General features: G+C 64.3%; 55 protein-coding genes and 1 pseudogene (1 of these 56 cut by a window edge). 21 read left to right on the top strand and 35 right to left on the bottom strand.

What is annotated here, in order from left to right; all coding sequences use genetic code 11:
• The 5 genes from HDC36_RS00280 to rlmD form a co-directional block, all read right to left on the bottom strand.
• Positions 1–344, bottom strand: partial view of a hypoxanthine-guanine phosphoribosyltransferase gene (locus HDC36_RS00280; protein ID WP_179563691.1) — the 5' portion only. 211 nt of this gene lie to the left of the window's left edge; the window shows 344 of its 555 coding nt (coding positions 1–344); its start codon is at positions 342–344; the stop codon falls past the left edge of the window.
• On the bottom strand, positions 344–1351 hold the full coding sequence (nagZ, locus tag HDC36_RS00275) for a beta-N-acetylhexosaminidase (protein ID WP_179563690.1): 1008 nt from the start codon (positions 1349–1351) through the stop codon (positions 344–346). The genes HDC36_RS00280 and nagZ overlap by 1 nt, the downstream gene beginning before the upstream one ends.
• A 149-nt stretch (positions 1352–1500) precedes the next feature.
• Positions 1501–2178: a DsbA family oxidoreductase gene (locus HDC36_RS00270; protein WP_179563689.1), complete on the bottom strand. Its 678-nt coding sequence runs from the start codon at positions 2176–2178 to the stop codon at positions 1501–1503.
• An 81-nt stretch (positions 2179–2259) separates the two neighbouring features.
• The gene (locus HDC36_RS00265; RefSeq protein WP_179563688.1) at positions 2260–2766 is read right to left on the bottom strand and encodes a CYTH domain-containing protein; all 507 of its coding nucleotides are present in this window, start codon (positions 2764–2766) and stop codon (positions 2260–2262) included.
• A 71-nt stretch (positions 2767–2837) separates the two neighbouring features.
• On the bottom strand, positions 2838–4190 hold the full coding sequence (gene rlmD, locus HDC36_RS00260; protein ID WP_179563687.1) for a 23S rRNA (uracil(1939)-C(5))-methyltransferase RlmD: 1353 nt from the start codon (positions 4188–4190) through the stop codon (positions 2838–2840).
• Positions 4191–4479: 289 nt separating this feature from the next.
• Here rlmD and HDC36_RS00255 point away from each other — a divergent pair, with 289 nt between their 5' ends.
• Positions 4480–5190, top strand: coding sequence for a response regulator (locus HDC36_RS00255; RefSeq protein ID WP_179563686.1), 711 nt, complete (start codon positions 4480–4482; stop codon positions 5188–5190).
• Between the two features lie 176 nt (positions 5191–5366).
• Here HDC36_RS00255 and recO read toward each other — a convergent pair whose 3' ends face one another.
• The 9 genes from recO to rpoE all read right to left on the bottom strand — a co-directional run bounded on the left by recO (position 5367) and on the right by rpoE (position 14591).
• Positions 5367–6167 (bottom strand): DNA repair protein RecO, encoded by an 801-nt coding sequence (gene recO / locus HDC36_RS00250; RefSeq protein ID WP_179563685.1) that lies wholly within the window; start codon positions 6165–6167, stop codon positions 5367–5369.
• A 302-nt stretch (positions 6168–6469) separates the two neighbouring features.
• Positions 6470–7372, bottom strand: coding sequence for a GTPase Era (gene era / locus HDC36_RS00245; RefSeq protein WP_179563684.1), 903 nt, complete (start codon positions 7370–7372; stop codon positions 6470–6472).
• Entirely contained in the window at positions 7369–8049 is a 681-nt protein-coding gene (rnc, locus tag HDC36_RS00240; protein WP_179563683.1) for a ribonuclease III, read from the bottom strand. The genes era and rnc overlap by 4 nt, the downstream gene beginning before the upstream one ends.
• Positions 8039–8416 (bottom strand): DUF4845 domain-containing protein, encoded by a 378-nt coding sequence (locus HDC36_RS00235; RefSeq protein ID WP_179563682.1) that lies wholly within the window; start codon positions 8414–8416, stop codon positions 8039–8041. Before HDC36_RS00235 ends, rnc begins: the two co-directional genes overlap by 11 nt.
• Positions 8417–8439: 23 nt before the next feature.
• Positions 8440–9240: a signal peptidase I gene (gene lepB, locus HDC36_RS00230; protein WP_009583229.1), complete on the bottom strand. Its 801-nt coding sequence runs from the start codon at positions 9238–9240 to the stop codon at positions 8440–8442.
• 112 nt (positions 9241–9352) lie between these two features.
• The gene (lepA, locus tag HDC36_RS00225; protein WP_179565498.1) at positions 9353–11143 is read right to left on the bottom strand and encodes a translation elongation factor 4; all 1791 of its coding nucleotides are present in this window, start codon (positions 11141–11143) and stop codon (positions 9353–9355) included.
• 214 nt (positions 11144–11357) lie between these two features.
• Entirely contained in the window at positions 11358–12923 is a 1566-nt protein-coding gene (locus HDC36_RS00220; RefSeq protein ID WP_179563681.1) for a DegQ family serine endoprotease, read from the bottom strand.
• A 100-nt stretch (positions 12924–13023) separates the two neighbouring features.
• Positions 13024–13974 carry an RseA family anti-sigma factor gene (locus HDC36_RS00215; RefSeq protein ID WP_179563680.1) on the bottom strand — a complete coding sequence of 317 codons (951 nt, stop codon included), beginning with the start codon at positions 13972–13974 and terminating at the stop codon, positions 13024–13026.
• Complete coding sequence (rpoE, locus tag HDC36_RS00210) at positions 13971–14591, bottom strand: RNA polymerase sigma factor RpoE (protein ID WP_053835168.1); 621 nt, start codon at positions 14589–14591, stop codon at positions 13971–13973. Before rpoE ends, HDC36_RS00215 begins: the two co-directional genes overlap by 4 nt.
• Positions 14592–14829: 238 nt before the next feature.
• Here rpoE and HDC36_RS00205 point away from each other — a divergent pair, with 238 nt between their 5' ends.
• Positions 14830–16893, top strand: a complete 2064-nt coding sequence (locus HDC36_RS00205) for a 3-hydroxyacyl-CoA dehydrogenase NAD-binding domain-containing protein (protein WP_179563679.1) — start codon at positions 14830–14832, stop codon at positions 16891–16893.
• Between the two features lie 120 nt (positions 16894–17013).
• Here HDC36_RS00205 and HDC36_RS00200 read toward each other — a convergent pair whose 3' ends face one another.
• Together HDC36_RS00200 and HDC36_RS00195 are read right to left on the bottom strand one after the other, a co-directional pair.
• Positions 17014–18024 (bottom strand): cation diffusion facilitator family transporter, encoded by a 1011-nt coding sequence (locus HDC36_RS00200; protein WP_179563678.1) that lies wholly within the window; start codon positions 18022–18024, stop codon positions 17014–17016.
• 294 nt (positions 18025–18318) lie between these two features.
• Positions 18319–19326 (bottom strand): putative sulfate exporter family transporter, encoded by a 1008-nt coding sequence (locus HDC36_RS00195; protein WP_179563677.1) that lies wholly within the window; start codon positions 19324–19326, stop codon positions 18319–18321.
• Between the two features lie 102 nt (positions 19327–19428).
• On the opposite strand from HDC36_RS00195, the gene HDC36_RS00190 reads away from it, so the two are divergent.
• From HDC36_RS00190 to galA, 4 genes are all read left to right on the top strand, one after another.
• Complete coding sequence (locus HDC36_RS00190) at positions 19429–20325, top strand: LysR family transcriptional regulator (protein ID WP_179563676.1); 897 nt, start codon at positions 19429–19431, stop codon at positions 20323–20325.
• Between the two features lie 475 nt (positions 20326–20800).
• The gene (locus HDC36_RS00185) at positions 20801–23488 is read left to right on the top strand and encodes a TonB-dependent receptor (RefSeq protein WP_179563675.1); all 2688 of its coding nucleotides are present in this window, start codon (positions 20801–20803) and stop codon (positions 23486–23488) included.
• A gap of 22 nt (positions 23489–23510) precedes the next feature.
• Positions 23511–24692, top strand: coding sequence for an arabinogalactan endo-1,4-beta-galactosidase (locus tag HDC36_RS00180; protein ID WP_179563674.1), 1182 nt, complete (start codon positions 23511–23513; stop codon positions 24690–24692).
• Positions 24689–27244 (top strand): beta-galactosidase GalA, encoded by a 2556-nt coding sequence (gene galA / locus HDC36_RS00175; protein WP_179563673.1) that lies wholly within the window; start codon positions 24689–24691, stop codon positions 27242–27244. The genes HDC36_RS00180 and galA overlap by 4 nt, the downstream gene beginning before the upstream one ends.
• Positions 27245–27515: 271 nt before the next feature.
• Here the strand turns inward: galA and HDC36_RS00170 are convergent, their stop codons facing one another.
• A complete protein-coding gene (locus HDC36_RS00170) occupies positions 27516–29444 on the bottom strand; it encodes an alpha-L-fucosidase (protein ID WP_179563672.1) in 1929 nt (642 codons plus the stop codon).
• A 776-nt stretch (positions 29445–30220) separates the two neighbouring features.
• Between HDC36_RS00170 and HDC36_RS00165 the strand changes: the two genes are divergently transcribed.
• Positions 30221–30520 (top strand): hypothetical protein, encoded by a 300-nt coding sequence (locus HDC36_RS00165; protein ID WP_179563671.1) that lies wholly within the window; start codon positions 30221–30223, stop codon positions 30518–30520.
• A 351-nt stretch (positions 30521–30871) separates the two neighbouring features.
• A complete protein-coding gene (locus HDC36_RS00160) occupies positions 30872–31237 on the top strand; it encodes a hypothetical protein (protein ID WP_179563670.1) in 366 nt (121 codons plus the stop codon).
• Between the two features lie 52 nt (positions 31238–31289).
• On the opposite strand, the gene HDC36_RS00155 is transcribed toward HDC36_RS00160, so the two are convergent.
• Complete coding sequence (locus HDC36_RS00155; protein ID WP_179563669.1) at positions 31290–32900, bottom strand: MobA/MobL family protein; 1611 nt, start codon at positions 32898–32900, stop codon at positions 31290–31292.
• Between the two features lie 266 nt (positions 32901–33166).
• Here HDC36_RS00155 and traD point away from each other — a divergent pair, with 266 nt between their 5' ends.
• The 4 genes from traD (at position 33167) to HDC36_RS00135 (ending at position 35546) form a co-directional block, all read left to right on the top strand.
• Positions 33167–33493, top strand: a complete 327-nt coding sequence (gene traD / locus HDC36_RS00150; protein WP_179563668.1) for a conjugal transfer protein TraD — start codon at positions 33167–33169, stop codon at positions 33491–33493.
• 188 nt (positions 33494–33681) lie between these two features.
• Positions 33682–34032: an HNH endonuclease gene (locus HDC36_RS00145; RefSeq protein ID WP_343204303.1), complete on the top strand. Its 351-nt coding sequence runs from the start codon at positions 33682–33684 to the stop codon at positions 34030–34032.
• Positions 34026–34586 carry a hypothetical protein gene (locus tag HDC36_RS00140; protein ID WP_255432528.1) on the top strand — a complete coding sequence of 187 codons (561 nt, stop codon included), beginning with the start codon at positions 34026–34028 and terminating at the stop codon, positions 34584–34586. Before HDC36_RS00145 ends, HDC36_RS00140 begins: the two co-directional genes overlap by 7 nt.
• Positions 34587–34592: 6 nt before the next feature.
• Positions 34593–35546: a hypothetical protein gene (locus HDC36_RS00135; protein ID WP_179563667.1), complete on the top strand. Its 954-nt coding sequence runs from the start codon at positions 34593–34595 to the stop codon at positions 35544–35546.
• Between the two features lie 35 nt (positions 35547–35581).
• Here the strand turns inward: HDC36_RS00135 and HDC36_RS00130 are convergent, their stop codons facing one another.
• The 7 genes and pseudogenes from HDC36_RS00130 to radC all read right to left on the bottom strand — a co-directional run bounded on the left by HDC36_RS00130 (position 35582) and on the right by radC (position 41002).
• Complete coding sequence (locus HDC36_RS00130; RefSeq protein ID WP_179563666.1) at positions 35582–36925, bottom strand: phospholipase D family protein; 1344 nt, start codon at positions 36923–36925, stop codon at positions 35582–35584.
• Positions 36926–37115: 190 nt separating this feature from the next.
• Positions 37116–37250, bottom strand: coding sequence for a hypothetical protein (locus tag HDC36_RS23620; RefSeq protein WP_343204302.1), 135 nt, complete (start codon positions 37248–37250; stop codon positions 37116–37118).
• A 38-nt stretch (positions 37251–37288) separates the two neighbouring features.
• Entirely contained in the window at positions 37289–37972 is a 684-nt protein-coding gene (locus tag HDC36_RS00120) for a thermonuclease family protein (RefSeq protein WP_179563665.1), read from the bottom strand.
• Positions 37973–38079: 107 nt separating this feature from the next.
• Positions 38080–38280 (bottom strand): hypothetical protein, encoded by a 201-nt coding sequence (locus HDC36_RS00115; protein ID WP_179563664.1) that lies wholly within the window; start codon positions 38278–38280, stop codon positions 38080–38082.
• A gap of 75 nt (positions 38281–38355) precedes the next feature.
• Positions 38356–38716, bottom strand: a pseudogene (locus HDC36_RS00110) (JAB domain-containing protein); the annotation flags it as partial.
• Between the two features lie 89 nt (positions 38717–38805).
• Positions 38806–40347: a PIN domain-containing protein gene (locus HDC36_RS00105; protein ID WP_179563663.1), complete on the bottom strand. Its 1542-nt coding sequence runs from the start codon at positions 40345–40347 to the stop codon at positions 38806–38808.
• A 175-nt stretch (positions 40348–40522) separates the two neighbouring features.
• Positions 40523–41002 (bottom strand): DNA repair protein RadC, encoded by a 480-nt coding sequence (gene radC, locus HDC36_RS00100; RefSeq protein WP_179563662.1) that lies wholly within the window; start codon positions 41000–41002, stop codon positions 40523–40525.
• A gap of 501 nt (positions 41003–41503) precedes the next feature.
• On the opposite strand from radC, the gene HDC36_RS00095 reads away from it, so the two are divergent.
• The gene (locus tag HDC36_RS00095) at positions 41504–41860 is read left to right on the top strand and encodes a hypothetical protein (protein WP_255432600.1); all 357 of its coding nucleotides are present in this window, start codon (positions 41504–41506) and stop codon (positions 41858–41860) included.
• Positions 41861–41897: 37 nt separating this feature from the next.
• Here HDC36_RS00095 and HDC36_RS00090 read toward each other — a convergent pair whose 3' ends face one another.
• Both HDC36_RS00090 and HDC36_RS23365 read right to left on the bottom strand, forming a co-directional pair.
• Positions 41898–42209 carry a hypothetical protein gene (locus HDC36_RS00090; RefSeq protein WP_179563661.1) on the bottom strand — a complete coding sequence of 104 codons (312 nt, stop codon included), beginning with the start codon at positions 42207–42209 and terminating at the stop codon, positions 41898–41900.
• Between the two features lie 215 nt (positions 42210–42424).
• A complete protein-coding gene (locus HDC36_RS23365; protein ID WP_255432525.1) occupies positions 42425–42643 on the bottom strand; it encodes a hypothetical protein in 219 nt (72 codons plus the stop codon).
• 429 nt (positions 42644–43072) lie between these two features.
• Between HDC36_RS23365 and HDC36_RS00080 the strand changes: the two genes are divergently transcribed.
• Entirely contained in the window at positions 43073–44464 is a 1392-nt protein-coding gene (locus tag HDC36_RS00080; RefSeq protein WP_179563660.1) for a tyrosine-type recombinase/integrase, read from the top strand.
• A gap of 92 nt (positions 44465–44556) precedes the next feature.
• Positions 44557–45345, top strand: coding sequence for an integrase (locus HDC36_RS00075; protein ID WP_179563659.1), 789 nt, complete (start codon positions 44557–44559; stop codon positions 45343–45345).
• A gap of 76 nt (positions 45346–45421) precedes the next feature.
• On the opposite strand, the gene HDC36_RS00070 is transcribed toward HDC36_RS00075, so the two are convergent.
• The 3 genes from HDC36_RS00070 to HDC36_RS00060 form a co-directional block, all read right to left on the bottom strand.
• Positions 45422–46063, bottom strand: coding sequence for a hypothetical protein (locus HDC36_RS00070; RefSeq protein WP_179563658.1), 642 nt, complete (start codon positions 46061–46063; stop codon positions 45422–45424).
• 18 nt (positions 46064–46081) lie between these two features.
• Positions 46082–46582: a DUF6650 family protein gene (locus tag HDC36_RS00065; protein ID WP_179563657.1), complete on the bottom strand. Its 501-nt coding sequence runs from the start codon at positions 46580–46582 to the stop codon at positions 46082–46084.
• A 272-nt stretch (positions 46583–46854) separates the two neighbouring features.
• Positions 46855–47193, bottom strand: a complete 339-nt coding sequence (locus HDC36_RS00060) for a helix-turn-helix transcriptional regulator (protein WP_179565490.1) — start codon at positions 47191–47193, stop codon at positions 46855–46857.
• A 111-nt stretch (positions 47194–47304) separates the two neighbouring features.
• On the opposite strand from HDC36_RS00060, the gene HDC36_RS00055 reads away from it, so the two are divergent.
• The 4 genes from HDC36_RS00055 to HDC36_RS00040 all read left to right on the top strand — a co-directional run bounded on the left by HDC36_RS00055 (position 47305) and on the right by HDC36_RS00040 (position 49917).
• Positions 47305–48078: a hypothetical protein gene (locus tag HDC36_RS00055; protein WP_179563656.1), complete on the top strand. Its 774-nt coding sequence runs from the start codon at positions 47305–47307 to the stop codon at positions 48076–48078.
• A 47-nt stretch (positions 48079–48125) separates the two neighbouring features.
• Positions 48126–48440: a hypothetical protein gene (locus HDC36_RS00050; protein ID WP_179563655.1), complete on the top strand. Its 315-nt coding sequence runs from the start codon at positions 48126–48128 to the stop codon at positions 48438–48440.
• On the top strand, positions 48437–48817 hold the full coding sequence (locus HDC36_RS00045) for a hypothetical protein (protein WP_179563654.1): 381 nt from the start codon (positions 48437–48439) through the stop codon (positions 48815–48817). Before HDC36_RS00050 ends, HDC36_RS00045 begins: the two co-directional genes overlap by 4 nt.
• A 359-nt stretch (positions 48818–49176) precedes the next feature.
• On the top strand, positions 49177–49917 hold the full coding sequence (locus HDC36_RS00040; RefSeq protein ID WP_179563653.1) for a DNA/RNA non-specific endonuclease: 741 nt from the start codon (positions 49177–49179) through the stop codon (positions 49915–49917).
• Positions 49918–50067: 150 nt separating this feature from the next.
• On the opposite strand, the gene HDC36_RS23360 is transcribed toward HDC36_RS00040, so the two are convergent.
• Positions 50068–50400 carry a hypothetical protein gene (locus tag HDC36_RS23360; protein WP_255432521.1) on the bottom strand — a complete coding sequence of 111 codons (333 nt, stop codon included), beginning with the start codon at positions 50398–50400 and terminating at the stop codon, positions 50068–50070.
• 353 nt (positions 50401–50753) lie between these two features.
• On the opposite strand from HDC36_RS23360, the gene HDC36_RS00030 reads away from it, so the two are divergent.
• Complete coding sequence (locus tag HDC36_RS00030; RefSeq protein ID WP_179563652.1) at positions 50754–51407, top strand: hypothetical protein; 654 nt, start codon at positions 50754–50756, stop codon at positions 51405–51407.
• A gap of 250 nt (positions 51408–51657) precedes the next feature.
• On the opposite strand, the gene HDC36_RS00025 is transcribed toward HDC36_RS00030, so the two are convergent.
• A complete protein-coding gene (locus HDC36_RS00025) occupies positions 51658–51972 on the bottom strand; it encodes a hypothetical protein (protein ID WP_179563651.1) in 315 nt (104 codons plus the stop codon).
• A 100-nt stretch (positions 51973–52072) separates the two neighbouring features.
• The gene (locus HDC36_RS00020) at positions 52073–52396 is read right to left on the bottom strand and encodes a hypothetical protein (RefSeq protein ID WP_179563650.1); all 324 of its coding nucleotides are present in this window, start codon (positions 52394–52396) and stop codon (positions 52073–52075) included.
• A gap of 153 nt (positions 52397–52549) precedes the next feature.
• Here HDC36_RS00020 and HDC36_RS00015 point away from each other — a divergent pair, with 153 nt between their 5' ends.
• Positions 52550–53302, top strand: a complete 753-nt coding sequence (locus HDC36_RS00015) for an AAA family ATPase (protein WP_179563649.1) — start codon at positions 52550–52552, stop codon at positions 53300–53302.
• On the opposite strand, the gene HDC36_RS00010 is transcribed toward HDC36_RS00015, so the two are convergent.
• Together HDC36_RS00010 and HDC36_RS00005 are read right to left on the bottom strand one after the other, a co-directional pair.
• The gene (locus HDC36_RS00010; protein WP_179563648.1) at positions 53287–53532 is read right to left on the bottom strand and encodes a hypothetical protein; all 246 of its coding nucleotides are present in this window, start codon (positions 53530–53532) and stop codon (positions 53287–53289) included. The genes HDC36_RS00015 and HDC36_RS00010 overlap by 16 nt on opposite strands.
• Entirely contained in the window at positions 53532–56330 is a 2799-nt protein-coding gene (locus HDC36_RS00005; protein ID WP_343204301.1) for an RHS repeat-associated core domain-containing protein, read from the bottom strand. Before HDC36_RS00005 ends, HDC36_RS00010 begins: the two co-directional genes overlap by 1 nt.
• Positions 56331–56416 lie beyond the last annotated feature (86 nt).

Raw genomic sequence — 56416 nt, 5'->3', positions numbered from 1 at the left:
GTCAGCCCTTCGTCGAGGATGTCGTCGAGCAGCAGCACGCGGCGCCCGTACAGCGCGGTGGCCGGGCGGTGCTTCCACACCAGTTCGCCGCCGACGGTCTCGCCGCGGTAGCGGGTGGCGTGCAGGTAATCCAGCTGCAGGTCCTGGCCGCGCGCGCCCAGTTCCAGCGCCAGTTGCCCGGCGAACGGCAGCGCGCCGTGCATGATGGTCAGGTAGACCGGGATCTCGCCGCGGTAGTCGGCGGCGATGGCGTCGGCCATGCGCGCGATGGCCTGGTCGAGGTGCGGACGATCGACCAGCAGGTCGGCCTGGGCCAGGGCCTGGGCGATGGTGAGAGTGGACATCAGGCGGTTTTTCCGAGGGTTGCGAGCAGGTGGGATTGGGTGTGGCCGTAGCGGGCATCGGCGAGCAGCCCGTCCCAGCCGAGGGCGCCGCGGCCGATCAGGCCGAGCAGCGCGGCGGTATTGAGCGGGCGGTCGCGCACGGCCTGCAGCGAGTCTTCGACCAGTTCGGGATGGCAGACCAGGACCACGTCGCAGCCGGCGTCCAGGTGCGCGGACACCCGCGCGGCGACGCCGCCGGCGGCGAACGAGGCGGCCATGCCGATGTCGTCGGAAAACACCACGCCGCGGAAGCCCAGTTCCTGGCGCAGGATCTGCTGGATCCAGCGCGGCGAATAGCCGGCCGGTTCCGGCGCGACCTGCGGGTAGACCACGTGCGCCATCATCACCGCATCGGCGCCGGCGGCGATGCCGGCGGCGAACGGCACCAGGTCCTGCTCGCGCAGTTCCTGCAGCGGGCGCGGATCGACGGCGTTGTCGACGTGGGTGTCTTCCAGCACCGTGCCGTGGCCGGGAAAGTGCTTGAGGGTGGCGGCCATGCCGACGCTGTGCATGCCGCGCACGTAGGCGCCGGTGAACGCGGCCACCACCTGCGGATCGTCGCTGAAGGCGCGGTCGCCGATCGCGCGGTTGCCGCGCGCCAGATCCACCACCGGGGCGAAACTCAGGTCCACGCCGCTGGCGCGGACCTCGCTGGCCATCAGCCAGGCATGCTGCCCGGCCAGCGCCAGCGCCGCATCGCGATCGCGCGCATACAGCGCGCCGAAGCCGTGCAGCGGCGGCAAGGCGCTATAGCCTTCGCGGAAGCGCTGCACGCGGCCGCCTTCCTGGTCCACGCAGATCAGCTGCGGCCGCGGCGCCGCGGCGCGGATCGCCGCGGTCAGCTCCACCAGCTGCGCCCTGGAGGCGAAATTGCGCTTGAACAGGACCACGCCGGCGACGGCATCGTGCTGCAGCCAGTCGCGTTCCTGGGCGGTGAGTTCGGTACCGGCGACGCCGATCGCGAGCATGCGGGGGATTCTCCTGCCAGCGCTGTTCAGCGCGCCTGGGCGGCATTGTCGCAGATGCCGGCGCCGGCGACAGGCCGCAAGTGCCGTGCGGTGCCGGCACGTGCCGATGGCGCGCCGTGGCTGCGCCACGTTGCGCTCGTGTGACCGGCCTACACCGCGCAACCGTCGGGGCCGCAGTCCTGCGCCGCATCCGGCGCCGGCGGCAGCAGACCGCGCAGGGTCGCGGCGAACACCTCCGGCGGCTGCGCTCCCTGGATCGCGTGGCGGCCGTCGACGACGTAGGTCGGCACTGCGCGGATACCCATCGCCTGCGCCTGCTGCAACTGCGCCTGGATCTCGGCCAGGCCCTCGTCGCCGTCCAGCAGCGCCTGCACCCGCGCCGCGGGCAGCCCGCCGGCGGCGCCGGCGGCGAGCAGCGTGCTGGTCTTGGCCAGGTTGCGCCCTTCGGCGAAATGCGCGTGGAACAGCGCCTCGGCCACCGCCTCGGCATCGCCTTCGCGCGCCGCCAGCCACAGCAGCCGGTGCGCCGGCAGCGTGGTCACCCGCACCTGGCCGCGGTCGAAGTCGAACGGCAGCCCCTCGGCGCGCGCGGTGGCCTGGGTCTGCGCCAGGATCTGCTCGGTGCGCGCGGCGCCGCCGAACTTGGCTTCATACGCCTTGCGCAACGGCACCGGCTCGGTGCCGGCATCGGGATCGAGCAGGTACGGATGCCAGTGGATCTCCAGCGCCGGCGCATCCGCGCCGAGCGCCGCGATGCCTTGCTGCAACCGGCGCTTGCCGATCCAGCACCAGGGGCAGACCACGTCGGACCAGATATCGAGGCGCATGAGCGGGGATTCGGGATTCGGGAATGGGGATTCGCAAAAGCATAAGCCTGATCGCCGCACTTGACTCGCTTTTGCCAATCCCTAATCCCGAATCCCAAATCCCGGCCACTTACTGAACGGATGCGAGGCCAGCGCCAGGTTGTAATAGCGCGCATCGTCGGTGACTTCGGCGCCGATCCAGTCGGGCTTGGCGAAGGCCTCATCGGCGCTCTCCAGCTCGATCTCGGCGACCACCAGCCCGGCGTTGTCGCCGAGGAACTCGTCCACTTCCCACAGATGGCCCTGGTGTTGCACCAGGTGCCGGCGCTTGTCGATCAGCCCGCCCACGCACAGCGCCAGCAGCGCGCGCGCGTCGTCCAGCGGCAGCGGATACTCGAACTCCTGGCGGGTGTGCCCCAGCTCGCGCGACTTGAGGTTGAGGAACGCCTCCTGGTCCTGGATGCGGACCCGCACCGAGGCCTTCTGCGCGCCGCTGTCCATCGCCGCCTGGTCGTTGATGTAGCCCTGCGCCATCGGGATCACCCGATGCGCCGCAGCGCGCCAGCCGTCGCCGGTGACGAGGAATTTGCGTTCGATTTCGATGGCCATGGGATTGGGGATTGGAGATTCGGGATTGGTCAAAGCATAAGCCAGCGCGCAGACGCCGCTGTTACGAATCCCTAATCCCCACTCTCCAATCCCGGCTTCTCGAACACCGCAATGCTCTCCACATGCGCCGTGTGCGGGAACATGTCCATCGCGCCGGCGGCCTTCAGCACGAAGCCCTGCTCGTTGACCAGGTAACCGGCGTCGCGCGCCAGCGAGCCGGGGTGGCAGCTGACGTAGACGATGCGCTGGAACGTCTCCAGCGGCAGCTGCCGCAACACCTCGATCGCGCCGGAGCGCGGCGGGTCGAGCAGCAGCTTGTCGAAGCCCTGCTGCATCCACGGCGCCTGGCGCTGGTCCTGGGTCAGGTCGGCGGCGAAGAACTGCGCGTTGTCCAGGCCGTTGCGCTGCGCGTTGTCGCGCGCCCGCGCCACCAGCCCCGCATCGCCTTCCACGCCCACCACTTCGCGCACCGTGCGCGCCAGCGGCAGGGTGAAGTTGCCCAGCCCGCAGAACAGGTCGAGCACGCGGTCGCCGGGCTGCGCGTCGAGCAGGGTCAGCGCCAGCGCGATCATCTTCTGGTTGAGCGAGGCGTTGACCTGGATGAAGTCCAGCGGCCGGAACGCCAGTTCCACGTCCCACTGCGGCAACCGGAACGACAGCGGCACGTCCTGCGGATACAGCGGATGCACGCTGTCCACGCCGCCGGGCTGCAGGAAGATGGCGAACTCGTGGGCCTGGGCGAACGCCACCAGCGCCGCCTGGTCGCGCGCACTGAGCGGCTGCATGTGGCGGAAGGTCAGCGCCACGGCGGCGTCGCCGGCGATGAACTCGATCTGCGGGATGTCGCGCTTGCCGTCCAGGCTCTCGACCAGTTCGGCCAGCGCGCTCACCTTGAAGCCGATCTGCGGAATCACCGTGTGGCACACCGACAGGTCGGCGACGAAGCGCGGGTCCAACTCGCGGAAGCCGACCAGGGTCTTGTCCTTCTTCTCCACCCGGCGCACCGAGAACCGGCCCTTGCGCCGGTAGCCCCAGGGCGCGCCGGACAGCGCCGGCAGCACCGTCTGCGGGGTCACGTGGCCGATCCGCTCCAGGTTCTCGGTCAGCACCCGCTGCTTGGCCAGGATCTGCTGGTCCTCGGCCAGGTGCTGCAGCACGCAGCCGGCGCAGACCCCGAAATGCGGGCAGCGCGGTTCGACCCGCCGCGGCGAGGCCTGCAGCACCTGCAGGGTGCGCGCCTCGTCGAAATGGCGGTTGCGCGCGGTGGGTTCGGCGAGCACCGTCTCGCCCGGCAGCGCGCCGGCGACGAAGGCGACCTTGCCGCCCTCGCCCTCGGGGCGGGCGACGCCGCGGCCGTCGTGGCTGAGGTCGACGATATCGGTCTGGAACGGGGTGCGGTCTAGGCGTTTTCTGGATCGGGCCACGTGGCGGCAGGCTGCGGGCGAAAAAGGGCGGCCATTGTCGCAGATGCGCCAGGGCCTGCCGATGCGCGGGGAGCGGCCCTGCGGTGCGCGGGCGCCGACGCCGCCCTATCGGCGCCCGGACGCGGCGCTTCGGGTTGCCCTGGCCTGCGCCGATCCGGCCAGCGCCCCCCCCCCCCCCCCGGCGGCGGGCCCGGGGCACCGGCTTGCGGACGCGGCGGCGGCGGCGCAAAGTGATGCGACGCATCGTCGCAGCCGCTAAGATGCGCCCAGGCCGCATGGAGGCATAAGGATGGCATCGACCCAGGACCCTGTGACGCGACTTTTGCTGGTCGAGGACGACCCGATCAGTCGCACGTTTTTGCGAGTGACGCTGGAATCCCTGCCCGCGCAGGTCGATCTGGCCGACACCGTCGCTTCCGCGCTGACCAGTGCGCAGGCCCAGGAACACGACCTGTGGCTGATCGACGCCAACCTGCCCGACGGCAGCGGCGCCGACCTGCTGCAGCGCCTGCAGCGGCAGCGCCCCGGCACCCTGGCGCTGGCGCACACCGCCGACGCCAGCGGCGCGGTCCGCGAGCACCTGCTCGGCGCCGGTTTCGCCGAAGTGCTGCTGAAACCGCTCAGTCCCGAACGCCTGCTGCAGGCGGTGCGGCGGTTGCTGGCGCGTGGCAGCGTCGGCACCGCGCCGGGCGCGGTGGAGGCGGCGGTGGACTGGGACGAGACCACCGCCCTGGTCGCGCTCAACGGCGAGCGCTCGCACCTGATCGCGCTGCGCGAACTGTTCCTGGCCGAGTTGCCCGGCACCCGCGACGCGGTCGCCTCGGCGCTGCAGCTCAGCGACGAGCAGGCGGTGCGCAACCACCTGCACCGGCTGCAGGCCAGCTGCGGCTTCGTCGGCGCCGCGCGGCTGGCGCGCGCGGTACGCCAGCTGCAGGGCGACCCGGCCTCGTCGCAGGCGCGCAGCCAGTTCAGCGAGGCGGTGGCGGCGTTGCTGCATTGAGCCGGGATTTGGGATTGGGGATTGGGGATTCGTAAAAGCAGGGGCGTCGGCGCACTTGCCGCACGCCCGTGTAGGAGCGGCTTCAGCCGCGACAGACGCCGTGGCAAGCCGGCATGCTGCAGAAGCGGTGGGGGCTGAAGCCCCTCCTACAGGAAGCCGGCCAGCGCAAGCGCAGCTCAATCGGTCTTCGGCGCCTGCGGGTCAGCCACTTCCGGTGAGTCAGGCACCTGCGGCAGTTCCCCGGCTTCCGCGTCGCGGCGCTGGCGGGTCAGGTCCTGCAGCATCTCCCACGACTTCAGGCCGCGCCCGCCGAGGTGGTGCATCAGCACCACGCGCATGCCGCGGCGCAGGCCGGGCAGGTCTTCGGCCACCGGCATCTCGTCGGCGGCCAGCGCCAGCAGCGCGCGGCCGGTGGCCATGCCGCTGCGCTGGTCGTGGCCGCGGTCGCTGAGCAGGCGGCGCGGGCCGTGTTCGGCGTCCAGCACGTAGCGCGCGGCCGGGTCGATCGGCTCGCCGTCGCCGTCGTGGCGCAGGTCGAAGCCCACACCCAGGGCGTCCAGCAGGTCGCGCTCGAAGCAGCGCAGCGTCCACGCCAGCGGCGCCTCCGCGCCCAGCCGCGCGCGCACCCGTGCGTAGGCCAGGTACAGGTCCGGCGCAGGATCGTCGCGCGGCGCCAGGCGCAGGGTCAGTTCGTTGATGTAGAACCCGGCGAGCATGCCGTCCCCGCTCAGGCGCGGCGCCGTATCCACCGCCTCGGCCGCACGCAGCTGGGCCAGCTCGCCGCGGCGCTGCGCGCTGAAGCGGATCGACTGCAGCGGCTGCAGCGCCGCGCGCAGCGGCTGGTTCTTCGGCCCCTGCACGCCCCGCGCCAGCACGCCCAAGCGGCCGTACTGCGCGCTCAGCACTTCGACCAGCAGGCTGGTCTCGCGCCAGGGGCGCGCGTGCAGGACGAAGGCGGGTTCGTGTTCGATGAGCATGGACGCTTCGGGACTCGGGACTCGGGACTCGGGACTCGGGACTCGGGACTCGGGACTCGGGACTCGGGACTCGGGACTCCAGGATGCTGTCCAGCGGCAAATCGCTGTCAAGCGATTTGAGGAAAAAGCGCCGTGCTGCGAAGAGAAGCGGCAGCTGTATTCCGGCTCAGCGGTTTTTTGTGGGAGGGGCTTCAGCCCCGACGCGTTATCGGTAAGGCGTCGGGGCTGAAGCCCCTCCTACAGAAAAGCGGAAATGCGGTGCACTTGCGAAAATCCCGAGTCCCGAGTCCCGAGTCCCGGCCTTACTCCCCGTACCCGAACGCCTTCAACGCGGCCTCGTCGTCCGACCAGCCCTCGCGCACGCGCACCCAGGTCTCCAGGAATACCTTGGCGCCGAACAGGCGCTCCATCTGCTGCCGGGCCTTGGCGCCGATGTCCTTCAGGCGGGTGCCGCCCTTGCCGATCACGATCGCCTTCTGGCCCTCGCGCTCGACCCAGATCACCGCGCCGATGCGCAGCAGCGCGCCGTCCTCGGCGAAGCGCTCGATTTCCACCGTGGTCGCGTACGGCAGCTCTTCGCCGAGCTGGCGCATCAGCTGCTCGCGCACCAGTTCGCCGGCCAGGAAGCGCTGGCTGCGGTCGGTGATCTCGTCCTCGCCGAACATCGCCGGCGCTTCCGGCACCAGCGCCAGCAGGTCGCGCACCAACGCTTCCAGGCCCTTGCGCTTGAGCGCGGAGATCGGATGCACCGCGGCGAAGCTGCGGCCGTCGCTGACCTGCTGCAGGAACGGCAGCAGCGCGGTCTTGTCCTTGAGCCGGTCGACCTTGTTCACCACCAGCACCACCGGGATGCCGGAATCGCTGAGCACGTTGAACGCCAGCGTGTCCTCGTCGTCCCAGCGCCCGGCCTCGATCACCAACAAGCCGGCGTCCACGCCTTCCAGCGAGCCGCGCGCGGCGCGGTTCATGACCCGGTTCATCGCGCGCTTCTGCTCGCGGTGCAGGCCGGGGGTGTCGACCAGCACCAACTGCCCTTCCGGGAAGCTGGCGATGCCCAGCAAGCGGTGCCGGGTGGTCTGCGGGCGGTTGGAGACGATGCTGACCTTGGCGCCCACCAGGGCGTTGGTCAGGGTGGACTTGCCCACGTTGGGGCGGCCGATCACGGCCACGCTGCCGCTGCGGTAAGGGGACGCTTGCTCGTTCACTTGCTGGAATCCAGTTGCTCGATGGCGGCGGCGGCGGCCTGTTGTTCGGCCAGCCGTCGCGAGGTGCCCTCGCCCTCGGTGGTGAGGGCAGGCTCGGCGAGTACGCAGCGTACCCGGAATAGCTTGGCGTGTTCGTCGCCGGTTTCGCTGATCAGCTCGTACGCCGGCAGGGCCCGCTGCCGGGCCTGCAGCCATTCCTGCAGGCGGGTCTTGGCGTCCTTCTCCGGCTTGCCGACCGGCAGTGCGGCCAGCGCCGTCTCGAACCAGGGCAGGATCACCGCACGGCAGGCCTCGAATCCGGCGTCCAGGTAGATCGCCGCGACCACCGCCTCGACCGCGTCGGCCAGGATCGAATCGCGGCGATGCCCGCCGGACTTCATCTCGCCCGGCCCCAGGGTCAGCCGCTCGCCCAGTTCCAGCTGGCGGCCGATGGTGGCCAGCGAGGCCTCGCGCACCAGTTCGGCGCGGGCGCGGGTCAGCGCGCCTTCGTCGGCCTTGGGCCAGCGCCGGTACAGCGCCTCGGCGATCAGCTGGTTGACGATGCTGTCGCCGAGGAATTCCAGCCGCTCGTTGTGCGGCGCGCCGGCGCTGCGATGCGTCAGCGCCTGCGCCAGCAGCTGCGGGTCGGCGAAGCGGTGACCGATGCGGTCGCCGCGCAGGATCGTTTTACTCGCCACCGCGCGTCGTCAGGTCCTGGGTGATGTCGAACTTGCCGACCACGTCCAGGTTGGCGACCAGCGGCTTGCGCACTTCGTAGGCCACATGCATCTTCCAGCCCGAATCCATGCGGTCGAACTTGACGTCGTCCGGCTTCACGTTGTCCGAGTTGTTGATGTCCAGGCGGCGGAACAGCAGCATCTTCGCCTGCGCCGGATCCATGTCGGCGCTGCCCGGCTCGGCGGCCAGGCCCTTCATCGCCGAGCGCACCGCGTAGTACTCCATGTACATCGGGAACAGCTTCATGCCGATGTAGGCGAAGAAACCGACCACTGCCAGCACGATCACGAACGACGTCAACGTCATGCCACTTTGCTTGTGCTTCATCGCGCTTCCCCTTACGCCAGAAATCACTGGATGCCGGTCCCGATCCGCGAGGGATCGAAACTGCCGCTGCAGAACCAGCCTTCGCAATTGAGCCAGACCAGGAACGCCTTGCCGCGCAGGTTCTCTTCGGGCAGGAAGTGGGTCTGGGTCCAGAAGCGGCTGTCCTCGCTATTATCCCGATTGTCGCCCATCACGAAATACTGGCCCGGCGGCACCACCCAATCGCCCTGGCCGGCCGGATTGTTGCGGTCCAGCCACTCCAATTCGGTGTGGGTGCGGCCCGGCAGGTATTCGGTGAGCAGCGTGGACCCGGTCATCTCCGCGCCCTTGCCCTTGCCGACGTACTCGCCGCGCACCTGGTACTTCATCGGCGTGCCGTTGATGTACAGGGTATCGCCGTGGAAGCCGATGCGGTCGCCGGGCAGGCCGATGACGCGCTTGATCCAGTTCTCGTCCGGCTTGTGCGGCGGCTTGAACACCACCACGTCGCCGCGCTTGGGCTCGCTGGTCGGGATCACCTTCTGGTTGGTGATCGGCAGGCGGAAGCCGTAGGCGAACTTGTTGACCAGGATGAAATCGCCGACCAGCAGGTTCGGCATCATCGAGCTGGACGGAATCTTGTACGGCTCGGCGATGAAGCTGCGCAGGATCAGCACCACCGCCAGCACCGGGAAGAACGCCCGCGAATAATCGACCAGCACCGGCTCGGTATCCAGCAGGCCGGCGCGCGCGGCGCGGCGCTTGGCGAAGAACAGCTTGTCCAGCAACCAGACGATGCCGGTGGCGAAGGTCAGGACCACCAGCGCGATTTCAAACCATTTCATTCGTGTTCCTTCGGAACGGGATTCGGGATTGGGGATGAGGAGATTCGGCAGAGCGGGACATCGGACAGGCTTGCGCGCTTGCCAATCCCCAATCCCGAATCCCGAATCCCGGCTACTTATCCATCTGCAGCACAGCCAGGAAGGCTTCCTGCGGGATCTCCACGCGGCCGACCTGCTTCATGCGCTTCTTGCCTTCCTTCTGTTTTTCCAGAAGTTTCTTCTTGCGCGACACGTCGCCACCATAACATTTGGCCAGCACGTTCTTGCGCATCGCCTTGACCGTGCTGCGCGAGATGATCTGCGAGCCGACCGCGGCCTGGATCGCCACGTCGAACATCTGCCGCGGGATCAGATCCTTCATCTTTTCGCACAGCTCGCGGCCGCGCCGGTCGGCATGGCTGCGGTGCACGATGATCGACAGCGCATCGACCTTGTCGCCGTTGATCAGCGTGTCCACGCGCACGAACGGGCCGGCGTCGAAACGCAGGAAGTGGTAGTCCAGCGAGGCGTAGCCGCGCGACACCGACTTGAGCTTGTCGAAGAAATCCAGCACCACCTCGGCCATCGGCAGTTCATAGCTGATCTGCACCTGGCTGCCCAGGTAGTTGATGCCGATCTGGCTGCCGCGCTTTTCCTCGCACAGGGTGATGATGTTGCCGACGTAGTCCGGCGGGGTCAGGATGTTGGCGCGGATGATCGGCTCGCGGATCTCCTCCACGTTGTTCAGCGGCGGCAGCTTGGACGGGTTGTCCATCGGGATCACGCTGCCGTCGGTCTTGAGCACCTCGTAGACCACGGTCGGCGCGGTCGAGATCAGGTTGAGGTCGTACTCGCGCTCCAGCCGTTCCTGCACGATTTCCATGTGCAGCATGCCGAGGAAGCCGCAGCGGAAGCCGAAGCCCATCGCCTCGGAGCTTTCCGGCTCGAAGCGCAGCGCCGCATCGTTGAGGCGCAGCTTGTCCAGCGCCTCGCGCAGGTCCGGGTAGTCCTCGGCATCGACCGGGAACAGGCCGGCGAACACGCGCGGCTGCATTTCCTGGAAACCGGGCAGCGCATGCGGCGCCGGGTCGGCGGCCAGGGTCAGGGTGTCGCCGACCGGCGCGCCGTGCACGTCCTTGATCGAGGCGTTGATCCAGCCCACTTCGCCGGCGCCCAGCGCGGGCAGCTCCTTGCGCTTGGGGGTGAACACGCCGACCTTGTCGACCAGGTGGGTGCGGCCGGTGGACATCACCAGGATCTTGCTGCCCGGCTTGATCTCGCCCTGCATCACCCGCACCAGCGAGACCACGCCCAGGTAGTTGTCGAACCACGAGTCGATGATCAGCGCCTGCAGCTTGTCGGTATCGCGCGGCTTGGGCGGCGGGATGCGATGCACGATCGCTTCCAGCACCAGGTCCACGTTGAACCCGGTCTTGGCGCTGACCGCCACCGCGTCCTCGGCGTCGATGCCGATCACCGCCTCGATCTCGGCCTTGGCGCGGGCGATGTCCGCGGTGGGCAGGTCGATCTTGTTGAGCACCGGCACCACTTCCAGGCCCTGCTCCACCGCGGTGTAGCAGTTGGCCACCGACTGCGCTTCCACGCCCTGCGCAGCGTCCACCACCAGCAGCGCGCCCTCGCAGGCGGCCAGCGAGCGGCTGACTTCGTAGGAGAAGTCGACGTGGCCGGGGGTGTCGATGAAGTTCAGGTGGTAGACCTGCCCGTCCTTGGCCGTATACGGCAAGGACACGGACTGGGCCTTGATGGTGATGCCGCGTTCGCGCTCGATCGGGTTGGAGTCGAGCACCTGCGCTTCCATCTCGCGCGCCTGCAGGCCGCCACAGAGCTGGATGATGCGATCGGCCAGGGTCGATTTGCCGTGGTCGACGTGGGCGATGATGGAGAAATTGCGGATGTTCCGCATCGAATCAGAGGACATGAGGTGGGCGGCGGCCAGGACCGTCGTCAGGATAACGGGCCATTATCGCATGGCCGGAGGGAGCCAGGCGCCCCGGCTGCGGCACGCGTGGGCCAACGGCTGCGCGGGCAGCGTTTCGGGAAACAAACCCCAATGAAATCAATGGCGCCCAGCGAACCGGGGTTCGCTGGGCGCCATTGGCGGTGCCGCGAGCGGCCGCTCAGTCGACGCTGATCGCGATGAACTGGCTGGCCGGGCTGCCCGGCGCGCGCACCAGCAGCATCACCACGTCGCCCTTCTTCGCGCCGGCGGTCAGCTTGCGGAACTGCGCCGCATTGGACACCGGCGTGCGCCCGACCTGCAGCACGATCATGCCCGGACGCAGCTGCGACTTGCTCGCCACCGCGCGGCTCACCTGCGCCACCTGCACGCCTTCGTCGGCGCGCAGTCCGAGCTTCTGCCGCACCGGCGCCGGGATCTCCTCCACGCTGATGCCCAGCGCGCTGCTCTCGGCGGCCTGCGGCGCCGGCGCCGCGTCGCCGCGGCCCGGCTGCTGCTGGCCCATGGCCATGCCGTCGTCGCTGAGCTCGCTCAGGGTCACGCTGATGTCGCGCGGCTTGCCGTCGCGGATCACGGTGACCCGCGCCTTGCTGCCCGGCGGCAGCATGCCCACCAGCGGCGGCAGGTCTTCGCGCGTATTGATCTTCTGGCCGTTGAAGGCAACGATGAAGTCGCCCGGCTCGATCCCGGCCTTGGCCGCGCCGCTGCCCGGCTGCACGCCGTTGACCAGCGCGCCGCGCGTGTCGCTCAGGCCCAGGCCCTTGGCCTCCACATCGCTGATGTTCGGCTGCATGGTCACCCCGAGCATGCCGCGGCTGACCTTGCCGGTCTTCTTGATCTGCTCGACCGCGCTCATCGCCAGGTCGATCGGGATCGCGAAGCTGATGCCCATGTAGCCGCCGGAGGCGGAGAAGATCTGCGAGTTGATGCCGACCACTTCGCCGCGGGTATTGAGCAGCGGGCCGCCGGAATTGCCCTGGTTGATCGCCACGTCGGTCTGGATGAAAGGCACGTAGCGCTGGTCGGCGTACGGGTTGCTGCGCCCGGTGGCGCTGACGATGCCGGCGGTGACCGAGTGGTCCAGGCCGAACGGCGAACCGATCGCCACCACCCACTGGCCGGGCTTGAGCATGTTGGAATCGCCCACGCGCACCGTCGGCAGGTTCTTGCCGTCGATCTTCAGCAGCGCCACGTCGTACTGCTGGTCGCTGCCGACCACCTTGGCGGTGAACTCGCGGCGGTCGGTCAGCTTGACCTTGACCTCGCTGGCGCCATCGACCACATGGTGGTTGGTCAGCACGTAGCCGTCGGGCGAGATGATGAAGCCCGAGCCCATCGAGCGACCGCCGGGGGTCGCGTCGTCTTCGTCCGGTCCCTGCTGGCCCGGCCTGCCGGGCATGCCCGGTTGCCCCGGGATCCCGTCCGGCCCGAAGAAGCGGCGGAAGAATTCGGGGATCTGCGCATCGTCGGGCATGCCGCCGGCGCCGGCGCGCGTGGCCGCGGCCTTGCGGCTGATCGTGGTCTCGACGTTGACCACGCCGGGGCCGACCTGTTCGACCAGGTTGGTGAAATCGGGCAAGCCGGCGACCAGCTGCGGCGCAGGCGCCGCGCGCGCGGCCGGCGCGGCGGCGGCGGGCGCGGCCGACTCGGGCTGCTGCGCGCAGGCGGCCAGCGGCAGGGTCAGGGCCAACACGCCCAGCAGATGGTTGCGGATACGGTGAGTCATCGGACGCGAGCCTCCGGTTCGGGAAAGGGATGGAAAACAACGGCGGTGCCGCGGGCACCGCGCGCCGGAGCGAAGCACGCGCTTCGACCGACGCCTGGGTTCAAGGCTGCTGCGGCGACGGCGCGGGCGCCGCGTCGGCCGGCAGCCGCGGCTCGAACGGATAGAACGCCGCCGACGCGCCCTGGCGCGGGAAACTGGCGGTGAACTCGCCGCTGGACGCGGCCGGCGCCAGTGCCGAGCGCGGCCATGGCCGCGCCTGCAGCGGTGCGGGCTGGTGCGCAAACGGATCACCGGCATGTTGCTGCGCGAGCGCCTGGCCGGCCGCCGTTGCCGGCAGCGCGGTCGCCGCTGGCCGCGACGGGGCCGCGGCGGCGATCGCGCGTACCGGCTCGGCGGCCCGCGCCGCGCTGCTGCGCGCGGCCTGCTGGGTTCGGGTCGCGCCGCGGCGGGTGGCGGCGTCCTGGCGCCGGTGCGCGGCGATGGCCACTGCCGGCGCCGCGGCGACCGCCGCGCCGAGGTCGCCCTGCGGATCTGCAGGTGCCGGTGCCGGCACCTGCGGCACGGCCGCCGGAACCGCAGGCGCGGCGGCAGGAGCGCTCGAGCTGGCGACCTGCACGGGTGCCGCTGCGGGCGCCGCATCGGGCAGGCGCTCGCGGGTCATGAACAAGGCGATCGCGGCGACCGAGGCCGCCAGCGCCGCGCTGCCGCCCCAGCGCCAGGTGCGGCGGCTGCCGGCGGCATCGCTGGCGCGCGCCACCTCGGCGCGTTGCGCCTCGGCCGCCACCGCCTGGCGCACGCGCTCGCCGAAATCGGCGGGCGCCGGCATGCACACGCGGCCGCGCAGGATGTCGCCGCACAGCTGCCAGCGTTCGTGGCAACCGGCAAGCTCCTCGTCGTGCTGCAGCCGGCGCACCACGAAGCGCGCCTCGTCGGCCGGCAGCTCGCCGTCGATCAACGCCGACAGCTGTTGCCGGTAGTGCAGTTCGAACTTGTCCGGCGGCGTGGCGCCGGGCGTCGGCTCGGGCTGGGAAATGGGCGTGCTATCGGTCATACGCGGTGTCGCTCACGAGTGGCGCTGTCGGTATCCAGCAGGGGACGGAGTTCGGCGTCGATGGCGTCCCGCGCACGGAAGATGCGCGAGCGCACCGTGCCGATCGGGCAACCCATCTTCTGCGCGATGTCCTCGTAACTCATCCCGTCCACCTCGCGCAGGGTGATGGCGGTTCGCAATTCCTCCGGCAACGCATTCACCGCCTTCATCACCGTCTGTTCCAGCTCCTGGCGCATCAGTTCGCGCTCGGGCGTGTCGGTGTCGCGCAAGCGCGTGCCGCTGTCGAACTGCTCGGCATCGAGCACGTCGACGTCGTCGGTCGGAGGCCTGCGGTTGTGCGCAACCAGGTAGTTCTTGGCGGTGTTCACGGCGATACGGTGCAACCATGTAGAGAACTGGGCGTCGCCACGGAAGTTCCCTATCGCGCGGTAGGCGCGGATGAAGGTGTCCTGTGCCACGTCCTGACATTCGCTCCAGTCGGCGATGTAGCGCCCGATCAGGCCGACGATCCGGTGTTGGTACTTGCGCACCAGCACATCGAACGCCGCGCTTTCGCCGCGCTGCACACGCCGGACCAGTTCCAGGTCCAGCTCCTGAGGTGTTTCGACATCGGCCATAACGGGCCGCACTCCTGTCAGCCCAACCTACGTCGGACCATCTGACCGCCAATTCGGAAAAAAGTTCAGCGTCCCTGCGGACCGCCGCCCCACGACGTTAACCCGCATTCCGTTAGGCTGGCGGCATGCCAGCGGTCGCGGGACCCGCGTCACTCCCCTGTGGATTGGGATTTGACGCAACGGAAACAACCTCTGGATGATAACGATCTTCTCCATACATAAGCGGATGGTCCTCCCCATGCTTTCAGGCTTCGACGGGCTCCGATTCAGTCACTGGCAAGCGGATATCCGCGACGACGGCGTCGTCGTGCTCAGCCTCGACCGCCAGGACGCGCCCGTCAACGCGCTGTCGCAGGACGTGCTGCTGGAGCTGGGCGATCTGCTCGAACGCATCGCCATCGACCCGCCCAAGGGCGTGGTGATCCGCTCGGCCAAGGCCAACGGCTTCATCGCCGGCGCGGACCTGAAGGAATTCCAGGAATTCGACCGCCGCGGCACCGTCAACGATGCGATCCGCCGCGGCCAGGCCACCTTCCAGAAACTGGCCGAACTGCCCTGCCCGACCGTGGCCGCGATCCACGGTTTCTGCATGGGCGGCGGCACCGAGATCGCGCTGGCCTGCCGCTACCGGGTCGCCTCCAGCGACGGTTCCACCCGCATCGGCCTGCCCGAGACCAAGCTCGGCATCTTTCCCGGCTGGGGCGGCAGCGCGCGCCTGCCGCGGCTGATCGGCGCGCCCGCGGCGATGGACCTGATGCTGACCGGGCGCACCGTGTCGGCATCGGCGGCCCGCGCGATGGGCCTGGTCGACAAGGTCGCCGCACCGGCGGTGCTGGTCGATACCGCGGTCGCGCTGGCCTTGACCGGCAGCGCGCGCCCGTTCAAGCAGCGCGCCACCGCCTGGGCCACCAACACCTGGCCGGCGCGCAAGCTGCTGGCGCCGCAGATGCGCAAGCAGGTCGCGCGCAAGGCGCGCAAGGAACACTACCCGGCGCCGTACGCGCTGATCGGCGTCTGGGAGCGCAGCGGCGGCGGCGGCATCCAGGCGCGGCTGGACGCCGAGCGCAAGGCCGTGGTCAAGCTGGCGAGCACGCCGACCGCGCGCAACCTGATCCGCATCTTCTTCCTCACCGAGCGGCTCAAGGCGCTGGGCGGGAAAGACCATGGCATCCGCCACGTGCACGTGGTCGGCGCCGGGGTGATGGGCGGCGACATCGCCGCCTGGTCGGCCTACAAGGGTTTCGAGGTGACGCTGCAGGATCGCGAGCAGCGCTTCATCGATGGCGCGCTGAGCCGCGCCGGCGAGCTGTTCGCCAAGCGGGTCAAGGACGACAGCAAGCGCCCGGCGGTGGCGGCGCGGCTGAAGGGCGACCTGGCCGGCGACGGCGTGCCGGTGGCCGACCTGGTGATCGAGGCGATCGTGGAGAATCCGCAGGCCAAGCGCGAGCTGTACCAGTCGCTGGAGCCGCGGATGCAGCCCGATGCGCTGCTCAGCACCAACACCTCCTCGATCCCGCTGACCGAACTGCGCGAGCACATCCAGCGCCCGGCGCAGTTCGCCGGCCTGCACTACTTCAACCCGGTGGCGCAGATGCCGCTGGTGGAGATCGTCTGCCACGACGGCCTGGCCGCGGACAACCAGAAGCGGCTGGCCGCGTTCTGCAAGGCGATCGACAAGCTGCCGGTGCCGGTCGCCGGCACGCCCGGCTTCCTGGTCAACCGGGTGCTGTTCCCGTACCTGCTGGAAGCGGCCACCGCCTACGCCGAGGGCATCCCCGGCCCGGCGCTCGACAAGGCCGCGGTGAAGTTCGGCATGCCGATGGGGCCGATCGAACTGATCGACACCGTGGGCCTGGACGTGGCCGCCGGGGTCGGCGCGGAACTGGCGCCGTTCCTGGGCCTGCCGATCCCCGCCGCGCTGCAGACGGTGGAACCGGGCAAGCGCGGCAAGAAGGATGGCCAGGGCCTGTACGCCTGGGAAAACGGCCGCGCGAAAAAGCCGGAAGTGGACAAGGACTACCAGGCGCCGGCCGATCTGGAAGACCGCCTGATCCTGCCGCTGCTCAACGAGGCGGTGGCCTGCCTGCACGACGGCGTGGTCGCCGATGCGGACCTGCTCGACGCCGGGGTGATCTTCGGCACCGGCTTCGCCCCGTTCCGCGGCGGTCCGATCCAGTACATCCGTGCGGCCGGCGCCGACGCGCTGCTGGAGCGCCTGCGCGCCCTGCAGGCGCGCTACGGCGAGCGCTTCGCGCCGCGCCCGGGCTGGGATTCGCCGGTGCTGCGCGAGCCGGTGGCCTGAATCCGCCGTGCGTCCTCTGCGCTCCCTGTAGGAGCGGCTTCAGCCGCGACAAGCGTTACCGAGAGATCCTGTCGCGGCTGAAGCCGCTCCTACAGGAAGGGGAAGACGCCTGATCCCGTGTCACGGATGCGAATGCCCATGCGCGCCGTGCGCATGGCCGTGCCGATGCCCATGATCGTCGTGCTGGCCGTGCCCGTGATCCGCATGCTCGTCGCGCGCACCCTGCGCAGCGCGCGCCGGCGTGCCGCACGGCTCTGCGCCGCAGTGCCCGGCTTCCATCTGCAGGGTGATGTGGTCGATGTCGAAGCGCGCATGCAGGCCATCGCACAGGGCCGCGCGCAACGCGTCGGCATCGGCGCCGTCGGCGATCACCACGTGCGCGGTCAGCGCCGGCGTGCTGGAGGCCAGCGCCCACACGTGCAGGTCGTGCACGTCCTCCACGCCGGGAACGCCGCGCAGATAGCCGCGCACCGCGGCCATGTCCACGCCCTTGGGCACGCCTTCCAGCAGCACGTTGATCGCCTCGCGCAGCAGCACCCAGGTGCGCGGCAGCACCCACAGGCCGATCAGCACCGCCAGGATCGGATCGATCACCTTCCAGCCGGTGAGGCGGATCGCCAGCGCGCCGGCGATCACCGCCACCGAGCCGAGCATGTCGCTCCACACTTCCAGGTAGGCACCCTTCATGTTGAGGCTCTCGCCGCTGCCGGCCTTGAGCAGGCGCATCGAGATCAGGTTGATCAGCAGGCCGAACGCGGCGATGCCGAGCATGCCGACCGTGGCCACGTCCTGCGGCTGGCGGAACCGTTGCACCGCTTCCCACAGGATGTAGGCGGCGACCACGAACAGCATGCCGCCATTGAACAGCGCGCCCAGCGCCTCCAGCCGCGCGTAGCCGTAGGTACGCTTGGCATCGGGCGGGCGCCGGCTCAGCCGCACCGCGACCAGCGCGATCATCAGCGCCAGGGTGTCGGTGGCCATGTGCGCGGCGTCGGACAGCAGCGCCAGGCTGTTGGTCAGGAACGCGCCGGCGATCTCCACCAGCAGGAACGTGGCGGTCAGCCCCAGCGCCCACCACAGGGGTTTCTCGTGGCGGATCTCGGTCGGTGCGTGGCTGTGGTCGTGTCCCATGAGCTGGCCTGACGGTGCGTGCGAAGAAGATGCGCCACCTTAGATCGGCCCTGCGGCGGAGACTATTACACCGCGGCTGCATGCGGCTGGCCCATTGAGCCACTGCGCGGATGCAACGCTGGAGCCGCTACCGGCGACGCAGCGTGAAGTGATCGATCCAGCGGCAGCCGCACCGTCGCCAGGAGTCGCTGCCGCACGCGAACGCAGCGGCGCGATGCGTTCCGGGGATCGGTTCGCTCCTGCTGGCTGCGACAGCGCGCAGCATGCGCACAGCATCTGCGGCCATCCCGCGCGTCACGGCAGCCACCACACCAGCAGCGCGCTGATGCCGGCCAGCGCCAGCAGCGACAGCGTGCCCGCGGCCAGCACGCGGCCGCCGGAGGCCAGCACCGAGCGCAGGTTCACCGACAGGCCCAGCGCCGCCATCGCCACCAGGGTCAGCAGCGCCGACACGCGCTGCGCCGCGTCCGCCAACGCCAGCGGCAACAGGCCCGAGGAGCGCAGCAGCAGCATGCCGACGAAGCCCAGCACGAACCACGGCAGCAGGCGGTGCAGCGGCAACCGCGCGGCGCCCGGCCGGCCGGCGGTCAGCCCGAGCAGCAGCATCACCGGCCCCAGCATCACCACCCGCATCAGCTTGACCAGCGCACCGACCTGCGCGCTGATGGCGCCGACCGGCAGCGTCGCCGCCAGCACCTGCGGCACCGCGTACACGGTCATGCCGGCGAGGATGCCGTAGTGGCGCTGATCCAGGCCGAACAGCGGCACCGCCAGCGGCAAGGCCAGCACCACCACGATGCCCAGCGCCGCGGTGAACGCGATCGAGGCGGCCACCTCGTCCGAATCGGCGTCGATCACTGGCGCCGCGGCGACGATCGCCGAGTTGCCGCAGATCGCATTGCCGCAGGCCACCAGTGTGGCCAGCCGTGCCGGCAGCCCCAGCAGGCGGCCGATGCCGTAGCCGATGCCGATCGCCAGCAGCACGGTGGCGGCGATCAGTCCCAGCAGCAGGCCGCCAGCCGCGCCGACCGCACTGAAGCTGACCGATGCGCCGAGCAGCACGATCGCCACTTCCAGCGGCAGCTTGGCGGCGAACGCGATGCCGGCGTCGGCGCGTGCCGGCAGATGCGACGCGGTGCGCAGCAGCGTGCCGAGCGCGATCGCGAACACCAGCGCATCGATCCACGGCCGGCCCAGCCAGCGCAGTTGCGCCTGCTCCGTCAGCGACGCCAACGCGGCGACCGCGATCGCCAACAGCAGCCCCGGCAACAGTGCCGCGCCCTTGTCCCGTGCCTTGTACATTGCCGCCACCCTGTCGAAGTGGCGGCAGGATGCGCCCGGCCATCCTGTCATTCCATCGCATAATGCCGGATAGTTCGTTCGTCCCAATCGAACGATCCCGCCGTGACCCTGGAACAACTCGCCCTGTTCGTCGCCGTCGCCGAACGCCAGCACCTGACCCTGGGTGCGCAGGCCGCGCATCGCACGCCGTCGGCGGCCAGCGCCGCGATCAAGGCGCTGGAAACCCGGTACGGTGTGCCGCTGTTCGACCGGGTCGGGCGCGGCATCGCACTGACCGCCGCCGGCGCGGCGTTCTTCGAGGAGGCCAAGGCGATCCTGGCGCGCACTCGCGCCGCGGAGCTGGCCTTGAGCGAATGGCGCGGCGTGCTGCGCGGCACCCTGGACCTGCACGCCAGCCAGACCGTGGCCAGCTACTGGCTGCCGATGCGGCTGATGGCCTTCCACGCGCGCTTCCCGCAGATCCAGATCCGCCTGAGCGTGGGCAACACCGAAAGCGTGGCGCACGCGGTGCTCGAGGGACGTGCGGAACTGGGTTTCGTCGAAGGCGGCGTGCACGATCCGCAGTTGCAGCTGTCCGCGCTCGGCCACGACCGCCTGCTGGTGGTCGCCGCGCCGGCCCATCCGCTGGCCGGACGCCTGCGCCTGGGCCTGCCGCGGCTGGCCGAGGCCAGCACCTGGATCATGCGCGAAGCCGGCTCGGGCACGCGTTCGGAGTTCGAAGCGGCGCTGCGCGCGGCCGGGGTCGCACCGGAACGCCTGCGCGTGTCGCTGACCCTGCCCTCGAACGAGGCGGTGCTGTCGGCGGTGCACGCCGGCCACAGCCTGGCGGCGATCTCGCAGCTGGCGGCCGCGCCGTGGCTGGAGAGCGGCCGCCTGCAGCGCGTCGGCACGGCGCTGGGCGCGCGCACGTTCCACGCGTTGCGCCATCGCGAACGCAGCCTGGGGGCGGCGGCGGCGGCCCTGCTCGACAGCGGTGACGCCACGGACGCACCTGGCTGAGGCCGACACCCGCCGGCACAATCGCGGCGATCGGCGCGCCGCGCGCAGCCGCGTCGGCAAACACACATCGGTCTTGCGCAGGCGCTACAGCGAAGGCGTCGCGTCGCCCTGCCCCGCCGCGGCGGGCGCCGTGCGCAGCCGCCGACAGCGCCGCAGCGCTTGCGCCATGCCGCTTTGCAACATGGCGATCAATTCCAAAACAAGATAGCCGACGCAAAATGCTTCATTGGAATGGAATGGCTACGCCTCCTATGCTCGCCCCAGTTCCAGGCAATCGCAGCGGCGGCAAGGGGCCACGTCCGCCACCGACGGCGACCGGAACGCAACAAGCCTCGCGCAGCGAGGCCGCGATGCACCACACGTTCGCAATGTCCGCATGGCCACAGGCCCTGCGACCCTGCCAGCGCGGCCAGGATCGGATTGCCCGGTCCCATTTCAACTTGCTCGGTAACTTTCGTCCTGGGAGGGAACAAAGATGCCTTTTCAACACCAGTGTCGCCCGGCTTGCCGGCGCGCGCAGCACCAGGCCGCCCGCACGCTGCTCGGCTCGGCCATCGTCCTGGCCCTGGCCAGCAGCTTCGGCGCCCACGCGCAGAGCGTCGCCGCCGATCCGGCGCCGCCGGCCGGCACCGCGAGCGGCGATGCCGGGCAGGCACCGGTCACCCTGGACAACGTGATGGTGATCGGCCAGCGCGCCAGCCTCGACCAGGCGGTGCAGGCCAAGCAGCTCGACGACCACGTGGTCGAGGTGATCTCTGCCGACAACATGGGGCAGATGCCCAACGTCACCGTGGCCGAGGCGCTGGTGCGCCTGCCCGGCGTCAACGGCACCCGCGACCGCGGCAACGAAAGCCTGGCCACGGTGCGCGGCCTGGGTCCGCGCATGACCATGGGCACCGTCAACGGCCGCGAGATCGCCTCCTCCGAACCCAACCGCGCGGTGCGCTGGGAAGTGTTTCCCACCGAGATCGTCTCCACGGTCAAGGTCTACAAGACCCAGTCGGCGGACCTGGTGGCCGGCGGCATCGCCGCCACGGTGGACATCTCCACGATCAGCCCGCTCGACCATACCGGCCCCACGTTCGTCGGCACCGCCGGCCCGATCTACTACGACGAGGCCAAGGACGTGGACGGCTATTCGCCGTGGGGCAGCCGCCTCGGCGCCAGCTGGATCCACCGCTTCAACGACAACCTGGCCATTGCGCTCGGCGCCACCTACCAGAAGCAGAAGAACGCCGGCGTCTCGATCGGCAGCTGGGGCTATACCGACGACAGCAACGCGCGCGACGTCGATGGCGACGGCAAGGTCGACTACACGCCATGGGGCGCGGCCGACCAGCTCAAGCTGACCGAACAGACCCGGACCGGCGCGATGGGCACCGTGCAGTGGCGCTCGGGCAACCTCGAACTCAAGCTCGACGGCCTGTATTCGCGGATCAAGATCGACGAGGACCAGCGCCAGAACTGGTTCAACAACCTCGGCTACAGCATCTTTTCCGCCAGCAACCCTTACACCACCCCGGGTTCGTCCTACACCATCGTCGACGGCGACGTGGTCGCCGCCACGCTGGCCGATTCCAACCTGCAGGTGGACCACGTCATCAGCCACTACAGCGAGGTCAAGACGCTCGCCGCCGGCGGCCTCAACGCGAAGTGGAGCGGCGACGTGTGGACCCTGGGCGGCGACCTGTCGTTCTCGCAGGCCAAGCGCGACAACGACTGGCGCGCGGTGCGCTTCGGCAGCAATCCGGACACGGTGTCCTTCGATTTCCGCCACGGCGTCACCCCCACCATCAGCACCAGCTCCGATACGCCGGAATGGGGCATCAGCGGGCAGACCGAGCCGCAGGCGCTGCGCGACCGGATCGCGGCGCTGGCGCTCAGCGCCAGCCGCACGATCGCCGATTCGCCGATCACCGCGCTGCAGTTCGGCGCGCGCGCGGCGCGGCGCGAGAAGGAGAACCGCCACTTCACCAGCTTCCAGTCCGGCTACGACCAGCCGATCTCCGCCTACCAGGACCTGATCCATCCGGTGCAGATGCCCGACCTCAACGTGCCGACGCTGACCGGCGGCGATCTGGACGCGATCGCCAGGCTCGGCTTCGGCGGCTTCGATCCGGGCCTGAACACCGAACAGCTGCTGGACCACTGGAACGTCAAGGAAAACGTGCGCGAAGCCTTCGCCAAGGCGGTGTTCAGTTCGCAATGGTTCGGCATCGACGTCACCGGCAACATCGGGGTGCGCGCGGTCCACACCGACACCACCAGCGACGGCTACGACACCGTCGGCGGCGTGGTCCAGCCCAGCAGCGCCAGCAACGACTACACCGACGTGCTGCCCAGCGCCACGCTCAACTTCCTGCTCGACGACGAGCGCATCCTGCGCTTCTCGGTGGCCAAGGTGATCGCGCGGCCGCCGCTGGACGAACTGCGCACCGGCCGCGCGCTCGACGACCCCAACACCACCGTCGGCCAGCTCACCGGCAGCGGCGGCAACCCGCAACTGAATCCGTTCCGCGCCACCCAGCTCGACCTGTCCTACGAGTGGTACTTCCACAAGGAAGCGCTGGCCGCGCTGGCGCTGTACCGCAAGTGGGTGGACTCGAGCATCGGCTACAAGACCCAGCACGAGACCATCGACGGCCGCGACTACCTGATCAGCGGCCCGTTCAACGGCGGCGGCGGCTACATCAACGGCGCCGAACTGACCTTCCAGACCCCGTTCTTCTTCATCCCGCACATGGAGAACTTCGGCGTCTACTCGAACTATTCCTACGTCGAGTCCAGCCTGCACGAGTTCTCGCCGGCCGACGATCCGCTGCCGCTCAGCGGCCTGGCGCGCAACACCGGCACCTTCGACCTGTGGTACAGCAACAGCAAGTTCGAAGCGCGCGTGGGCTACAAGTACCACAGCCCCTACACCGTGGTGTACGGCTGGAACGCCGCACGCCTGGCGCGGCTGGAAAGCGAAGGCACGGTGGACCTGAGCCTGGCTTGGCGCTTCAGCGAGCACCTGGGGCTGAAGTTCCAGGTCGGCAACCTGACCAACGAGCCGTTGCGCGCCTACAGCGACAACAAGCGCAACCGCCTGGCCAACCAGGACGACGGCGGCTATCAGCTGTTCGGCCGCCGTTTCGCGCTGGAAGCCACCTACACGTTCTGAGCCCTTCTGCCGCAGGTACCGCATGCCGCACATACGCCGTCACTGGATGCCAGCGCTCGCGCTGGCCCTCGCCGCCGCCCTAGTCTCCGCCGCCGCAGGCGCCGGTCCGCTGTACCTGGGCGCCGACCTGTCCTACGTCAACGAAATGGAGGACTGCGGCGTGCAGTACCGCGAGCACGGCGCGGTGCAGGACCCGTTCGTCCTGTTCCATGCGCACGGCGCCAATCTGGTGCGCGTGCGCCTGTGGAACGATGCGCGCTGGACCCGCTACAGCGACCTGAGCGACGTCAAGAAGACCATCCGCCGCGCGCGTGCGCAGGGCATGCAGGTGCTGCTGGACTTCCACTACTCCGACGACTGGGCCGATGGCGAGAAGCAACTGATCCCCAAGGCCTGGGCCGCGATCACCGACCAGGACGAACTGGCGCGCACGCTGTACGGCTACACCTACGACACGCTGAGCGCGCTCGACCGCGCGGGGCTGATGCCGGAGCTGGTGCAGGTCGGCAACGAGAGCAACTCGGACCTGATGGACAGCCAGCCGTGGGACAAGCGGCGGCCGATCGACTGGGCGCGCAACGCCAAGCTGCTGCGCGCCGGCATCCAGGCGGTGCGCGACGCCGGCGCACGTTCGGCGATCAAGCCGAAGGTGATGCTGCACATCGCCCAGCCGGAGAACGTGGAACCGTGGTTCGCCGCGGCCAGCAAGGCCGGCGTGCGCGACTTCGACTTCATCGGCATCAGCTACTACCGCAAGTGGTCCAGCGAATCGCTGGCCGGGCTCGGCGCCACCATCAAGCGCCTGCGTAGCCGCTACCCCGCCGAAGTGATGGTGGTGGAGACCGCCTACCCGTGGACGCTGGCCAGCGGCGACACCTCGCACAACCTGCTGGGCGAGGACTCGCTCATCGCCGGCTACCCGGCCACCCCGCAGGGGCAACTGGACTACCTGGTCGATCTCACCCAGTTGGTGATCGACAACGGCGGCAGCGGCGTCGTGTACTGGGAGCCGGCCTGGACCAGCAGCAGCTGCAAGACTCGCTGGGGCACCGGCTCGTCGTGGGAGAACGCCAGCTTCTTCGATTTCGCGCACGGCAACGAGCTGCTGCCCGGCATCGGCTTCATGCGCCACGCCTACCGGCCTGCGCCGCAGGCCAGGACAGACGCGGCGGCGACGCCGCAGGTAAAGGACCCGCAACCATGATCGAACTGAGCCGACGCGACCTGCTGCGCTCGCTGGTCGCCGGCGGCGTCCAGGTGGCCGTTCCCGGCGCGGCGGCGGCCTTGGCGCCGGCAGCGCTGGCCGCGAGCGCCACCGGCGCAGGTCCGGCGCTGACCTGGGACGAGGATGCGCCGGCACCGCGCGAACGCCTGCTGTGCGACTTCGGCTGGCGCTTCCACTTCGGCCATGCCGACGATCCGGCGCGCGACTTCAACTTCGGGACGTTCCAGCGCACCTACGCCAAGGCCGGCAAGGACACCGCCGACGCGGCCCTGCCCGGTTTCGACGACAGCCGCTGGGACGCGATCGATCTGCCGCACGACTGGGCGGTGGCGCTGCCGCCGCGCCAGGATCCCGCCTCCGCCAGCATCCTGGTCGACGATCCCGCAGCGGCGCACGGCTACAAGCCGCTCGGCCGCAACGAGCCGCAGACCAGCATCGGTTGGTACCGGCGCGAACTGGAGATTCCGGCCGACGATCTAGGCAAGCGGATCTGCCTGGAATTCGACGGCGTGTTCCGCGACTGCATCGTGTTCTGCAATGGCCATATCGTCGGCCGCAACGGCAGCGGCTACTGCGGCTTCGAGGTCGATCTCAGCGACGTGCTCGACTACGGCAAGCGCAACATCATCGCCGTGCGCGTGGACGCCACCCTGGGCGAAGGCTGGTTCTATGAGGGCGCGGGCATCTATCGCCACGTGTGGCTGCGCAAGACCGATGCGCTGCACGTGCCGCTGGACGGCGTGTTCGTGCGCAGCCCGTGGCAAGGCGGCGCCGCGCAGGCGCTGGTCAGCACCGAACTCGGCAACAGCGGCGCCGAAGCGCGCAATTGCAGCGTCACCTCGGTGATCCGCGCGCCGGACGGGCGCATCGTCGCGCGCGCGACCAGCGCGCAGGTCACCGTGGCGCCGGGCGTGGTGCAGCGCGTCGAACAGGCGCTCGATCTCGGCACGCCGGCGCTGTGGTCGCCGGACACGCCGCAGCGCTACACCCTGACCACCCACCTGCACAGCGACGGCCGCGCCTGCGACGCGCTGCGCACGCGCTTCGGCGTGCGCAGCCTGCAGTTCGACCCGCAGCGCGGCCTGCTGCTCAACGGCGCGCCGTTCAAGCTGCACGGCACCAACAACCACCAGGACCACGCCGGCGTCGGCACCGCCATCCCCGAACGCCTGCACGAATGGCGCCTGCGCCAGCTCAAGTCGATGGGCTGCAACGCATACCGCAGTTCGCACAACCCCGCCGCGCCGGAAGTGCTGGAGCTGTGCGACCGCCTCGGCCTGCTGGTCATCGACGAGACCCGGCGCATGTCTTCCGACAGCGAGGCGCTGGCGGAACTGGAAACGATGGTGCGGCGCGGCCGCAATCATCCCTGCGTGATGCTGTGGTCGCTCGGCAACGAGGAACCGCAGATGGTCACCGCGCGCGGCGCACGCATCGTTGCGCGCATGCAACAACTGGTGCGGCGCCTGGATCCGACCCGCCCCACCACCTTCGCAATGGACAAGGGCTTCGACGACGGCGTCGGCCAGGTGGTGGACGTGGTCGGCTTCAACTACCGCACCCCGCAGATGGACGCCTTCCACGCGCGCCATCCCGGCATCCCGATCTACGGCAGCGAAACCGGCAGCACCGTCGGCGTGCGCGGCAATTACCGCACCGACGACGCGCGCGGCTACGCCCGCGCCTACGACCTCGACTACCCGTGGTGGGCGAGCAGCGCCGAAGCCTGGTGGAGCTACGTCGCGCAACGGCCGTACATCGCCGGCGGCTTCGTCTGGACCGGCTTCGACTATCGCGGCGAACCCACTCCGTACAACCGCTGGCCGAACGTGGCCTCGCAGTTCGGCATCCTCGACAGCTGCGGCTTCCCCAAGGACAACTACTGGTACTACCGCGCGCAATGGACGCGCGAGCCGGTGCTGCACCTGTTCCCGCACTGGAACTGGGACGGCCTGCTGGACGAACGCGACAACGGCATGGTCGACGTCTGGTGCCACAGCAACCTGGACGCGGTGGAGCTGCTGGTCAACGGCGCCAGCCAGGGCCTGCAGCAGGTGCCCGCCTACGGCCACGTCGAATGGCGGGTCAAGTACGCGCCCGGCACCATCGAGGCGCGCGGCTATCGCGACGGCAAGCAGGTGCTGGTGCAGACCCGCGCGACCGTCGGCGCAGCTGCCGCGATACGCCTGCGCAGCGACCGCCCCGAGTTGCTGGCCGACGCCGAGGACGTCGCCGTGGTTGCGGTCGAGATCGTCGATGCGCAAGGCCGCGTCGTCCCGACCGCCGACACCGCCGTGCGCTTCGTCGTGCGCGGTGCGGGTCGGCTGATCGGCCTGGGCAACGGCGATCCGGCCAGCCACGAGAACGACAAGGGCGACAGCCGCCGCGCGTTCAACGGACTGTGCATGGCGCTGCTGCAGACCACGCGCACGGCGGGCACTCTGGTGCTGGAAGCGACCGCGCCTGGGCTGGCGCCAGCGCGACTGGCGCTGAAGAGCGTGCGAACCAAGGTGCGGCCGTTCGTGGCCTGACGCGGGCGCGTCTTTTTTAAGAATCCACGCCGGCGCGCGCACAGCGGGCGCCGGGCGCTCCCGACGTCCCTCCTGCGCAGACGCCCAGGCGCACCACCCAAGGCCCGCCCATGCCGTGGTCGGCGCGATGGCGACGCACGCTGGGGTGACATCGCCGACGCTTCACTCCGAAGCCGATCCTCGCCGGCTCGGGCATCTCCAAGCCCGTGAAGCTGCGTCGCCCCAGCGATGCGCTACCCCCACCGCGCATGCGGTGAGGGAGCGCGAGCCGTCACCGCAAGCGCGAGAATGCACCGATCCCGGCGATCGCCAGCCGCTCGGCGGGCACCGCCGTTTCGGCGAAGGACAGCCGCAGGTAGCGGATCTGGCGGACCTCGGGGAAATTCAGACGCTGGGTCGAGAGCGCATAGGCGATATTGGACAATTCGCCGGCGCCGGCCGGCTGCCAGTGCTGGCCATCCTCGCTGCTTTCGGCGCGATAGCCTTTCGGTGGCGCCGCGCCGTTCAGCACCGCGCGCGAGGGCGTGAGGCTGAAGCCGGCGACCTGGCGCAGCGCGCCGAGGTCGATGGTCACCTGCGCGGGATGGCCCGGCTTGGGCGCGGGCGCGATCCAGATCGTGCCGGCATCGTCGTCGAGCAACTTCTCCGCCCCCGGCGCGCTGGCCTCGACGATTCGCCAACCCGCGGTGGACAGCACGTCCGGCGCGTTCGCCGTCGGCCGCGCGACCGCAACCGGCGCAACCGCGCGGAACAGCGCGAATTCGCTGATCGCCGGGCAGACCGGCGCCTCGAGCACGAGCAGACGCACGCGGCGCGCAGTGACCGCGGCATCGAGCCGCAGGATCCGTTGTGCACCGATGCATTGCGCTTCGGCCAACCGCCGCCATTGCCCATCGACCTCGGCTTCGATCGCGAAGCGGGTGACGCGCACGCCCAGCGGCAGGTATTCGCGCAGCCGGATCAAATCGAAGCTGCGCAGCGCCGACAGTTCCAGCGTCAGCGTCGGCGTGGTGACGTCGTCCGGCGTGGACCAGTAGCTGTCCGGCTGGCGGTCGAGCACGCGCGCCGGCTCGAAGCCGGGACCGCGCGACGCGCTGGCGCTGGCCTTGGCGCCCTTGGCCAGATCGATGGCGAAGCTGGCGCGGATCGCGTCGCCGAAGCTCTGCAGCACCGCGACGTCGTGGTCGGCGATGCGGCCGCGCCGGTCCGGCGGAAGATTGAGGTTCATGTTGGTGCCGCGCGCGACCGAGGTGTCGAAATAGCGCACCAGGTTCTCCGGGCTGCGCACCTTGCCGTCCTCGTCGGCATGGTAGAACCAGCCCGGGCGGATCGAGGTGTTGGTTTCGGCCGGCCACCACAGCGCCGCCCCGCGCACGCCGGCATTGCCGTTTTCCTGGGTGTAAGGCGCATTGGGCATGGTCGGCCAGCACGGATCGCCGGCGACGCCGTCTTCATTGCCGACCCAACGGATGTCGGCGCCGAGCGGGTCGAAGGTGCAGGCCATCGGCTGGTGCTGGTGGACCAGCTCGATCATCCGCGGCCAGTTGTAGTAAGCGGGCGCATCGATCTTGCGCGTTTCGCGCGCTCCACCGTAGTAGCCGTCGCCGCCATTGGCGCCGTCGAACCAGAACTCGAACAAGTCGCCGTAGCCCGTGCACAGTTCGACGATCTGCTTGCGGAAATAGTCGAGATAGCCGGGGCGGCCATACTCGGCGTGGTTGCGGTCCCAGGGCGACAGATAGATGCCGAAGGCCAGGCCGGCGCGCCGACACGCCGCGGCCATTTCGCCGACGATGTCGCCCTTGCCGTTCTTGTAGGGCGAATTGCGAATGCAATGCTCGGTCAGGCGTGTCGGCCAGAGGCAGAACCCGTCGTGGTGCTTGGCGGTAAAGATGATCCCTTTCAGATTGCCGGCCTTGGCCGCGGCGACGATTTGATCGGCGGAGAAATCGCTGGGATCGAATTTGCGCGGATCTTCGTCGCCGTAGCCCCATTCCTTGTCGGTAAAGGTGTTCATCGCAAAATGCACGAAGGCGTATTGCTCCCACCGATGCCACCGCAGCTGCCGCGCGCTGGGTACGGCGCCCCACGGCGCCGGCCCCTTCGGGCGCGGCGCAGCCGCGAGCTGCGCGGCGGATGCGCTGAAACCTGCGGCGACGGCCACAACACCCGTGGCAAGAAAGGTACGACGATCGATCATTAAGCGCCTCCGGCTCTGCACAAGTTTCGATCTTAGCTTTTCCAATAGCGAAAGAGTCCGCCCCACGAAGCTGCGGAAGGGCGTGCAATGAGGAAAAGGTCAATCCGTGTGGCGATCCTTTGCCGCATGATTGGAGATTGACTGCGCGCTGTCGCCGATCCCCGTTTCCACGGACACTTGCAGCTGACGCCCAGACGACTCGACCGCACTTGGCATGGACTCGGCATTGCACGTACTGCACACCGACCGGACATTCCTTGCCTCCCGATTGGCCTTCCTGCAAGTTTCCATGGAAACGAAGCGGCACCCGGAGCTCCACAGTGGATCGGCAGGTGGCGCGTGGGGCCATGGAGCCAGGCTGAAGCCGCGCCGCCCTGTCCTTTGCTGGTTGCACACGTCCATACTTGCCCACAGCCCGCCGACCTGAAATTCCTTAAACCATTGAATCAGATGCAAAATCGAGAAAAACCCCAAGCTCCCGGAAGCGCAGCGGAGCACACCCCGCTGATGAAGCAGAAAGGGTGCAGCGGGATCATATGCACTGGAAGCCTTGTGCAGCAACGATAAAGAATGACGCCTCATCTTGGGAGCTTCACGTCGCAACATTGTCGCAACACGCCGTCAAGGTTTCTGAGGCATCTGATGGTCGCCAACGGTAACAAGCGACCCATCGCTCCCTTCAGGACATAGAGCGCAATTGTGAACATCCATTGAATGGAATATTGGTCGACCTCATGTGCTTGGTGATCCAGTCCGGATCCAAGGAGTTCCCAGCCATGCCTGCACTCAAGCGTTCCGATCTGCGTTACGAATACAGCTGGAAAGTTTCTGAAGGTGACAACCCAAAGCTCATAGAAAAAGACGCTCATCATCTCAGCCGCAATGAGGGATACGAGATGCTGCTTTATCTCAATAAGCTCACAGGAGAGAAGGGAGCCGACTTGCCTGTGAAAACGCGTCTGATCGTGGAGTGGATGCTTAAAGAGCACTTCAAGTCCACAGCCCCGGGGCGCGCCACAGTGACAGAATGGGTTGTCGACAACTGGCAGAAGCTGTCGCCCCTATATCCGGGGTAGAAAGACTTTGGCGGAGGATCTCGATCCTCCGCCATTTTGCAAAGCGAAGCCAGCGGACCACAAAGTCGGCAGCCGTCTCGCTAGAGCAAGCTTTGCGTTTGGTAATCGAATAGCCTGAAAACTTTGTGTAACAAGTCAACGAGAGCCACTCAAATTGGAGCGTCGACTGGACGCATCTCTGAGATTGCCGATCCTTGACCGTCGTCTGACCCCTTCTAGGCATCCATGGACATGGGAAAGCCAACTTTGCGGCGCCTATTAATATTTGTGAAATAGCGCAGGAATTTGCGCTTGCGGTATGGCGGCTTGGTGCTTGGATGAGGGCTCCCCCACAGGCTCCAAGGAGCATCCATGCAGTCCGAACTCACGCTTCATATCGCCAGTCGTCTCATCACCGGGCTCCTTTGCCAGGAGCGGCATTGCCGCCTGTCCGACCGCATCGACGACATCCGACATGCGCTGGACGTGGCCGCCGAAATGCTGCGCCAGCACGGCGGAGGCAACGCCGCGCCTTCCGCCCACGACTATGCCCCGCCCAAACCCGCGCCGACGCCGCCACCATCATCGCCACCGCAAGCACCGCGCCTGCAAGAGATTCGAACCCGGGAGGCGATCGTGGTGCGCGACATGCCGTCCGTCGAAGAGTGGCGCAAGAACCGCCGCCACAAGGCAGCCCCGGATCCGGTGGCGAACAAGAAGAAGCCGACGCTTCACTGATACGCACAGCCAACCCAACAACAAAGTGCCCCGCAAGCGGGGCACCGTTGTTTCAGTGGAGGCGTGGGCGCGGTGGACGGGGGCCGCTCGGCGCAAGGTCCGGGGCCGACGGGTCGTAGAGCGCATCGGGTTGAGCGTCCTGGGCGCCGAAGACCAGCGGTTGGTCGAGCTCAAGGGGATAGCGCTCGAGCATTTCTTGGCTCCAGGCCTCCAGATGGCGACCACTCTCTTCGGCCTCCTGATCGCAGAAGGCTTTTTGCTGCGGGGTGACCCGATCCCGCGCGGCGGCCAGCTCGGCCGTCCGCTTCTCCAAGGTGCTCAATCGCCATGCCCGCCGTTGCTTCCAGGCCTGCTCCGACCACGACGTGCCGGGCTGAGGATGGTTGACGGTGAACTCCTCCCAGGACCGCTCCGCCAGATGGCGGAGCTTGGACGCGCGTTGCTCGGCCTGCAGGCGCCGTCCGAACCTCGTCAGGCTGGCTTTGAAGCGACGCAACCGCCGGGCCAGTTCCAATACGTCCGTGCGGAACCGCGTGTGCTCAGCGAACGCCGCAGCGCGCTCGGCCGCCCAGGCCAAGAGCTGGCGGGTGGCATGGAGCGCCCGTGCAACGCCCTCGTAGCGCAGCGCTCCCCATTCCTGGGCAAGCTCGGCAACGAGCGCCGGGATGGAAAGCGGCTCTGGGCGTGGCGCCCCAGGAGCGCTCTCCTCCACCAGCCCCAGCCTTTGGGCGATGACCTCCATGTTGCGGGACATCTCTATCTGCCCTGCCCCGCGGCCCAGCGGCAGGGACAGCACGGCGGGAGGACGGCGGATCTCCCGTTGGGCCTGTTCGTGGCTGTGGCCGTCGGGCACCTCTGCAGCGCGTCTCTCGTTTTCGAACACGGCGATGAGTTTTTGGAAGGTCTCTTCGTTGGCCTCTTCGACCTGGCGGTTTGACTCCACGCGCTCAGAGGCCTGGCCCCGGCGAGCGATGGCCGTCGCGTTCTTGCCCACATGCTTTGTCGGCTCGCGCGCGAGCACGGCAGCAGCGACCAAGTCGCCGCGCGCCAGGGCCTCGCCGGCCTGAGCATCAAGACTGCGGTGGTCCACTTGGATTCCTAGGCCAGCCGCCTCGAGGTAGGCGTTGATGGTCGTGGCGATCAACTCGCGCACCCACTGCACCTCGGTCCTGCCCGAAGGCCCACCGTCGAGCTCACGCGTTTTGTCTACAAAACCGTCCGGCCCGATGCGCCGCGTCGTGGTCAGAACGTGGACGTGCCAGTTCAGCCCGTCCTTGGAGCCCGGGCTGTGGATGCTGGCCTGGGCAGCAAAGCCATAGCGCCCGACCAAGGCACGGGTGACCTCCATGGCCAGCGCCGATCGCTGCGCCTCATTGAGCTCGTGGGGCAACGCGAATTCGAACTCCCTGGCGACGGTCGCATCTTTGCGACGCTCAGCAGCCTCCACCGCCGGCCAGAGCTGGGCGGGGACAAAAGCCCAGTCGGGCGCGTCCTCGGGGGCGATGCAGCGCGTTTCGACGACGCCGTCTCGGCGGCGGTAGTCGTGGCGCTGCCCGGTCTTCTCGTCCTCGAGAAGCAGGCCAGCGCGATAGGCAGCTGCAGCAATGGACGAATGTCCTTTGGCGCGGCTGAAGGTTTTTACGTTGGCGTGGTAGATGGCCATGAGGCGGCGGCTCCGAAGCAGTGGGGTTGCTTGGTTTATGCCTCGGCTTTGGATTTTCGCAAGCGCCGCCGGCGCTTGGGGTTCAAGGGGCAAAGCCCTTTGCGCACGCGTTCCGCAGGAACGCCTAGGTGCGCTCTTGCTTCTTTCTTTTAAGCCTTGTTTTTCAGATCTTTTCGATTTCGAGGGGGCCAAAATTTTCAATCCGGCACGAACTTGACGAGAGCCATTTCTCTGGTTGACTCGTAAGCAAGCAGAGGAGAAATCAGATGAGCGCGACAAATCACTACCACGACCGAATCCATCGAGCTACCGAACGACTGGCGCAGCTTCAAGCACGCGAGCTTTTAGCGAGCCAGCGCCAAGCGGTAAAGGCGAAGGAAACGCAACGCCGCGAAGAGGCCAAGCGACGCACGCGGGTCGCAGAGCTTGTGTTCTTGGCCGGTGCCGAAACGCTGGAGGATGCTGAGTTGGTCGGCACGCTGTTGAGCTATGTAGAAAGCCGCAATGACCATGATGTCCGCAACCAAGCACGTTCGCGCGGGACCTTGCGGCTGACAATGGCAGACGCAGAAGACAGCCAAATCAGGCACTGACCTGGCTCTTCAGCGCTCGCACTTGCTGGCGGTCTCCGAGTTGCAATCGTCTGAAAGTTGAGCTAAAACATGTTTGCCGATCGCTAAGCGTCGGTGTTGTGCCCGCATGCCAAACGGCTCCGGGTGCCCGAGGTCCACCCAATGGGGGCACGGGAATCGCCTTTTGATTCCATGCTGGGACCTCTGTTGTGAAACTCCTTAAAACCTTACGCACACAAGCTTTCCAAGCCCAGAACGGCCGCTGTTATTACTGCGGTGCGCCAATGTGGCTTTCTTCCCCCGACGAGCTGGATTTGCGCCCACGTTCGGCGCGACCTTACCAATGCACTGCCGAGCACCTATTGGCTCGCCGAGATGGGGGAAAGGACACCGCCGGCAATGTCGTGGCCGCCTGCTACTTGTGCAACCTGCGGCGGCACAAGCGTCCTGCGCCAGCCCCCTCGGCCCAGGCCTATAGAGCGCTGGTGCTTAGGCGCGTCGCAATGGGAAGATGGTGGCCTACGTCACTCATCCGACTGAAAGGAGACATAGGATGTTGAAGGAGCGTATTGCCACGCTTGTCACCCTAATGATTTTGGCTGCCTGCTCAAAGGGCCCTGCCACCACATCGCCCTCTTCTGTCCCGACCGAGATTCCACCGTCGACAGCCACGCCTGTCGGCCCTACCCCATTTGAGCAAGAAGTCGAACGGGTCAAGGGCGTGCTGTCTTGCCGCAGCTCTAAGATCACCCCGGCAAGCGATGGCTGGGGCGCACTCTACGGCTGCATTGGTGGTCAAGCTGAGACGGTGAAGTTCTTCATCAATGAAGAGCAAGGCACCGGTAAAGTAAAGAGCATGAAGTTCCTATGGAACGACTGGTTCAAAGACCGCGGATATGGCATTCATGCTGATGCTAAAGACGCTGACAAGATGGTTCATGACCTGGTGCAGCTCTACCCGAGCCAGAATGACAAAGTCATGTTACTTGCATTCAAGGGCAAGAAAAACGTTACTCAGGAGGGGAGTGGCTACCGCTTTGAATACACTTACGACCGAGGACCAGCGATTGATGAGCGGATGATCGTGGTGACTCCGCTACCTTCAAATCAGTAGCTGGCCATGCCAATCATCGCTGACCTTCGTGCCGATTTTTTGAACCGCATAGGCACGACTTGGCATAAAGCTCCTGCAGAGCTGCGCACAGAGCTAATTTTCGCACTAGGTAACCTTTACGACCGTTTCCATCAGGAAGGCTTAGCCGACCGCCACTTTGACCAAGCTTTGACCTCTGGAAGCCCGACCCAGCACGCGCAACGTTTAGCTGAGCTCCTAATGGCCGAGCACCTCTGGACGCACGGTTTTGACCTAGACAGTGCGAACGAAGGTCCGGATTTCCGTGCGACCAAAGACGGCCATTCAGTATGGGTGGAACTGGTCACTCCTGAGCCCAACGGTATTGACCCGGTATGGTTAACAGGCAACAAGCAAGGGGTATGGAAGTATCCACACCCTGAGATTGCCTTGCGTTACACCTCGGCGCTGAAGGAAAAGCACCAAAAGCTAGTAGGAAATGGACGTGGCAAAGTTGGCTATTTGTCTAATGGGATAGTAGCACCACGAGATATCTACGTTATTGCCATAAACCAGCACCTACTCCAGAGATCCTTTCGAACCCTCAGCGGCATCAGTCAAATTCCTGTCGCATGTGAGGTGGCTTTTGCTGTCGGCCCGCAGCAACTTCACATTGACCGAAATACCCGCCGAATCGTTCACAGCGACCACGCACACCGACCTGAGATTCCCAAGCAAGTTGCTGGAAAGCCGGCGACTACAGTCCCTGCCGACAGCTTCCTCAATCCCTCTTACGATCACGTGTCCGCGATATATGCGGTAGACCTGATGGAGGAAGTTCTGGTTAAAGAGCTACCAGGAAAACCCTTAGCCAGGGAACACCTGTCAGCGATGGCCTATAACCCTAACGCTGCAAACCTCCTGCCTCTGCATCTAATTCCAGCCCAGTCTCACTGGACTGCCACACCAACTAACGAATTAATTGAAATCCACCGCAAATAAAGCAGGCGCTTCATCTTTCCGGACGGCTGTTGCCTCTACAGGTCTACGCTCACATCATAGCCCAGTGCACGCAGACCTTTGCTGGTGCGGCGATTTCTAGGAGGAAAAGCGTCAGGATTTACCCAGCCGATGAGTTCACCCAGGATGCTGGTCTTCATATGGCCTAGTCGCCACTTGGACGAGTTGCAAGCGTCCCAAAGCCTTTCCACCGTCTCTCCTACTGGGCCACCCCAAACAACGTGGTGGACAACCTCAAGGGGTGTTTTTCCTTCCGCTGTTCGCTGGCACCACATCCATCTCGCCAGCGCCTCAATCTTGGCATCAAGGGTTTGCTCAGGAGGTAAACCGATCATCGCATTGGACACGTGGAGCGCGTGCTGGCCAAAAGCGTGAACGCCAACAATGGTGCGCACCCATTCTTCCTCATTCAGCGTCAGGATTCGATTTTTGGAGAAGCCCTCGCGAATGGCTGGCGCGGCAACTTTGATGTTCTGCTGCTCTTGGCTAAAGTCAAAGTCGCTCTCTTTCCACCACCTTATCGCGTCAGCCAAGATCATCTCTTGGTTGTTCCGATGCCGTTCGTAGAAGGTTAGGTATGCGTCCTTTTCGCCGCTGCCACGCACTTGTCGGTAGTAGTAAGCATGGAGAAACTGATCGGCTTGAACCCCCGACGGCACGTCGCTCCCAATCCACGCCGGCCGGTTCTCGGGCAAAGATACAATACCGGCGATCTTGCGCATGATCTGGAGCGTGCTGTTCCATTCTTCGAAAAATCGCAGATAAGCGCGGTTAGCTGGCCGTTTGGCTTTGAACGCCAGGGGATTTTGGGCATGCTTCACTGTGGGGTCGCTCCCGTCGAAATCCTGCTCCAGCTTCCGCAGTTGGGTCATGAGCGCGTTCCTGCGCTTTTCTAGGGCTTTCTGCGCATCCAAGTGTTCCTGGCGAAGTGGCTCTGAGTGCTGGCGAAGGCCCTGGAAAAAGCTCAACAGTTGTGGAACTAGGCCAAAAGTCTCCAAAGCTTCGTCGGGCAGGAAAACGCCGGCCTCGAAGTTCTTGTTCCAGGCTCGGTCCGTCAGGTTGGCTGATCCAATGTAGGCGCCCTGCCCCTCCCACCAGATGATTTTTGCATGCAGATGCGTGGGCACCACCCGCCAAGAAAGGTTTGCCGACCGCCGGGGCTCCAACGCCCACTCCAGCAAGCGCGGGTCGATAGGGACCGTGCCGTCGTATCGACCAAAGAACTCCACTAGTTTGCCCTTGACCAAGCAATCCTCGAACCACCATTTCTGATCGAAGCTGCCATAGGCCACTGCGGCCATGACACGGCTGCAGTGCTCGATGCTTCCAGTGTGTGCATTGCGCAGCAGCGTGCCTGCCAACGGCTGTCCTACAAGTTGCATGTTCCCCCCTCTGATAAGCGATTCAATCCAGACCATATACCAAGTGCGACATCGTCATCCGGGGTCCTGCTCTTGCTGCGGTGCTTGCTGCTGGCCTCATCTCCACCTGCTGCTGACGCACCTGCTCCACCCTGAGGTGCTCGGCCTGCACCAAGTTTTGTTCCGCCGGCTACTGGGCCGCCCCCCGTCCATCCACCTTGGAATCGAACATCGGCAGCTTGTCGCCAAACGGCGCGTAGACCGCAAGCAAGTTCTCGGCCCCGTCCTTGCCCAGCGCACCGGTCACCCGATCTACCCACTTCACCAACGGATCCTTGGCTTGCTCTGTCACGGCGAGAACGGTCAGTGCTTTGCCGGCTGCCACCCTGCCCGCATGGCTTCCTCGGAGCTACAGAACATGCGCTCGCCGTGGCTCAGGTCGATGCTGGTCCGCTCGTAGTCCCGCTGCCCAGGAACGTGGTAGATCTTCTTGCCTTGGCGAGAGATGTTGCCCTTGATGCGGCATCCGCCGGACACCGGTGGCGCGGCCACCGGCGTTTGGCTTGCCGTCTGATCGCGCTTGCTGCGGCGGTAGTCCGCAGGCATCTGGAAAGGCCCTTGCCAGAGGTTGCGCCGCTGCTGGCGCGCGTCGGCTTCGTCTGCAATGAACGCCGTTGCGTATTGGCGATACGCGACCGCCCAACCGGAGTTGACCATCCAACGGTTGACCGACTGCCCTTGAACGAAGCACTCCGCGACCACCCGGCCGTAACGGTCCGTGTCCTTGGGCTGGCAACGAACGGTCTTGTCCAGCACATAGCCGTCCAGCGCGGCGGCGGACCGTCGGCCACAGGGCCAGGCACGCCCATCTTTGGTGGTGCATTGTTGGGCGCTTTCCGGGGCGTCGATGCCCCACAGGCGGATGCGCTGTTTTGCGACCGTAATGGTGTCGCCGTCCGTGACCGTCGCGCGGCCGACCAGTTCTGCTGCCACCCCAGGAACCGAAGCAAAAACCAAAAGCAGAACCACCAGATCTTTCAACACCATCAACAACGACTTCCTCTAAGCGCACGCTCGGGTCCCGAGCGCTAGTTCAAACAGGGCCCGACACTTTAGCGGAAGCGGGAAAGGGGCGCTGACCAAGTCGAAATCCTTCAACCCCGATTCGCGTTCCTGGTGCGGTCGCCGTCGGTCTCTTCTACGACAACGAAGTCGCTCACCAGCCAGCCGTATGCATCGCTGAGCGCATCGGCGATGCCCTCTTCGCTCTCGCATTCGACCGTAGCTTCCACTGGCAACGCAGGACGCTTGCCATCGGTTTCCCAGACAATCCCTCGCACGTGAAACGCCTTCATTCCTGCTCCATGGATGTGGATGTGCATCTGCCTTGGCAGTCTAGCGTCGGCACACTGCATAGGTGAAGGGGCGGGCTATGCCCACCCCCTGCTGGCCAGGCTGGTGTGCTGCTGGCCGCCGATGAATAGGTGGTCCAGCACCCGGATGTCGAAGAGGCGCAGAGCTTGCTTCAGGCGCTTCGACCTGGCGGTTGGCGTCGCTGGGCTCAGGATCCCCGTTGGGGTGGTTGTGGAAGAGGATGACGGCGGCGACGTTAAGGTCCAGGGCTTGCTTAGCGACGATGCGGCTGTGGACTTCGCAGCCGTCGATGGTGCCATTGAGGACATGCTCGGCGGCCAGGATGTGGTGCTTGGTGTCGAGGAAGATGCATCCGAAGACCTCATACGGCAGGTGGGCGCAGCGGGCGACCAGATAGCTGCCGGCTTGGTAGGGGGCCCAGCCACTAGGAGTTAAGCTTCCCTCTAAGTTTTGGAGGCCCACCGCCGAGGAGACCCGAACACCTGAAGCTGCGCCATAGAACCATCCTATGTTTTAGGCAGACGAAGAAGCCCACTTGGCTTCTTCAAACGCTCAATCAGCGCCTCCGCTTCAGCCCAAGTGTCGCCAGCACTTGCAATCACCTCAATCGGAATTACCTTCGTCACTGGATCTGCCAAGTTGGCGGCGTGAATTTCTATGTGGAGAGCACCCTTTCGCGGCTCTACGTTGCCCAACCAAACGACCTCAAACTCAAATGATTTCGGAGCGGAGCGATGCCTCCACTGTTGACAGGTCAGTTCAGTATGGGGCCTTGGGTATTCTGGACGCGTGCCTTGCTTCCAGTAAAAAGCATCTGATTCCCGCTGCAGCGGGAGTATAGGTCGCCGAAGCTCCATGACCTGAGAGCTAATCGCTGCAAAGCTACGACCACCTGCTGAAAACGACGAAATGTTCTCTATTGCGTCGAAATGCTTCACCTTCTTCCAATAGCCCTTTGGCGGGCTCGGCGGCCTTGGGAGCTCAACCCTCAAATTATGCAAAACAACCTCAAGCTGCGCACCATTCTCAAGCTCAACTGAGCTAGGCTCATCGTTCTCAACGGGCAGCTTAATCAATAACCCCCCACCCCGAACAGAAAAAGAAACCCTTACGTCTTCGGCCGGCCGGGCACCTTCGTTGACTAAGCTGATCTGAATACGCGGCACAGGTTTAGATTTCTCAAGCTCACCATGAAGCTTACGAAGAAATTCGTCACAGGCAGAGATCCATTGAGGGTAGTGCTCTTGTTGATATTTTTGAATCTCGCTATCGGTGGCCGGGATGAACTCCTCCTGCCCAAAGTGCGCATAAAGGCCGCGCAGACCAGGCGCCGAGCTACGAGTTGATCTTTCGCGCGAACCAAAATTGGATTCCTCAGGAAATTCTCGCTGAAGCATCCCGAGCAGCTCTATTATCTGTGACTCACTCAGAGGTTCAAAACTATCCACATTGAATTGCCGGGGCAACTCTTCCGCCTCAATCATACAGGCGGGTCCACTCTTCCTTAGGCGTGTGAGCTCGCCTTCAAGAGCTTTGATCTTCTTCTGATCCTCATCGCTTTCAGCAGACAAAAGCCAATCTTGTGGCACACGATGTGATAGCACATTAACACGCCGCGCACTTAGCAGAACTCCATTGTCGTTGGACAAAAGCTTCACTGGCTCACCAGCGCATTCCTTTGCGAGAGCAGAAACGGTCCCGACGATGGCGTCATCCGCGTGCGCATAATCCAGAAGCGCTTGGATTTCAAAATCGGGGCGAAGGTCATCTCTGGAGATCAGCTTAACAATAGGCAGACTGCCATCCCTGGAGATATCGACCGATAGCGACTCCAGAAGTTCTCCGATCAGGCTATTGATAGCTCGCGCACGTTTCGCCAATCGCCCCTGACCTCCCTTTTGCCTATCAACTTCTCGCACCACAGGAGCGATCAGAACCAACGTGATTGATTCAAAACCGGGGAACTCCTTCTTCCAGGGAAGTTCGACGAGTTGCCGACATTGCATCAGCACATTTGTATCGGGGACAAGATAGATATGCTTGGACACTTTGCTGTCAATGTCGAGGCGGTTACAAGAAGTGTAGCGCGAAGACTCCTAACGTGGCCTCTCCATCCTGCAGTCCTCGCCTGGGATCAAGACAACTATTACAGGCACAACATCGCGAGCGCCTTCAGCTGCATCAACGCTCGATGGCTTCAGCAGTGGCCTAGGCGGCAGGGGGCTATGCCCACCCCCTACTGGCCAGGCTGACGCTCTTCTGGCCGCCAATGACCAGGTGGTCGAGGACCCGGATGTCGAGAAGCGCCAGCGCCTGCTTCAGGCGCTCGGTGACTTGGCGGTCGGCTTGGCTGGGCTCCGGGTTCCCGCTCGGATGATTGTGGAAGAGGATGACGGCGACGGCGTTGAGGTCCAGGGCGCGCTTGGCAACCACCCGGTTGTGGACTTCGCAAGCGTCGGTGGTGCCGGTGAAGAGGTGCTCGGTGGCCAGGATGTGGTGCTTGGTGTCGAGGAAGACGACACCGAAGACTTCGTGCGGCAGGTGGGCGCAGCGGGCGACCAGGTAACTGCCTGCCTGCTCGGGGCTGTGGATGTGGCCCAGCCGTTGGAGGCGTTGCTCCAGGATGGTGGCGGCGGCGAGCAAGATGCCCTCCTCGTCCATCTGGAGTTGGTATTGGGCCTTCCGGTCTTGGGTGCGCTTCATCTGTTCTTCTCCACCAGCGCGTTGTGCGCCTCGTGGGAACCGGCAGGCGGAGCGTCAGGCTTGACCGCACCCGGCAGTGAGCACCGCTTGCGGCGCGCAGCGGAGGGCCGGAACAACGTGGAGGAGGCCTGCCCTTGCGGTCGGGACAGCGAAGCTAAGATTCCCTTCAAGAGGCCCAGCGCTGGTGGAGAGCAATGATGTGCGACTCCCCTGCCGGCGATCGAAGAGCCTAGAGGACTGAATCCTGCGTGGGTGCAACTTTGCCCACGGTCCTGGCGCACTTTGCCGGCTGCTGGCTTGCTGCTGCCGTGAGCGGTCGCTCATTGAGAGTGCTCATGCCCACAGCATTCAAGTTCGATAGTCTCTGGCGCGCGTCTCAGCCGTGAATCGCAGAGCTATGGGACACTCGGGCCATCTTCCGACACGCCCCCGCCCATGCGAATCAAACAACGAAAAGCTGCCCTGGCCTTTTGGATGAGAGTAGAGGCACTTGCAGCGCTGATGGCCATAGCACTTGCAGGGTGCGCGGCAGGTGGTCCGGTCGCGAGCCGTCCCATTGAAGGCCCTGTGCGTCTGGGAGAGATTGCGGCGGTTGATGGCCCCAGGGTGCGTCCAAATCGCGTCATAGAAGACAGCCGTTGCCCAGCCGACGTTCAATGCATTCAGGCCGGACGCCTAATCGTCAGAGCGACAGTGCTCGGTGGTGGCTGGTCAAAGGAGATTGACCTCACGCTGGGCGTCCCGGTCCCTGTCGCTGATGGCATGTTGACGCTGGTGGACGCCACACCCGTGCCAGTTGCCAGCGAGACCGCCGCATCCGCCGCTCGCTTCAGCTTCAAGTTTCAGGGCGGCCGCTAGGCCTCCTGTGGGATGCACAAAAATCTCAAGCCCAGAGCTACTGATTGAGAATATACGATTGATAGCGCAGAAATATATTTTGATCTATATTTCGAGGCACTGGAACACCGTTAAAAAAAACCCATATATTCCGCCCAACCAAGGGGCCTTCATCGACCTCTTCCCAGGACATATCCCGATCTGAGAGAAGCTGCGTCAATTTCGCAAACGTATCACGCACCCTAATTTCCTGATCTTCAGTCAAAACGACCGCATCATTCGAGCAAATCATTTGAACAGCATGAAGGAAAGAGTAAAAGAGGGTTGCCGCCTCGTGGATTTTTTGGATTATTTCTTTTTTATCTGACATAAATGACCTCAACTAAGAGCCTGCAGCGCAAAGGTATCACGCCAAACTCTCGGCGACATAGATTCGCTAAACTTGGCAAGCAGCGCAGCGACACAGGATCGCTCTTCATCCGCTCCGCATGCGCTTCCTGCACGAAAGGCCACGGACTGATGGGGGCACACCACTATCCCGAGCCAGGGCAGCCCTAACTCCAGGCCAATGCTCGTTCCACGACTTCAACCGAGCCAAGAGCGAGGCACCCTAGCTGCGTAGGTAATCTCGCAAAGGTAGCCGACGCGCTCCTTGAAGCTCACGGCCACCGCATCGCAATACCAATGCGGGCCGCTGGTGTCCGGATTGGCTCCCTCGTTGAGCTGGATGCAGCACTGGCTGTTGACGAACAACGCACGGTCCGCTCGGAGGTAGTCGAGCACCACGCCTTCGAAGTGATCCACTGTGGCAACTCCCTTCCCTGTTATTGGATGACGAATAGCGTCATCGCAAGCCCAATAAAACTAACTAAAAGTAGCATCTCAGCGCAACTAGTTAGTTTAAAAAAACAAATCAAGCTAACCAATATTGGCTAACATTTATGTTGCGTTCATTTTTAAATTTGCTATTTTTAGTTTTTAGCTAACCAATTTATTTTTAAACACTACAGTAAAGTCTCAACGAAGAGCCACCCTCGCCTGTCTGAAACCCTTGCCGCATATACGAGCAAGAGTAATTTGTGAGGTTAAGTTGGGCCATCAGCCATGGCTTAATTTGACCCCGATCCGGCAATGCCTGAGGTGTTGATTGGAGGCGCAGAAAAACTCCGATTTTGGATTGACGAATTTTGAGGCCGACGTATCAAGCTTCCATCTACCGATGGAAGCACAGCAATGGCAAACGACCTCACCAATGAGCTACAGAAATACAAGGACCACCCCTTCGGCGAATTGACGTTTGGCAGCGTCCGAGTCGGCCGCGTCACGTTCAACAACGTGCGCCTTCGAGGACGCGAGGCCCTCATCGGGCTGGAAGAGCTTCTCCAAGCCGCCTGTGAGAAAACGCAGCGTATCCGAGTCCGGAAGGACGGCACCCGGTATCCAGAACCTCTGCCCATAGCCACGCCCGGCCGGCAGCTGTCGGAAGAGATCGCCGACTACCTGCGCGACATGACCCGCCGCAACCTGCGGCCGCGCACCATCGAGGCCACCGCCCGCACGCTGGGCCTTCTGCAACGCGTCTGCGGCGACATTCGGGTCTCTCGCATCGACCACCAGCACATCTACCGCCTGTGGGATCTCATCCGCTGGGCTCCCCCAGGCGCGGCTTCGGATGCAGAGCTCAAGTCCTTGTCCGCCGAAGACCTGATCGTGCGCGGCCAAGCCATCAAGGTCGAGCCGCCGGCGCCCGCGACGCTGGAACTGCACCGCCGCTTCCTCGCCACGTTCTTCAGCACGCTGGTCAAAGCCAAGGCCATTCCCGTCTCACCGATGGAGCCCTTCCGCGAAATAAAGAAGGACTTGCTCCAGGACACCAGCAAGCCCGACCGCCTCTTCAGCGACGAAGAACTTCAGCGCATCTTCGACCCAAGCAACTTCATCCCGTGGGCCAAGAAATGGCCGCACCGGTGGTGGGGGCCAATCATCGGGCTCTATACCGGTGCCCGAGTTGGCGAGGTGGCCCAACTCAAAGTGGTGGACATCATCCAGGAGCGAGAAATGTGGTGCATTTCCATCCGCAAGACGATCGACGAGGACTTGGCCGGCAAGGTTGGCACGCGGAGCCGCCAGAGCCTCAAGGGGGACTCCGCGGTGCGGGTGATTCCCCTTGCCCAACCCATCCTCGATGCGGGCTTCCTCGACTTCCTGGAAGACATGAAGGCGTGCGGCCATCCCCGGCTGTTCCCCCACCTGTCCGCCGGCGTGAACAAGAAGACCGGGGAGACGAACTCGCGCTACAGCCAGGGGCTACTCAACCAGTTCAGCAGCTACCTGAAGGATCTTGGATTCCCGAAAGGAGTCGGCTTCCATGCGTTCCGCCACACGATCGCCACCGAGCTCTACCACCGCGACGTGCCCCAAGAAGAGGTCGCCCTCATCACCGGGCATTCGCTGAGCAAGAAGGTGCCGGTCCTGCAGGACTACTACCTCCACAAGCGCCCCGACCGAATCCGCGTGAAACAGGCACGGGCCTTGGAGTTGTATCGGCCGTCGGTCGAGCTGCCGAAGTATCAGGCGGGACAGTTCAAGGAACGGTTGCGGGACAAGCAAAAGTTCTATCCATGACTTTGCCTAGACCCAACGACCAACACAGCCGACTCAAGCGTCAGCGCCCCATGTCCCTCTCCAATTCCCACTACCATTTCCGGAGTTCCACTATGAGCATCACCAGCACTCCTAGCGCCGACCTGTCACCTAGCCCCAGCCAACGCCCACCTGGCAAAGCGGTAACCCGCTCGCCGAGCGATTTGGCTGCCTTATACTTTCGCCCGAAGACCCCTCATCCCCGCGGCCGCACGTTTACCGACCGCGAGATTGCAGCGATCTTTGCCTCTCCAAGCTACGAGCGCTGGGCAACCGATCCGCTGCTTTTCTGGGCCCCCTTCCTCGGACTCTACATGGGACTTCGAGCGTCGGAGGTGCTGCGCCTTTCGATCGAGGACTTCGTGGAGCAACACGGAGTGACTTGCATCGTGGGTTGGGGGCGCGCCGCCAAGCGCACACAAGACCTCAATGCCTACAGGCATCAGAGTCGACGGATCAGTTGCACCTGGTCGATCCCCGTGCCACAAGTCTTGCTAGACGCTGGCTTTCTGGACTACGTTGCATCCATCCGTGAAAAGCAAGAACAGCAGCTGTTTCCTGCTATCCAGCAAGAACCAGTACGTGACACCGCGGCGTCGCTCATAAGCAAGTTCATGCGATACGTGCGCTCACGCGGGATTAAAGAGGGCGCGTTTCCAGCCCTGCGCCAAACGTTTGAGCAACGCATCAAGAAAGCTGAGATCTGCTGGACTCATCGCAAGGTGCTCACCCGAGAGTCAAACCACTGTTCCCCAATGGTGAAGCATTACTATCACCCACTCTATCGGATGGACCACTTTAAAAAATCTCTGGATAAAAGCTATCCAGGTGCGCTGGTCTTGCTACGCGTTGTTGGTAGGTAGAAGCTCCGGTGCGGCAGATCGCCTTGGCCACAGGTCACGGCACTGATCCCAGAGAAAACGTTTTATCCATCAAGTATCACCGATCATTGGGCTCGACGACTTTTAGCACCTTCTCCCACGCCGGTGTGCGGCCCCCCTCGTAAACCGATATCGTGATTTTTCCCGGCCGCCACGGTTTGAAAGCCAACTCAGCATCGCCGCCCTTGGCAGTAAATATTTGCGTGTGGTCCTTTTCATCGTAACGGCTTCCTTGCCAGTTGCGGGTTGAGACACTGTAGCCCCAAGCTGCTGCCATCTGTTCAAGGTAAGGAGGAGGTGTCCCCGTGAGCTGTATTTTCAAGGCGCTGTTTTCTGGAATCTTGGCAGCCATCGAGTAGCTCTGGCCCACAATAAGATCCGTGAGTGTTTGGCCCAGAATGTTCATTCCGTTGTCTCCGGCATCAGGGTAATCATATTTTCCAGGCGCACTAGGGACAGGCGTTGCGAGAAATGGTGTAATTTCCTCGCGGCCTCGCCCCTCTTTCAACTCCGATATCTTGTCTCGAAGCCGCTTGATCTCGGCCGCATCCTCTTCACCTCGGTGTTTATAGAGGTCCAAGCGGTGTTTGTAGAGGAAATGAATGATTGTCCAAGTCAAACTTCCGATGATCAACGACCAAGAAGCAAAAAGCCACGAGTTTGCCGAAATCATCTCCCAATTTTGTTGCAAGAAATTCATATCCTGTCCTTCCGTGAATTAGTCCACTGAGCGATCGTCTTTGTCTCTTCCGGGAACGATCGTTGCCAAACCTGGTTCCACATCAAGGCCGTAGGTTGCCGCCAAGATGGCGATGTAGACGCCAAACACCCCCCTCATTTCGCCCATGGCTTGGTTGAACTCCCACGAGGCATAGTGGCCCCGCTCGAAAGCATTTCGAACAACCGGGCCATCCTCAGGGCCAACAGCATCCAAGAACTTCCGACACGCCGCACGCATGGCCCTGAGGCTTCGCGCCAGCTGCCCATCGCTGCTCAGGCTCCCTAGCTCAGTAGTGAGGAATTCCCGGATCCGCAAAACCGATCGGACCCCATGTTCGGGCACTTCCATTTCTGAGGGCACGTAGAGCACCCGGCGGTCATCCAAAAAGCTGAGTATTCGCTTAGCCACTGCACGCTCGGCCTCGGGCGGGTTCCACTGGATTCCAAACACTGGAACGCTGATGCCAGTGATACGAGACAGAGCCTCTCGAAACTTCATATCTTCTCCTTGATTGATGTCACGAGGGCCAATGGCGGACACCAGTTGCGCTTCGAGGCTCGGTATCGGCCCCGCCCGACGGACATATTCATTGTGCCCGGAAGTCCTGGTCTCCGTGAGTGGACCGCCTCAGCTGGGAGGCCGCCCAGGCTGCCCGACAAGTGCTCCTTTTGGGTTTGTTCTCCGGAGACTTCCCGATCAGCGCGCTGGCTGGTCTTAGCTCCGTCGCAGCCGTTATTCCAACTCGGCTACGAACGCGAACTGAAGGCTCGTTAGCGCCCTTGGCCTTTAGCAAGATCCTTGAGCCGCTCCAAGGCCTCTTTCTGCTTGGTAGCAGGCAATCGCGACACAAGCAGGATGACCTCCGCAAGCAGGTCTGAGGTGGCATGGAAGTAGGCAACAGGCAAATTTAACGCCTTTGCCAGGGCTTCAGCTGTTGCGGGATCGGGATCGTGCTGCCCCGTCTCATAGCGGCTCACCCGCGTAGCCCCTGAGACGTTGTCCACCATCCCAATGCGCTCGGCCAGCTCTGCCTGCGTCCAGCCCATGGCCATCCGCGCACTGCGCAGGCGCATGCCATAGACCGTGGCCGGTGTCTTGGGTTTGGGCATCGAGAAGATTGCACGAAAGCTGAATTCCCTCAGTGTGCCGCTTGGATGCGGGCTTCTCATCTGCGATTATCGTAAATGCCGCCAGGCCGGCGGTCTACAGGGGCTTTTCCTATGAAGCACGCAGGACAAGGAGCGTTCGTTGCGCTCCTGGCATTGACGCTGGTCGCTCCCACCTCCGCCCAGGCCCAGGACGGCTCCGACCCCAAGCCCGGCTTCTTCCGCCAGCTCGGCGGGAGCTTCAAGGACGCCGGCAAGCAGATGGTGGGCATCAAGCCGAACGCAGGGGGCAAGTCCACCGCCCAGGTCGGCAGTAGCGGCAGTGGTCCCACCTACACGCCTCTCAGCGGCGCCGGGAAGCTGCCGGGGCTGTTCAAGGGCGACAACCACCAGGCAGCCCAGGCAGGCCGCTTGGACTGGCCTCGGGTCGCACTGACGTTCACCGAGTGGGGGACCTCCCTTCCCTGTTGGACTGTCGAAGCAAAGATCTGGACCAGCTCTACCGCGTCGAGCGTCGAGACCTTCCGGGCCTGCGCCGATGCCCCGCTGGCTGAGACCGACGACTTGGGAGAGACGGCCGAGCTCAACACGTCGGCTCTCTGGAAAGGAAGGGACACCCTCAACGGCATTCGAGTGCCGTCCAGCAAGCCGAACACCGGCAGCCAGCGCTCCACGGGCCCCAACCCGCCGGCCCAGCCCTTCGTGGTCAACGTGAGCCGGCCCGGCGTCGCCGATCGCGCTGTCGACGTCGCCCTGCGCGCGGCGTGGGCCTCTGGCTTCCTCCAGACCGCCGATCTGCATCCGGGCCCCTCGGGAATGCTGACGCCCTTCAAGGACGCCCGGCTCTGGATCGCAGGCTTCAAGCCGGACGGCAACCGCGACAAGTAAGGCCCTCCGCTTCTCCAACCCTACCCATCCCTCAGCAAAGGACACACATGAAAAACGCATGGATTGGCCTGGTCGCCTTGACCACGGCCCTGGGCCTCACCGCCTGCAGCGGCAAGCCGTCGACCGACGACGCCAAGGACGCGTTTGTCAGGCTGCTTCAACAGAGTGGCGCTGGCCAGGTCACCGAGATCCGAAACTTCGAACTCACCGGCTGCATTGAAGCCGAGGGCGCAGACGGCTACCGCTGCGATATCCGCGGCCAGGCCGTGCTCAACATTGAGGGCCGGGAGGTGCCTGTCCCGCTGAGCAAGAACTTGCGCTACGTGCGGAAATCCGGAACCTGGAGGGCCTACGCAAAATGACGACCAACCCTGACCCGATGGCCGGCACCCCGGTGGGTGCTGCGGCCGGGCTCCGCGGGGACGGCGCACCACGCGCCGTCCCCAGGAAAGTCATGACGCCCCACAACCGGTTCTTCTGGTGGTTCTCGTGGACCCTGCTCTTGCTCGGGCCGCTGGGCTTCATCGTTGGGCCTCTCATGGCCCGGCGGGGCCTTCGAAAAGCGGAGCGGCTCTATCCCCAGGAGGCCTACGCGGCTCGGCAGCGCGACCAGGGGTTCACCGCTGGGCAGTGGTGGGTCATGACGCCGCTGGCTCTGATGGGGTCCTTCTGGATCTTTTCTCTCTTGAGCGGGCTGCCGATGGTGTTGCTGGTGCTGTGGGTGCAGCTGACCAGTTGATTCCGATAGAGCATCCGCATCAAAAAAGCCCGGCCATCCGGGCTTTCTTTTTGCTCCCTACCCTACCCTTGTTGCATCGCTGTGGATGCCGGTTTACAGCGATGACCTCTTGGGACCAGGTCACACCTTGGCCAATCCGCGGTTGACCCCGGCGGCGCTCTGTTAGATACCTGTGATCACCGCGTGCCACTCCGTGGCAAAGGGGCGCGGTGGCTGTATCCCCCACCACACTGGCCAACCGAGCCAGCTCTCGCTTCCTGCTTCACCTCCGTCAATTCGCACGTCCTTCAAGAGGCAACGGCATCGCCCGTGCCTGCAGGGTTCGTGCGTCCCCAAAAAACACATGGAGATGTGCCGCTATGCGATTCCGGATCTTCCTCGCCGTATTCCTGCTCACCACGTTCAGCGCTGCCGCCCAGGCCCAGGTCGTCACCCTCAACAAGGGGGGCTACACCCTGACCTACGATTGCACAGCCCACACGGCTACGCGCTACGAATACTCGCTCAACGCGGACACTGGCTCGGCGGCTCGTCCGTCCGACTTCAACCTCGACACCACACTGCCGAGCGGCTGCGGCGGCCAGACCTCGACCAAGTCCTACGCCAGCGTGCGCTCGGGCTACGACCGCGGCCACCTGGTTACGTCCAACCACATGGATTACAACGCGACCTACATCGTTCGCGCCAACCTGATGTCCAACATCGTGCCGCAGGTATCGGGCTTCAATCAGGGGATCTGGGTGCAGGCTGAGAACGTGGCCGAGTGCTACCGGGACATCAAGCCGGTAAAGGTCTACGGCGGCGTGGTCTTCGGCGACACGTCCAACGACTACTTCCTCTCCAGCCACGGCATCCGCACGCCGGAATACTTCTGGAAAACGATCATCACGACCGACCCGAGCACGGGCGCCGAGAAGGCCATCAGTTGGATCATTCCCAACCAGACCGGCCTGGGCAGCCTCGATGACTACATCGTGTCGATCGCCGACCTGGAAGAGCTCATCGGCGCCAGCAATGTAGGCATCACGGCGTCGTCTGCGGTGAAGAACATGATGCCAAGCTCGACGTGGGCGCTGCCGAGCAACTGCGACCTGAGCTGATCACGCGCCGGCGCAACACACCCCCCTCCGAAGTCCCAGGTCACCTGGGGCTTTCTTTTGGCAGGCTTGCCGCGGCCAGGCTGCAACCTAGAGGCAAGCCTGGGCCTCTAGGTAGGCGGCCCCACTGGATAGCGCCCTCAGGAAGCCAACTCAGCTGGCGGCGTCATCCTTGAGCACGAGCAGCGGCTGGGCCGCAGCCGAGCCAATTGGCAGGCGGGATTCGGCGCCCGGGGTCACGACGATGACCGTGATGACGTCGTCCTGCAGCGAGTTGATTTGAACGAACTTGAGGCCGGCCTTCTCGAAGGTGTAAGCCTTGAAGAGTGGCGACAGGCTGACGTTTTTCTTGCCAGGCGGCACGCGCTCCCCCATGCCCTCGATAACGTCGGCTGGGTTCATCACCTGGTCTGCTGCCTTGGCGACCGGAGAGAGGCCAGCTGCCAGCCCGGCCAATCCAAGCAATGCGCCGGAGAGGGTTTTCATCGTTCATTCCTTGACGAGAAAGCGTCGCCAAAACGCTACTGCTGGCCAGATGGGTGCGCAAGCGCAAGCCCCATGGCCGCTCAAAACGTCTACGAAGATAGACAAATGTGTGCCGGACGGCGGCCCTTGCTACGGCATTTCCAGCTTCCCCTAGACGCAAAAAGCAAAAGGCCTCGCATTCAAGGCCCCTGGTTGTCGACGTCTGAGTAAAGGATTCCTGCCCCTTCCTGTAGTGCTTTCACGCGAGGGACGCGATGGCGTTTTCAGAAAGGCTGGCCCACGTCAGGACTGATGCCGCTCCAATCGCTTCGGGAGCTGGCTTTAAACAAACAACAACTTCGAGGAATGCAGTGATGTGGAACTACGACGACAACGAAGGCTTGTGGACCGACCAGAACTCGGGCTACTCCTACAATCCGATCGATGACAACTTCATGGAGGGCGAGGACATCATCGCATTGGATGATGTGCCATTGGCAGTTAGACAGGCCCTGGAAACCACCGCGGACAACGCCATCAAGCAAATCATCAGCGGCGCCAATCCAATCCTTCAACGCGGTGAGGTGGCGTTCACTGCCGAGTTCGAGCAAGACCAAGAGGTGGTAGGCATTGAGCTGGAGGCGGCGACGGTGTTCGGGAGCGTTGGCGCCGGGCCGTGCCTTATCGTATTCGCCACGGGCCCGAACGGCGATGGGAATGGCGTCTACGCGAATGGAGCACATCGCGACAATGCCTTCCTGCTGGGCGAGGAATTCTTGGACGAAATGAGCGCTGACATTTCGGGTGCACCAACCTTCTACGTGATAGGCGGGGAAGTCGGCAGCCACACTGGCGTCGACGGTGCCACCATGGACTATTCTCGTTACTACCCCTTCTTCCTCGCCTGCGAGCAATCCAACGTCGTGTTTGGCGGCGTGACGTTTCCCTCCAACCCCACCGCCGATGATGCTACTTCCGCAGCGCTCACCCTAGTGAACGGCGCCCCGCAGGTCGGCTATTGGCTTTGACACCGTTCCCTGCCTCCAAGGAGCCCATAGGCACAAAAAGCAAAGGCCTCGCATGCGAGGCCTTTGGTCGTCGGCGCTTAGGTGGAGGTTCTGGCCCCCGTCCCCCAGCCATGGTGGGTGAAGTGGCCTGACGACGGGAAGAGTTTGGCTCTGGCAGGCACTGAAGGGCAATCAGACACTACCCCGCCGCGATGTCAGAAAAACCCGCATCGCGCCAAACACCTCATGGATTTAAGAAAGTCCGACCGCTTTATTTTTTAGGGACAAATGTCATCTTAAGGCCCTCGTAGGTTTCCCTGTCTTGGCTGTTGCCCTTCTCAGCAGCCAGCTTTCCCCAGTGCAGGGCCTCCGGACCGTTGTTGTGCAAGACGCAATCAAAATAATAGTCTCGCATCCCTCTGATTGCCGAAAGCTCTCCACTCTCGGCCTTTACCCTACTGGAGGCGACATCAAAGGTTCGACAACTTTCTTCTCCTGACACAGGGACTGCATCCGCCTTCTGATCTTCCTTGCCACAGGAAGCCAAGAACACTAAGCATACAAAAACTTCAAGCTTGCGTATCATGGCCTAACACTCCTTTAATCGCTCGGATCGCTTAAATCCATGCAGTGCCAGAAAAACCCAGCACGCCAGCACCACGTCCACCAGTGAATTCGCGAACTGCTCAGCCCTCGAAATATGGCTCACCAGATGGCCAGAAAAATTGATATCCATTTTTTCTTGAAACACCTTCTAACACCACATCCACATCTGCCGCCTGCTTCAGCGCATGAACCCCATCTACGCCGTGAATCTCTATATCCGGCTCAGCGAGCCCCAAAAGCTCGATGACGCAGATGGCACCCTCGTCAACTCGAAATTTCGTATTTTCCGGACTAATGAGCACTGGAGCAAAAATCCTGACTTTAAACTCTCTCAAAGCCGCACCATCGGTGCCAGAAAAAAGAAGGGCTCTTTCTGCTGCCAATTCACCACGATTATTTGCCATCACTTTTACCACTACCCTCACAGTAGATAGCTATCCAGGCGGAACTTGCAAACGCATCAACATGCTGTCGCGCAGCTCCATACTGGCTTTTGCGTATATTATAAATAACTGCTACGTTATGCACATTCCGCTTCCATCACACAAATTCTAGCCATGAAGTCTTTAGAAGCCAATCACTATTTGCTAGGAATCGAGCTAAAACGCTCCCAAGTCAAGAGCTTCGATGAATACCCTTTTTCGCTACCATTCCTTAAGGATTTAAAAAAACTTGAACTCCATCCGAAAGTTACTTTCCTTGTTGGTGAAAATGGAAGTGGGAAGTCAACGATTTTGGAAGCAATAGCCGTTGCTTGGGGATTTAACCCAGAGGGCGGGACAAAGAACTTTAAGTTTCAAACCAAAGAGTCCCATTCATCGCTACACGAATATCTACGCCTTCATAGGGGCATCCGAAAAGCCAAAGATGGTTATTTTTTTCGTGCAGAAAGCTTTTTTAACGTAGCCACCGAGATAGAACGATTAGACGATGGCCCAGGCGGCCCGCCCATTATCAGCTCCTATGGTGGAATGTCTCTCCATGGCCAGTCCCATGGAGAATCATTTCTTGCATTGCTTATGAATCGCTTCAACGGCAATGGCCTGTATTTACTGGATGAGCCAGAAGCAGCCCTGTCCCCGCAGAGACAGCTGGCTGCAATCAGCCGCTTACATCAACTCTTAAAAATCAAATCGCAATTCATTATTGCAACACACTCACCCATCTTACTGGCATATCCTGATTCATGGATCTATCAAATAGATGCCAGCGGCATTAAATTGACTGAATATAAAGATACCGAACATTACTTGACTACAAAAAAATTCATAACCAACCCAGAAAATTATTTAAATCAACTCCTTGAATAGTCTTCTGGCAGGAAAAACCCGTCGGGCTTAATCGAAGGATGCTCCCTGTAAAGGGGGTTCAACAAATTTAATAGTAGCTCTCCAGAAATTCGCCCTATAACCTGACGAATTCTTTTTGCCTCTTCCTCGGAAGCAGCATCCATTGCCAAAGCAATTGCCTCATCCAAAGAAGCATTTGCGTTCAAAATTTTATTGCAAATCTTCTCTGCGGTATCTTGATCAGAAATCATCACCACCCCTCGCAGCCGTGGTCAGCCATACATTTATTTACACATCTAAAAAACTTAAAACCATCATCTCGCGATGGCAAAGCCGTATCAGAGCAAGTATCCAAACATTGCTCTTTAACAGCCCTACAATAATCCTCTCCTTTATCGCACTCTCCGTTTAGTCTTTTGCTAACCGCCCCCTCCACCTGACTAACCATGCCAAGTGGCGACATATTATACAGAGCTGAAAGCAGTCTTTCATCAAATGGTATCTCTACACCAGAAGGCTTGTTCTCAGTAATATTTCCAAACATACGCTCAAGAGGAATGTCCCCATCTATCCGAGCAGATGAATTCGGATTATAGGCACCCCTGACAGCATTAGCTGCTCCAGAATTAACAACGACAGAAGACTGTAAGCCGAGTGGGTCAATCAACATCACTGCTTGGCTATTTGCATAGGCGTATGTATTGATCCCTCCCGTCAATCCGTTCGGATCACTCTGCCCATACCGACCGCTGCTCGTGTCGTAGTCCCGGAAATAGTTCTGGTTGAGCCCTGTCGCGCTGTCGTAGCGCTGACCCGGGAAGCGCATCCCGAACACGAACGCCGTGCCATCGCGATCCGCATCTTGGTCCGGCGGCGTGTTGCCGAAGGACTCACCCTTGAGGTCCCACTTCCAGATCGCCACGTCGCGCACCGGGTCAATCACCGTGCGCGGCGTGCCGAGGTGGTCCGGCTGCACGTAGTTCAAGGCGGTGCCGGCCAACACGCCCACCGGCAGGTCGTCCAGCCAGATCGCCTGCTGTAGCGACTTGCCGTTGCCGTCGTAGTCGCCGAGCCAGTGACCGGCTTCGTCGTAGACCGTGTAAGTGTTGGTCGTGCCGAGGAAGCGGCGCACCTGCTCACCGCGGTCGTTGTAGCGATACTCCATCGCCAGCGTGCCGCTGCGCGTGGCCTGGCTCAGGCGCCCGGTCGCGTCGTAGGCGAACGTGCGTGTCGTGCCGTCTATGGCGGTCGTGTTGCCCGCCGCGTCGTAGCTGCGCGCGGCGCCGGCCACGCTCGCCAGGCGGTGGCTGTCGGTCGGATAGCTGTAGTTCTGGATGCTGCCGTTGACCTGGGCGCTGAGCCGATTGCCGGTGGCATCGTAGCTGTAGCCGTCGATCACCGTGCCGGTCGGGCCATCCTTGAAGGCAGTCAGCCGGTCAAGGTTGTCGTAGCCGAGGCTGACCACGGGTGCGGTATTGCCAGGCGCGGTCAGCGCGGTGAGGTTGCCGACCGGGTCAAAGCCGAAGCCGACGTTGAGGCCGTCGCTGCGGCTGTCCTGGATCGCCAGCGGGCGGTAGTCCTGGTCCAGCACGCGCTGCAGCGGCCGGCCGTTGCCGTAGGACCAGCCGGCGCTGGGGCCGAACGGGTAATAGGTGGCGCCGCCGAGTAGCTTCTGCCGGGTGCCGCCGGCTGCGGTGACGCCAACTTCCGTCGCCTGGCCCAGCGCATTGCGCACATAGTCCACCACCGCGCCATCCGGATAGGTCACCCGGCTCAGGCGGCCACCCTTGGTGTAGGCGTAGCGCACGGTGAGCTCCTTGCCGTTGGTGGTCTGCACCTTGCGCACCACGCGTCCGAAGCGGTCGTAGCAATACTGGGTCAACCCGCTGCCGTCCTGCAGCTTGCTCAAGCGCCCCAGCGCAAATGTTTCCCCGGCCGCGCACACGTTCTGGCTGGCATCGTAGGTGTAGGTCGCGATCAGCGCCTTGTCGGCGTAGGTCGCCTTGGCCAGGCGGCCGAGCACGTCGAAGACGTAGTTGGTCTTGGTGCCGCGCGCGTCGGTCTGGGTCGCGAGGTTACCGGCGCTGTTGTAGGTGTAGCTGGTCACGCCGGTGTCGGGGCTGGTCAGTTTCAGCACGTCGCCAAACCCGTTGTATTGGTAGCTCGTTGCCAGGCCCTTGGGATCCGTAACCTTGGTGGTGCGGTCCAGCGCGTCGTAGTCGAACTGGGTCTTCGCAGCGATGCCGCCGACATCCTGCTGGGTCTGCTTGACCCGGTCCAGCGGGTCGTAGTCGGTCTGCGTCTTCCGCTTGAGTGCGTCGGTGACCAACTGCACGTTGCCGTTGAGGTCGTAGCTGAAGTCGGTGGGATCGGCCTCGGCGGTGGCCTGGGTGGCCAGCTGGCCGAGCTTGTTGTAGATCCGCGACAGCGTGTGCTTGAGCGTGCCGGACGCGTCCTTGGTGTCTTCCTTGAACCGGTTGCCGGACGGGTCCAGCGAGTAGTGGATCGTGTTGCCGGCACCATCGGTCACGTCGGTCAGGCGATGCGCGGCGTCGTAGCCGTAGACGACGAACGTGCCGTCCGGATCGGTGACCTTGCTGACGTTGCCAACCTCATCGTAGGCGACGAGCGTGGTCTGGTCCTGGTCCGACGACGTGCCGTCGGCATTCGCGCGCAACGTGCTCGATGCCGCCCAACCGCGCGGGGTGTAGGTGAGGTCGCGGATCAGACCATTGGCGTCCTGGGTACGCGACGGACGGCCGTTGCGATCGTAGGCCACATAGGTGGTGGCTCGGCCCAGCGCATCGACCACCTGATACAGGTCCCCTGCACGATGGCAGGCGCCGCCAACGCTGGCGCAGCCGGATTCGTCGGCGGTCAGGTAGTAACGGTAGGTGGTGGTGTCAGCCACGTCGGTGCGCGGGCCGTCCTGGCTCAGCACCAATCCGATCTGCGGGCACTGCGTGCCATCGACGGTATCGCAGTAGCTCGTCCGCCACTGGCGCACGCCGGACGGCGCGTTGGCGGCGCTGCCGCAGGTGTAGCTCATGGCGGCGGACACGGACGGATCGACTTCGCAGCGTGCGGTTTGCTGGCCTCGTGCGTTATAGGTCCATGCGCTCTTGGCCGCCGTGG

Origin of the sequence: Xanthomonas sp. JAI131 (assembly GCF_013410075.1) — a bacterium.
GTDB lineage: Bacteria > Pseudomonadota > Gammaproteobacteria > Xanthomonadales > Xanthomonadaceae > Xanthomonas_A > Xanthomonas_A bonasiae.
This window is presented reverse-complemented; position numbering and strand designations above follow the sequence as displayed.

Coding starts and splice junctions, on each gene's coding strand:
- HDC36_RS00120 (WP_179563665.1), bottom strand. CDS start 37,972: ATGGTGTTGAAAGATCTGGTGGTTCTGCTTTTGGTTTTTGCTTCGGTT.
- HDC36_RS00235 (WP_179563682.1), bottom strand. CDS start 8,416: ATGAAGCACAAGCAAAGTGGCATGACGTTGACGTCGTTCGTGATCGTG.
- HDC36_RS00095 (WP_255432600.1), top strand. CDS start 41,504: ATGGCCATAGCACTTGCAGGGTGCGCGGCAGGTGGTCCGGTCGCGAGC.
- HDC36_RS00195 (WP_179563677.1), bottom strand. CDS start 19,326: ATGTACAAGGCACGGGACAAGGGCGCGGCACTGTTGCCGGGGCTGCTG.
- HDC36_RS00080 (WP_179563660.1), top strand. CDS start 43,073: ATGGCAAACGACCTCACCAATGAGCTACAGAAATACAAGGACCACCCC.
- HDC36_RS00170 (WP_179563672.1), bottom strand. CDS start 29,444: ATGATCGATCGTCGTACCTTTCTTGCCACGGGTGTTGTGGCCGTCGCC.
- HDC36_RS00070 (WP_179563658.1), bottom strand. CDS start 46,063: ATGAATTTCTTGCAACAAAATTGGGAGATGATTTCGGCAAACTCGTGG.
- HDC36_RS00185 (WP_179563675.1), top strand. CDS start 20,801: ATGCCTTTTCAACACCAGTGTCGCCCGGCTTGCCGGCGCGCGCAGCAC.
- rpoE (WP_053835168.1), bottom strand. CDS start 14,591: ATGGCCGATGTCGAAACACCTCAGGAGCTGGACCTGGAACTGGTCCGG.
- HDC36_RS00215 (WP_179563680.1), bottom strand. CDS start 13,974: ATGACCGATAGCACGCCCATTTCCCAGCCCGAGCCGACGCCCGGCGCC.
- HDC36_RS00205 (WP_179563679.1), top strand. CDS start 14,830: ATGCTTTCAGGCTTCGACGGGCTCCGATTCAGTCACTGGCAAGCGGAT.
- HDC36_RS00165 (WP_179563671.1), top strand. CDS start 30,221: ATGCCTGCACTCAAGCGTTCCGATCTGCGTTACGAATACAGCTGGAAA.
- HDC36_RS00025 (WP_179563651.1), bottom strand. CDS start 51,972: ATGATACGCAAGCTTGAAGTTTTTGTATGCTTAGTGTTCTTGGCTTCC.
- HDC36_RS00060 (WP_179565490.1), bottom strand. CDS start 47,193: ATGCCCAAACCCAAGACACCGGCCACGGTCTATGGCATGCGCCTGCGC.
- HDC36_RS00015 (WP_179563649.1), top strand. CDS start 52,550: ATGAAGTCTTTAGAAGCCAATCACTATTTGCTAGGAATCGAGCTAAAA.
- HDC36_RS00115 (WP_179563664.1), bottom strand. CDS start 38,280: ATGAAGGCGTTTCACGTGCGAGGGATTGTCTGGGAAACCGATGGCAAG.
- HDC36_RS00065 (WP_179563657.1), bottom strand. CDS start 46,582: ATGAAGTTTCGAGAGGCTCTGTCTCGTATCACTGGCATCAGCGTTCCA.
- HDC36_RS00055 (WP_179563656.1), top strand. CDS start 47,305: ATGAAGCACGCAGGACAAGGAGCGTTCGTTGCGCTCCTGGCATTGACG.
- HDC36_RS00075 (WP_179563659.1), top strand. CDS start 44,557: ATGAGCATCACCAGCACTCCTAGCGCCGACCTGTCACCTAGCCCCAGC.
- HDC36_RS00265 (WP_179563688.1), bottom strand. CDS start 2,766: ATGGCCATCGAAATCGAACGCAAATTCCTCGTCACCGGCGACGGCTGG.
- HDC36_RS00255 (WP_179563686.1), top strand. CDS start 4,480: ATGGCATCGACCCAGGACCCTGTGACGCGACTTTTGCTGGTCGAGGAC.
- HDC36_RS00005 (WP_343204301.1), bottom strand. CDS start 56,330: ATGAGCTACACCTGCGGCAGCGCCGCCAACGCGCCGTCCGGCGTGCGC.
- HDC36_RS00050 (WP_179563655.1), top strand. CDS start 48,126: ATGAAAAACGCATGGATTGGCCTGGTCGCCTTGACCACGGCCCTGGGC.
- nagZ (WP_179563690.1), bottom strand. CDS start 1,351: ATGCTCGCGATCGGCGTCGCCGGTACCGAACTCACCGCCCAGGAACGC.
- HDC36_RS00220 (WP_179563681.1), bottom strand. CDS start 12,923: ATGACTCACCGTATCCGCAACCATCTGCTGGGCGTGTTGGCCCTGACC.
- HDC36_RS00010 (WP_179563648.1), bottom strand. CDS start 53,532: ATGATTTCTGATCAAGATACCGCAGAGAAGATTTGCAATAAAATTTTG.
- HDC36_RS00030 (WP_179563652.1), top strand. CDS start 50,754: ATGTGGAACTACGACGACAACGAAGGCTTGTGGACCGACCAGAACTCG.
- HDC36_RS23360 (WP_255432521.1), bottom strand. CDS start 50,400: ATGAAAACCCTCTCCGGCGCATTGCTTGGATTGGCCGGGCTGGCAGCT.
- HDC36_RS00090 (WP_179563661.1), bottom strand. CDS start 42,209: ATGTCAGATAAAAAAGAAATAATCCAAAAAATCCACGAGGCGGCAACC.
- lepA (WP_179565498.1), bottom strand. CDS start 11,143: ATGCGGAACATCCGCAATTTCTCCATCATCGCCCACGTCGACCACGGC.
- HDC36_RS00140 (WP_255432528.1), top strand. CDS start 34,026: ATGTTGAAGGAGCGTATTGCCACGCTTGTCACCCTAATGATTTTGGCT.
- HDC36_RS00270 (WP_179563689.1), bottom strand. CDS start 2,178: ATGCGCCTCGATATCTGGTCCGACGTGGTCTGCCCCTGGTGCTGGATC.
- lepB (WP_009583229.1), bottom strand. CDS start 9,240: ATGAAATGGTTTGAAATCGCGCTGGTGGTCCTGACCTTCGCCACCGGC.
- HDC36_RS00135 (WP_179563667.1), top strand. CDS start 34,593: ATGCCAATCATCGCTGACCTTCGTGCCGATTTTTTGAACCGCATAGGC.
- HDC36_RS00200 (WP_179563678.1), bottom strand. CDS start 18,024: ATGGGACACGACCACAGCCACGCACCGACCGAGATCCGCCACGAGAAA.
- HDC36_RS00045 (WP_179563654.1), top strand. CDS start 48,437: ATGACGACCAACCCTGACCCGATGGCCGGCACCCCGGTGGGTGCTGCG.
- galA (WP_179563673.1), top strand. CDS start 24,689: ATGATCGAACTGAGCCGACGCGACCTGCTGCGCTCGCTGGTCGCCGGC.
- HDC36_RS00155 (WP_179563669.1), bottom strand. CDS start 32,900: ATGGCCATCTACCACGCCAACGTAAAAACCTTCAGCCGCGCCAAAGGA.
- HDC36_RS00040 (WP_179563653.1), top strand. CDS start 49,177: ATGCGATTCCGGATCTTCCTCGCCGTATTCCTGCTCACCACGTTCAGC.
- HDC36_RS00180 (WP_179563674.1), top strand. CDS start 23,511: ATGCCGCACATACGCCGTCACTGGATGCCAGCGCTCGCGCTGGCCCTC.
- HDC36_RS00020 (WP_179563650.1), bottom strand. CDS start 52,396: ATGGCAAATAATCGTGGTGAATTGGCAGCAGAAAGAGCCCTTCTTTTT.
- recO (WP_179563685.1), bottom strand. CDS start 6,167: ATGCTCATCGAACACGAACCCGCCTTCGTCCTGCACGCGCGCCCCTGG.
- HDC36_RS00160 (WP_179563670.1), top strand. CDS start 30,872: ATGCAGTCCGAACTCACGCTTCATATCGCCAGTCGTCTCATCACCGGG.
- traD (WP_179563668.1), top strand. CDS start 33,167: ATGAGCGCGACAAATCACTACCACGACCGAATCCATCGAGCTACCGAA.
- radC (WP_179563662.1), bottom strand. CDS start 41,002: ATGAAGCGCACCCAAGACCGGAAGGCCCAATACCAACTCCAGATGGAC.